Origin of the sequence: Mucilaginibacter sp. (assembly GCF_028287845.1) — a bacterium.
Classification (GTDB): Bacteria; Bacteroidota; Bacteroidia; order Sphingobacteriales; family Sphingobacteriaceae; genus Mucilaginibacter.
This window is the reverse complement of the sequence record NZ_JAQBOW010000070.1, coordinates 1-56,801: the sequence shown is the minus strand read 5'-3', so window position 1 is coordinate 56,801 and position 56,801 is coordinate 1. Positions and strand designations below refer to the sequence as shown.

General features: G+C 39.5%; 62 protein-coding genes and 3 tRNA genes (1 of these 65 running past the window's edge). 22 read left to right on the top strand and 43 right to left on the bottom strand.

Annotated elements, in window-relative coordinates:
* Positions 1-352, top strand: partial view of a CHAD domain-containing protein gene (locus JWP71_RS06380; RefSeq protein WP_299498035.1) — the final stretch only. The gene continues 437 nt to the left of window position 1, outside the view; only the last 352 of its 789 coding nucleotides appear in the window; its start codon lies beyond the left edge, outside the window; the stop codon is at positions 350-352.
* 226 nt (positions 353-578) lie between these two features.
* On the opposite strand, the gene JWP71_RS06375 is transcribed toward JWP71_RS06380, so the two are convergent.
* The 3 genes from JWP71_RS06375 to JWP71_RS06365 form a co-directional block, all read right to left on the bottom strand.
* Positions 579-651: transfer RNA gene (locus JWP71_RS06375), tRNA-Lys, on the bottom strand.
* A gap of 110 nt (positions 652-761) precedes the next feature.
* Positions 762-1,766 (bottom strand): YCF48-related protein, encoded by a 1,005-nt coding sequence (locus tag JWP71_RS06370; RefSeq protein ID WP_299498034.1) that lies wholly within the window; start codon positions 1,764-1,766, stop codon positions 762-764.
* Positions 1,766-2,203 carry a DUF2147 domain-containing protein gene (locus JWP71_RS06365; protein ID WP_299498033.1) on the bottom strand — a complete coding sequence of 146 codons (438 nt, stop codon included), beginning with the start codon at positions 2,201-2,203 and terminating at the stop codon, positions 1,766-1,768. Before JWP71_RS06365 ends, JWP71_RS06370 begins: the two co-directional genes overlap by 1 nt.
* Positions 2,204-2,316: 113 nt before the next feature.
* Between JWP71_RS06365 and JWP71_RS06360 the strand changes: the two genes are divergently transcribed.
* Positions 2,317-2,400 (top strand) — tRNA-Leu (locus JWP71_RS06360).
* 85 nt (positions 2,401-2,485) lie between these two features.
* A tRNA-Leu gene (locus tag JWP71_RS06355) sits at positions 2,486-2,569 on the top strand.
* 13 nt (positions 2,570-2,582) lie between these two features.
* On the opposite strand, the gene JWP71_RS06350 is transcribed toward JWP71_RS06355, so the two are convergent.
* Together JWP71_RS06350 and JWP71_RS06345 are read right to left on the bottom strand one after the other, a co-directional pair.
* A complete protein-coding gene (locus JWP71_RS06350) occupies positions 2,583-3,206 on the bottom strand; it encodes a hypothetical protein (protein WP_299498032.1) in 624 nt (207 codons plus the stop codon).
* The gene (locus JWP71_RS06345) at positions 3,203-3,745 is read right to left on the bottom strand and encodes a CHAP domain-containing protein (protein ID WP_299498031.1); all 543 of its coding nucleotides are present in this window, start codon (positions 3,743-3,745) and stop codon (positions 3,203-3,205) included. Before JWP71_RS06345 ends, JWP71_RS06350 begins: the two co-directional genes overlap by 4 nt.
* A 21-nt stretch (positions 3,746-3,766) precedes the next feature.
* Between JWP71_RS06345 and JWP71_RS06340 the strand changes: the two genes are divergently transcribed.
* Positions 3,767-3,934: a hypothetical protein gene (locus tag JWP71_RS06340; protein ID WP_299498029.1), complete on the top strand. Its 168-nt coding sequence runs from the start codon at positions 3,767-3,769 to the stop codon at positions 3,932-3,934.
* 115 nt (positions 3,935-4,049) lie between these two features.
* On the opposite strand, the gene JWP71_RS06335 is transcribed toward JWP71_RS06340, so the two are convergent.
* The 11 genes from JWP71_RS06335 to JWP71_RS06285 all read right to left on the bottom strand — a co-directional run bounded on the left by JWP71_RS06335 (position 4,050) and on the right by JWP71_RS06285 (position 16,997).
* Entirely contained in the window at positions 4,050-4,412 is a 363-nt protein-coding gene (locus JWP71_RS06335; protein ID WP_299498028.1) for a hypothetical protein, read from the bottom strand.
* A gap of 1 nt (position 4,413) precedes the next feature.
* The gene (locus JWP71_RS06330; RefSeq protein ID WP_299498027.1) at positions 4,414-6,171 is read right to left on the bottom strand and encodes a hypothetical protein; all 1,758 of its coding nucleotides are present in this window, start codon (positions 6,169-6,171) and stop codon (positions 4,414-4,416) included.
* A gap of 50 nt (positions 6,172-6,221) precedes the next feature.
* The gene (locus tag JWP71_RS06325; RefSeq protein WP_299498026.1) at positions 6,222-6,653 is read right to left on the bottom strand and encodes a hypothetical protein; all 432 of its coding nucleotides are present in this window, start codon (positions 6,651-6,653) and stop codon (positions 6,222-6,224) included.
* A 52-nt stretch (positions 6,654-6,705) separates the two neighbouring features.
* Positions 6,706-8,592 carry a hypothetical protein gene (locus JWP71_RS06320; protein WP_299498024.1) on the bottom strand — a complete coding sequence of 629 codons (1,887 nt, stop codon included), beginning with the start codon at positions 8,590-8,592 and terminating at the stop codon, positions 6,706-6,708.
* A 6-nt stretch (positions 8,593-8,598) separates the two neighbouring features.
* Positions 8,599-9,216 carry a hypothetical protein gene (locus tag JWP71_RS06315; protein WP_299498022.1) on the bottom strand — a complete coding sequence of 206 codons (618 nt, stop codon included), beginning with the start codon at positions 9,214-9,216 and terminating at the stop codon, positions 8,599-8,601.
* A gap of 8 nt (positions 9,217-9,224) precedes the next feature.
* Positions 9,225-10,520 (bottom strand): hypothetical protein, encoded by a 1,296-nt coding sequence (locus tag JWP71_RS06310; protein WP_299498021.1) that lies wholly within the window; start codon positions 10,518-10,520, stop codon positions 9,225-9,227.
* 277 nt (positions 10,521-10,797) lie between these two features.
* Positions 10,798-11,382: a hypothetical protein gene (locus tag JWP71_RS06305; protein WP_299498020.1), complete on the bottom strand. Its 585-nt coding sequence runs from the start codon at positions 11,380-11,382 to the stop codon at positions 10,798-10,800.
* Between the two features lie 105 nt (positions 11,383-11,487).
* Positions 11,488-12,696: a hypothetical protein gene (locus JWP71_RS06300; RefSeq protein WP_299498019.1), complete on the bottom strand. Its 1,209-nt coding sequence runs from the start codon at positions 12,694-12,696 to the stop codon at positions 11,488-11,490.
* A gap of 118 nt (positions 12,697-12,814) precedes the next feature.
* Complete coding sequence (locus tag JWP71_RS06295) at positions 12,815-14,002, bottom strand: head maturation protease, ClpP-related (protein WP_299498018.1); 1,188 nt, start codon at positions 14,000-14,002, stop codon at positions 12,815-12,817.
* A gap of 304 nt (positions 14,003-14,306) precedes the next feature.
* Entirely contained in the window at positions 14,307-14,603 is a 297-nt protein-coding gene (locus tag JWP71_RS06290; protein ID WP_299498017.1) for a hypothetical protein, read from the bottom strand.
* Positions 14,604-14,696: 93 nt separating this feature from the next.
* Positions 14,697-16,997 carry a hypothetical protein gene (locus JWP71_RS06285; RefSeq protein WP_299498016.1) on the bottom strand — a complete coding sequence of 767 codons (2,301 nt, stop codon included), beginning with the start codon at positions 16,995-16,997 and terminating at the stop codon, positions 14,697-14,699.
* Positions 16,998-17,041: 44 nt separating this feature from the next.
* Between JWP71_RS06285 and JWP71_RS06280 the strand changes: the two genes are divergently transcribed.
* Positions 17,042-17,215 (top strand): hypothetical protein, encoded by a 174-nt coding sequence (locus JWP71_RS06280; RefSeq protein ID WP_299498014.1) that lies wholly within the window; start codon positions 17,042-17,044, stop codon positions 17,213-17,215.
* 76 nt (positions 17,216-17,291) lie between these two features.
* Here the strand turns inward: JWP71_RS06280 and JWP71_RS06275 are convergent, their stop codons facing one another.
* The 6 genes from JWP71_RS06275 to JWP71_RS06250 all read right to left on the bottom strand — a co-directional run bounded on the left by JWP71_RS06275 (position 17,292) and on the right by JWP71_RS06250 (position 24,503).
* Positions 17,292-19,352, bottom strand: coding sequence for a hypothetical protein (locus JWP71_RS06275; protein ID WP_299498013.1), 2,061 nt, complete (start codon positions 19,350-19,352; stop codon positions 17,292-17,294).
* Between the two features lie 6 nt (positions 19,353-19,358).
* Positions 19,359-21,431 (bottom strand): hypothetical protein, encoded by a 2,073-nt coding sequence (locus tag JWP71_RS06270; RefSeq protein ID WP_299498011.1) that lies wholly within the window; start codon positions 21,429-21,431, stop codon positions 19,359-19,361.
* 19 nt (positions 21,432-21,450) lie between these two features.
* Complete coding sequence (locus JWP71_RS06265; RefSeq protein WP_299498009.1) at positions 21,451-21,900, bottom strand: hypothetical protein; 450 nt, start codon at positions 21,898-21,900, stop codon at positions 21,451-21,453.
* Between the two features lie 193 nt (positions 21,901-22,093).
* On the bottom strand, positions 22,094-22,786 hold the full coding sequence (locus JWP71_RS06260; protein WP_299498008.1) for a hypothetical protein: 693 nt from the start codon (positions 22,784-22,786) through the stop codon (positions 22,094-22,096).
* Entirely contained in the window at positions 22,783-24,009 is a 1,227-nt protein-coding gene (locus JWP71_RS06255) for a terminase large subunit (protein WP_299498007.1), read from the bottom strand. The genes JWP71_RS06260 and JWP71_RS06255 overlap by 4 nt, the downstream gene beginning before the upstream one ends.
* A 26-nt stretch (positions 24,010-24,035) precedes the next feature.
* On the bottom strand, positions 24,036-24,503 hold the full coding sequence (locus JWP71_RS06250; protein WP_299498006.1) for a terminase small subunit: 468 nt from the start codon (positions 24,501-24,503) through the stop codon (positions 24,036-24,038).
* A gap of 238 nt (positions 24,504-24,741) precedes the next feature.
* Between JWP71_RS06250 and JWP71_RS06245 the strand changes: the two genes are divergently transcribed.
* On the top strand, positions 24,742-25,293 hold the full coding sequence (locus JWP71_RS06245; protein WP_299498005.1) for a hypothetical protein: 552 nt from the start codon (positions 24,742-24,744) through the stop codon (positions 25,291-25,293).
* 79 nt (positions 25,294-25,372) lie between these two features.
* On the opposite strand, the gene JWP71_RS06240 is transcribed toward JWP71_RS06245, so the two are convergent.
* Together JWP71_RS06240 and JWP71_RS06235 are read right to left on the bottom strand one after the other, a co-directional pair.
* A complete protein-coding gene (locus JWP71_RS06240) occupies positions 25,373-25,789 on the bottom strand; it encodes a hypothetical protein (protein WP_299498004.1) in 417 nt (138 codons plus the stop codon).
* Positions 25,790-25,862: 73 nt separating this feature from the next.
* Positions 25,863-26,048, bottom strand: coding sequence for a hypothetical protein (locus tag JWP71_RS06235; protein WP_299498003.1), 186 nt, complete (start codon positions 26,046-26,048; stop codon positions 25,863-25,865).
* 275 nt (positions 26,049-26,323) lie between these two features.
* On the opposite strand from JWP71_RS06235, the gene JWP71_RS06230 reads away from it, so the two are divergent.
* The 3 genes from JWP71_RS06230 (at position 26,324) to JWP71_RS06220 (ending at position 27,953) form a co-directional block, all read left to right on the top strand.
* Positions 26,324-27,016: a S24 family peptidase gene (locus JWP71_RS06230; protein WP_299498002.1), complete on the top strand. Its 693-nt coding sequence runs from the start codon at positions 26,324-26,326 to the stop codon at positions 27,014-27,016.
* Positions 27,016-27,507 carry a hypothetical protein gene (locus JWP71_RS06225; RefSeq protein ID WP_299498001.1) on the top strand — a complete coding sequence of 164 codons (492 nt, stop codon included), beginning with the start codon at positions 27,016-27,018 and terminating at the stop codon, positions 27,505-27,507. The genes JWP71_RS06230 and JWP71_RS06225 overlap by 1 nt, the downstream gene beginning before the upstream one ends.
* An 83-nt stretch (positions 27,508-27,590) precedes the next feature.
* On the top strand, positions 27,591-27,953 hold the full coding sequence (locus tag JWP71_RS06220) for a hypothetical protein (protein ID WP_299498000.1): 363 nt from the start codon (positions 27,591-27,593) through the stop codon (positions 27,951-27,953).
* Here the strand turns inward: JWP71_RS06220 and JWP71_RS06215 are convergent.
* On the bottom strand, positions 27,950-28,510 hold the full coding sequence (locus JWP71_RS06215; protein WP_299497999.1) for a DUF47 family protein: 561 nt from the start codon (positions 28,508-28,510) through the stop codon (positions 27,950-27,952). The genes JWP71_RS06220 and JWP71_RS06215 overlap by 4 nt on opposite strands.
* A gap of 424 nt (positions 28,511-28,934) precedes the next feature.
* Between JWP71_RS06215 and JWP71_RS06210 the strand changes: the two genes are divergently transcribed.
* The 7 genes from JWP71_RS06210 to JWP71_RS06180 all read left to right on the top strand — a co-directional run bounded on the left by JWP71_RS06210 (position 28,935) and on the right by JWP71_RS06180 (position 35,514).
* Complete coding sequence (locus JWP71_RS06210) at positions 28,935-30,272, top strand: hypothetical protein (protein ID WP_299497998.1); 1,338 nt, start codon at positions 28,935-28,937, stop codon at positions 30,270-30,272.
* A gap of 31 nt (positions 30,273-30,303) precedes the next feature.
* A complete protein-coding gene (gene pstS / locus JWP71_RS06205) occupies positions 30,304-31,344 on the top strand; it encodes a phosphate ABC transporter substrate-binding protein PstS (protein ID WP_299497997.1) in 1,041 nt (346 codons plus the stop codon).
* Between the two features lie 148 nt (positions 31,345-31,492).
* Positions 31,493-32,395 (top strand): phosphate ABC transporter permease subunit PstC, encoded by a 903-nt coding sequence (gene pstC / locus JWP71_RS06200; RefSeq protein ID WP_299497996.1) that lies wholly within the window; start codon positions 31,493-31,495, stop codon positions 32,393-32,395.
* Between the two features lie 4 nt (positions 32,396-32,399).
* The gene (gene pstA / locus JWP71_RS06195) at positions 32,400-33,245 is read left to right on the top strand and encodes a phosphate ABC transporter permease PstA (protein WP_299497995.1); all 846 of its coding nucleotides are present in this window, start codon (positions 32,400-32,402) and stop codon (positions 33,243-33,245) included.
* The gene (gene pstB / locus JWP71_RS06190) at positions 33,227-33,985 is read left to right on the top strand and encodes a phosphate ABC transporter ATP-binding protein PstB (RefSeq protein WP_299497994.1); all 759 of its coding nucleotides are present in this window, start codon (positions 33,227-33,229) and stop codon (positions 33,983-33,985) included. The genes pstA and pstB overlap by 19 nt, the downstream gene beginning before the upstream one ends.
* Positions 33,986-34,072: 87 nt before the next feature.
* Positions 34,073-34,762, top strand: coding sequence for a phosphate signaling complex protein PhoU (gene phoU, locus JWP71_RS06185; RefSeq protein ID WP_299497993.1), 690 nt, complete (start codon positions 34,073-34,075; stop codon positions 34,760-34,762).
* A 239-nt stretch (positions 34,763-35,001) separates the two neighbouring features.
* Positions 35,002-35,514 (top strand): DinB family protein, encoded by a 513-nt coding sequence (locus JWP71_RS06180; protein WP_299497992.1) that lies wholly within the window; start codon positions 35,002-35,004, stop codon positions 35,512-35,514.
* A 317-nt stretch (positions 35,515-35,831) separates the two neighbouring features.
* Here JWP71_RS06180 and JWP71_RS06175 read toward each other — a convergent pair whose 3' ends face one another.
* The 12 genes from JWP71_RS06175 to JWP71_RS06120 all read right to left on the bottom strand — a co-directional run bounded on the left by JWP71_RS06175 (position 35,832) and on the right by JWP71_RS06120 (position 45,242).
* On the bottom strand, positions 35,832-36,572 hold the full coding sequence (locus tag JWP71_RS06175) for a metallophosphoesterase family protein (protein WP_299497991.1): 741 nt from the start codon (positions 36,570-36,572) through the stop codon (positions 35,832-35,834).
* A 2-nt stretch (positions 36,573-36,574) separates the two neighbouring features.
* Entirely contained in the window at positions 36,575-37,648 is a 1,074-nt protein-coding gene (gene arsB, locus JWP71_RS06170; RefSeq protein ID WP_299497990.1) for an ACR3 family arsenite efflux transporter, read from the bottom strand.
* Positions 37,648-38,067, bottom strand: a complete 420-nt coding sequence (locus tag JWP71_RS06165; RefSeq protein ID WP_299497989.1) for an arsenate reductase ArsC — start codon at positions 38,065-38,067, stop codon at positions 37,648-37,650. The genes arsB and JWP71_RS06165 overlap by 1 nt, the downstream gene beginning before the upstream one ends.
* A complete protein-coding gene (arsN2, locus tag JWP71_RS06160; protein WP_299497988.1) occupies positions 38,064-38,498 on the bottom strand; it encodes an arsenic resistance N-acetyltransferase ArsN2 in 435 nt (144 codons plus the stop codon). Before arsN2 ends, JWP71_RS06165 begins: the two co-directional genes overlap by 4 nt.
* 12 nt (positions 38,499-38,510) lie before the next feature.
* Positions 38,511-39,044 carry a DUF6428 family protein gene (locus JWP71_RS06155; protein ID WP_299497987.1) on the bottom strand — a complete coding sequence of 178 codons (534 nt, stop codon included), beginning with the start codon at positions 39,042-39,044 and terminating at the stop codon, positions 38,511-38,513.
* A 48-nt stretch (positions 39,045-39,092) separates the two neighbouring features.
* A complete protein-coding gene (locus JWP71_RS06150) occupies positions 39,093-39,422 on the bottom strand; it encodes a metalloregulator ArsR/SmtB family transcription factor (protein WP_299497986.1) in 330 nt (109 codons plus the stop codon).
* 124 nt (positions 39,423-39,546) lie between these two features.
* A complete protein-coding gene (locus tag JWP71_RS06145; protein WP_299497985.1) occupies positions 39,547-40,287 on the bottom strand; it encodes a LytTR family transcriptional regulator DNA-binding domain-containing protein in 741 nt (246 codons plus the stop codon).
* Positions 40,284-41,318, bottom strand: a complete 1,035-nt coding sequence (locus tag JWP71_RS06140; protein ID WP_299497984.1) for a histidine kinase — start codon at positions 41,316-41,318, stop codon at positions 40,284-40,286. Before JWP71_RS06140 ends, JWP71_RS06145 begins: the two co-directional genes overlap by 4 nt.
* Before the next feature lie 33 nt (positions 41,319-41,351).
* Positions 41,352-42,218 (bottom strand): DUF5668 domain-containing protein, encoded by an 867-nt coding sequence (locus JWP71_RS06135; protein ID WP_299497983.1) that lies wholly within the window; start codon positions 42,216-42,218, stop codon positions 41,352-41,354.
* Between the two features lie 288 nt (positions 42,219-42,506).
* A complete protein-coding gene (locus JWP71_RS06130; RefSeq protein ID WP_299497981.1) occupies positions 42,507-43,073 on the bottom strand; it encodes a YbhB/YbcL family Raf kinase inhibitor-like protein in 567 nt (188 codons plus the stop codon).
* A 98-nt stretch (positions 43,074-43,171) separates the two neighbouring features.
* Complete coding sequence (locus JWP71_RS06125; RefSeq protein ID WP_299498042.1) at positions 43,172-44,230, bottom strand: agmatine/peptidylarginine deiminase; 1,059 nt, start codon at positions 44,228-44,230, stop codon at positions 43,172-43,174.
* Between the two features lie 145 nt (positions 44,231-44,375).
* Complete coding sequence (locus JWP71_RS06120) at positions 44,376-45,242, bottom strand: carbon-nitrogen hydrolase (protein ID WP_299497979.1); 867 nt, start codon at positions 45,240-45,242, stop codon at positions 44,376-44,378.
* A gap of 202 nt (positions 45,243-45,444) precedes the next feature.
* On the opposite strand from JWP71_RS06120, the gene JWP71_RS06115 reads away from it, so the two are divergent.
* A complete protein-coding gene (locus JWP71_RS06115; RefSeq protein WP_299497977.1) occupies positions 45,445-46,425 on the top strand; it encodes a lysylphosphatidylglycerol synthase transmembrane domain-containing protein in 981 nt (326 codons plus the stop codon).
* A 13-nt stretch (positions 46,426-46,438) separates the two neighbouring features.
* Positions 46,439-47,143: an SDR family oxidoreductase gene (locus JWP71_RS06110; RefSeq protein ID WP_299497975.1), complete on the top strand. Its 705-nt coding sequence runs from the start codon at positions 46,439-46,441 to the stop codon at positions 47,141-47,143.
* 81 nt (positions 47,144-47,224) lie between these two features.
* Here JWP71_RS06110 and JWP71_RS06105 read toward each other — a convergent pair whose 3' ends face one another.
* A complete protein-coding gene (locus JWP71_RS06105) occupies positions 47,225-47,500 on the bottom strand; it encodes a hypothetical protein (RefSeq protein WP_299497973.1) in 276 nt (91 codons plus the stop codon).
* A 45-nt stretch (positions 47,501-47,545) separates the two neighbouring features.
* A complete protein-coding gene (locus JWP71_RS06100; RefSeq protein WP_230546864.1) occupies positions 47,546-47,884 on the bottom strand; it encodes a single-stranded DNA-binding protein in 339 nt (112 codons plus the stop codon).
* A 149-nt stretch (positions 47,885-48,033) separates the two neighbouring features.
* Between JWP71_RS06100 and JWP71_RS06095 the strand changes: the two genes are divergently transcribed.
* The 3 genes from JWP71_RS06095 (at position 48,034) to JWP71_RS06085 (ending at position 50,059) form a co-directional block, all read left to right on the top strand.
* Positions 48,034-48,399, top strand: a complete 366-nt coding sequence (locus JWP71_RS06095) for a hypothetical protein (RefSeq protein WP_299497972.1) — start codon at positions 48,034-48,036, stop codon at positions 48,397-48,399.
* Positions 48,400-48,486: 87 nt separating this feature from the next.
* Positions 48,487-49,554 carry an NADH:flavin oxidoreductase/NADH oxidase gene (locus JWP71_RS06090; protein ID WP_299497971.1) on the top strand — a complete coding sequence of 356 codons (1,068 nt, stop codon included), beginning with the start codon at positions 48,487-48,489 and terminating at the stop codon, positions 49,552-49,554.
* Between the two features lie 85 nt (positions 49,555-49,639).
* The gene (locus JWP71_RS06085; RefSeq protein WP_299497970.1) at positions 49,640-50,059 is read left to right on the top strand and encodes an OsmC family protein; all 420 of its coding nucleotides are present in this window, start codon (positions 49,640-49,642) and stop codon (positions 50,057-50,059) included.
* Positions 50,060-50,211: 152 nt separating this feature from the next.
* Here the strand turns inward: JWP71_RS06085 and JWP71_RS06080 are convergent, their stop codons facing one another.
* Positions 50,212-51,771: a DHA2 family efflux MFS transporter permease subunit gene (locus tag JWP71_RS06080; RefSeq protein ID WP_299497969.1), complete on the bottom strand. Its 1,560-nt coding sequence runs from the start codon at positions 51,769-51,771 to the stop codon at positions 50,212-50,214.
* Between the two features lie 141 nt (positions 51,772-51,912).
* Here JWP71_RS06080 and JWP71_RS06075 point away from each other — a divergent pair, with 141 nt between their 5' ends.
* Complete coding sequence (locus tag JWP71_RS06075; RefSeq protein WP_299497968.1) at positions 51,913-52,827, top strand: helix-turn-helix domain-containing protein; 915 nt, start codon at positions 51,913-51,915, stop codon at positions 52,825-52,827.
* A gap of 91 nt (positions 52,828-52,918) precedes the next feature.
* On the opposite strand, the gene tssD is transcribed toward JWP71_RS06075, so the two are convergent.
* From tssD to JWP71_RS06060, 3 genes are all read right to left on the bottom strand, one after another.
* Positions 52,919-53,215: a type VI secretion system tube protein TssD gene (gene tssD / locus JWP71_RS06070; RefSeq protein ID WP_299497967.1), complete on the bottom strand. Its 297-nt coding sequence runs from the start codon at positions 53,213-53,215 to the stop codon at positions 52,919-52,921.
* Positions 53,190-55,307: a tetratricopeptide repeat-containing sensor histidine kinase gene (locus tag JWP71_RS06065; RefSeq protein WP_299497966.1), complete on the bottom strand. Its 2,118-nt coding sequence runs from the start codon at positions 55,305-55,307 to the stop codon at positions 53,190-53,192. The genes tssD and JWP71_RS06065 overlap by 26 nt, the downstream gene beginning before the upstream one ends.
* A gap of 309 nt (positions 55,308-55,616) precedes the next feature.
* A partial coding sequence (locus JWP71_RS06060; protein ID WP_299497965.1) for a glycine--tRNA ligase occupies positions 55,617-56,801 on the bottom strand: 1,185 nt, incomplete at its 5' end.

Genomic DNA, 56,801 nt, shown 5'->3' with positions numbered 1-56,801 from the left:
AACCCGACTGGAGCAAATTGGGGATTCTCTTGCAATACTTAAATTTGATGATTGCTTACATCAATGCCGTAAACAGGTAAAGATGCTGATCTATAATTATAAATTGGCCCATACTGTGCCTGCCATCGGTTTTAACAAGGATTACCTGGAGCGGGTACAAGCCCTTATCGGAGACTGGCACGATCATATGCTGGCCATCAAATTATTTTCTAACGAGATAATAGATCAAGTTGCGCTTAACAAGCTAAAAAAGCAGGATAGCCGGTTAAAAAAGCAGATCACTATACTGACTAAAAATTTTTATAACCAGGCGACCACGGTGACAGAACTACCTGTTGAACAAATAAGCTAAAGCGAGGCATAGAGATTTTCCGCACAGTATTAATGGGGGCCTTTAAGCTGCGTTTTGAAGATTTTTGATATGGAACATCCATTTCCCAGCAAGAGAAATTTATTGTTACGCATTATCCAATTTTCTGCTTGATTTTTTTTATATTGAAAAAACGCTTTTAAACAAAGAAAGCCTCTTTTTCAAGAGACTTTCTTCTTTAACAGTAACGTCGTTGGGGACGTTTTTGTGATCCCGCTGGGATTCGAACCCAGGACCCCAACATTAAAAGTGTTATGCTCTACCAGCTGAGCTACGAAATCATCTAAGCGTTTCCGTTTAAAGTGGTGCAAATATAGAAGTATTTGACTATGAACGCAAGCCTTATTTGAATTTATTTTTCAGCATTATTAATTAGTTCATTGCCAGTATTCTACAATTTTAAAATGCCGATTTTTCCGCCATTGCCGGCTAACAAAACCAATTTTCCATGTTTTGCCTTGCGGCATGCGTTATAGCTGGTTGCGTCTATTTTGGTCCATGTTATACCGCCATTGGTGGTCATATTGGTTCCTGATGTTCCTGTGGATATGAAAGTATCTTCTTTAATATACTCTACAGCTGATTGAAAACCTGCCGGAAAGATGTTTGCTAAATGCCAGGTTAATCCGTTGTCGGTTGAGTAACATGCTGTAGAATCTTGTAGCATATCTTTCTGATAGTCGCCACCAACCACAACATATTGGCGGGGCCCTGCTGAAATAGAAAATGCTCCTTGGGCACTTTGCCCATGTATAATAGGAACGCGTGAATGCTTCCAGGTGCCTTTTGTTTTAAGGGTAATGACCTCTGCAACACTACCGCCGGTTATTATAGCAAATAGGCCATTAGTTCTTAAACAAGTGCCACTTGCTGCAAACGCAGCCTGTGAAGGTAAAGCATCGGGGCCATTAAAGGTATTCCAGTTATTGCCGCCATCTTTGGTTTCCAGTAGCAGGAATTTTCCTTTAATGGGATCGCCCATAACGAAGCCATGCTGCCGACTATCAAAATCCATCGCATCTAAAAAGTAAGCTGTATCGGTATTTCGATAATTAATTTTCCAGTTTGCTCCACCATCAATAGTTTTTAGTATTAATGCCGGTGTACCAGAGCTCATTATCACTGCTTCTTTATCAGAAAAAGCTTCAATGTCTCTGAACTCAGCTTTTTCAAAACCTTTTACCTGCTGCCAATTCCAGTTTTTACCGCCATCGGCTGTCATGGCTACATAGCCTTTGCTACCACTTACCCAGGCTACATTATCGTCAACAACTGATAAGCCGCGTATGCTGGTTGGTTTATTCTGCTGCAATACATCAACATGCTGGGCCATTACGCCCGATGTAATAAGCAATAATAAAATTGTATGCGAAATAAACAATAGTGGTTTGTCCATTATTTTACACGGGTCCATATTTCTGACCTGCCTAATAAGGAGATGCCAACATAACCACGTATTTTTAACTTATTGCCATCTATGGTCATTTTACAGCTATAAGTTTTTCCGCTTTTAGGATCATATATAGTGCCGTCAACATATACATTATCTCCATCAAAAATAAAATCCTTTAGCAGTTCCAAGCCAAGCTCCGGCCGTGATTTTAATGCAGCATCCGGGTTTTTCTTATCAGTTTTAGGTTTACCAGTCTCATCGTTAGGGTATTTTATCCAATCAAGCTTACCGAAGTATTTATTACCTGTTTTATAGATAAGTATATGATCCTCTCCGCTCGGGTTAACCCAGGTGCCTAATATGGCATCGGCCTTTTGGGCAGATGCTGAAAAATTAAAAATTGCTAAAAACAGTAAAATCAATCTGGTTTTCTTGTACATGATTTTATAATTTGGTTATCCGAAGTTAATCTTTTTATAAGTGATCTAATCAAGAGTATATATTTTATATTTATATTAAGCAATATGACCGAAAGACTTATATTTGTCGTCCTGCCCGGATGGCGAAATTGGTAAACGTTGCGGTCTCAGAAGCCGTTGAGAATTGTCTCTTGAGAGTTCGAGTCTCTCTTCGGGCACATCCTTTTAGATTTTAGAATTGAGATATGAAATACAAGTTAATATTTGTGCCATATCTCAATTCTAACATCTAATCTTACTAATGCCCGGGTGGCGAAATTGGTAGACGCACCATCTTGAGGGGGTGGCATTCGCAAGGATGTACGAGTTCGAATCTCGTTCCGGGCACTTTAAACTCTGCTTAATACGCTTTTATCCACCCGATAATTAAGCCAATAACGCTAAACTTTTTAATCCGGCAAAAGGCTATTCCCGCTATTATAATAATCACCAGGAGCCAAATAGCTATTTTTTTAAAACTGTTATTAATTGCTGATGGGTAAGTGTGATCAATTACATGCTTGTCGTTAGAATCTACTTTGGTTTCAGTCCTGGTTTTTAAGTCTGATTTTACAGCTTCTATAATGTGAATATCATTACTGATGGTTGTCTTTTCATGAATTTTTATACTTGTTTTTTGGGATTTTGGCGTAGCAATAGCTGTTGTAATACCAGTTTTTTTATCAACTTTAAGATATAGGCCAACATCATTGTTTTCAAAAAGAGCAACCATTGTATCTTTATTGTTAAAAGCTGTGGTAGTAATATATCCGGTTAAAGGCTTACCGGTTGTATTTACGCTGGTGTCTATATCTTTGTAAATTGTTGTCACACTCCGATCGACTGTTTCTATTTTCTTTTGCCCTATACTATCATTTGAACTCTTAGTTTGTTTTAACACTTTAGCGGTGTTAATAACATGTGTTTTTTCAGCACATCCTAAAAACATTACGGCGGTAATTATTATTAATAAATATCTTTTCATTTTTTGTGGATATAATTAGCTACTACATAAATTGATTTAATTGTGCGGCGTTTACGGTAAACACCATCGCCTTCTCGGTTGCCGGCTTCGTTAGTATTGCCCTCAACAGTTATGACATACTTATTTTGCCATTGGTCAACAAAACCGACATGAGCAACTCTTCCTTTTTCGGGAAAATATAAGCCCCATACGTCGCCGGTTTGGGGATGTGCCTGCGGTGATCTAATGGTACGTTTGTAAATAGTATGGTTTGAATTAAACAGATCCGGGCAGTATCCGCTCCGTGGATTTTTAATTTTGGCTTGCCCATAGGCCCAGCAAACAAAAGAAGCACACCATGGATTACCTTTAGTAAGGCTGCAATACCGCAAATAGGCTTCAACCCGCACACCATCGTTATGATTTGTTTGTTCATGTACACCTACTTCCGCATCATATATGTGTTTTACCTTGGTTCTTAAACTATCGCTACTAAAGCTATTAAGAGAAAAGTAACAAATGATAAGAAGAACCCTAGGTAAATAAGTACTCGTTGACATGGTTGAAGAGATTGAAAATCTATGATAAATGTATTATTTGAATATTCAGAGAATACTGGCCAGATGGATCTTATGAGCCACCAGGTTATTGAGTTGAATACCAGTACCGCTACTACTGCCAATATTATACCGCTCAATATTCCAGGATCAATGGGAGCTGCTGATGGATCAATATCTCTTATAAGGTAGGGGGATACCCATACAATTAATAAGGCAACCATGATGCCAATATATTCACGGTGTTTGCGGGCTAAGCTTTCTAATGTAGCCCATTTATTAATGAGCCATAATTTAAATTTATTTATCATGCTATCTGCTTTTGAAGTGTTAATATTTTGGCTTCCAATTGTTTAATTGTTGTTTCCAGTTCCTTGATGCGTTTAAGATGGTCACTTTCGCGCTTTTGTTGATTTTTAATGATCTTTACATTCTCAATTTCTTTTTTTTGCAGATTCAATATTTGCTGCGCCTGGTTTTTAAGCTGATCGCCCTGCAAATTAATTTGCGCGCGGAGGTCGCCCAACATGGTGCTGTACATTTCCGTATTAAAAAGCATAGTTTCCGCTTTCGTTTTTTTACGTAACGCAATAGTTGAAACCGTCATGCCGAATCCAGCAGAGCAAAGCATGGAAAGGATGGTAATTAAATTGGTTGTTTCGAAAATCATTTTATGGATTTGTTAAAGCAAAGCTGTTACTGTCTAAAGTGGCTGGAGAAGTTAAAGTATAAGTATTCGTAACACTCACATTACCCAACAACTTCTTAGCACCACTACCGTTTAATGTTAAGTTATAATAAGTACCAGGTGTAATATCTTGCCCACTCAATAACCCATATACAAATATGGATGCAATTGAACTATCCATAATACCTGTTTGCATAGGTTGTTGGGCATTATTATAGGTTAGTCCTCTCGATGCGTTAGTCTGGTTTATTAGAAGTTTAGAAGATGCATTATCACCATTAATTACACCATTACATATCCAACCCAAGGAACTAGTATAACTTACTGTTATGGCACCAGATATTAAAACATCAGCATTCATTACCTGTACACCACCACCAAAGAAGATAGTTTGATTATTTGTTGTAAATTTTATAGTTACACCTGCCCTTGTATTTAGAACAAAGGAGCGCATATCATAGCCAAAACCATTTTGAAATTCTATAACTGTTCCAGAAACATTAAAATTAGCTGTACCAAAGACACCGGCTGAACCCAACATTCCTTTAAACACTGTTGAACCGGAGCTACTGTTTTTACTAAAGGTTCCAGAAGAAGAATTTGTTACCCCATTTACTGTAAAGTTAAAACTTGATAGTTCAAATGTCCCGGTTGCTAATTGAAGTTGGCCAGTTAACGTAGTGTTTTGCCCCAAGGTTTTTGTTCCTGTTCCTGCAATGACTAATCCATTATAAGAACCATAAGGTAAAGTATAGTTACCATTATATGTATAACCTATAATTGAAGTACCACCAAAATTATAATTATATACACCGTTGGTTGCCATAGGTGCTACATTAGTAGCTTGATATAAAGTCCCAGAAACATTCAATGTGCTGCTGGAGATTTCTCCATCAATAGAGCCGTTTATAATAATTGGAGTACTAACTGGGCCAAAAGTAACAACTGAAGAACCCTTTATTAATATGGTATTAAAGTTATTCCAACCAACACCGGCATAACCACTATTTCCTCCAATATTAATTGATTGTGTGCCATTGAAATATAAGTTACCTGATCCTAAGTTTACATTTGCAAAGCGATAGTCCCAACTTATACCCCCTCTAATTTCTATATCAGCATTTACACTGTTATCTATATTGCCAGCTAAACTAATCCAAGTAATAGCCCCAATAAAAGTTAACTTATTGGCCGACGACTTGTTTAATAATGTTACAGTGCCATTATCCAGTAAGGGACTAAATGTAGTAACACCATTAACCGTAAGAGGGGCAATTACATTTTTATTACCATATCCTCCTAAGGCTAAGTTTTGGTAGGTTATATCCATTATATCCTGATCCCATATTGCTGCATAGGATACGGTTGAATGACTACCGGGGATGAAATTATTAATATAATTAAATGAGTTATTTAGTCGTAAAATACAATTCGCTGTTGAAGACATATCAACAGTTCCGGTTGCATTCAAATTTCCATTAATTGCTAGCGCTGTGCCATAGCTTGATGTAAAATTCAAGTTTCCATATACGTAGAGATTATTAACTGTAGTAAAACCTAAATCTACCGTTACATCATGATTTATAATCACATCATCACCAGCTTGCGGATAATTGTGTTTTTTCTTCCCATTACTTATCCATATAGCAGGATTACTGAAATTGCCACTACTTACCGTATACCAGGTATTTCTTTTCCTGAGCATTGATAAATTAAATGGTGATGTAGATACGCCTATCATTTTTTCGTTCTATTATTTTTTTTAATTGTACTCAAGAGGGCTAATGCCGTTTAGAAATTTCTTTGTTTAACAGTTACATAAATATCAGCTGTTAATGCAGCCAGGTTACGTACATAAATAGATATTCCACTTTCAAGCGTTAATACCCTATTACCTGCTAAATCCAAATCGAATAATAATGGTGCTAAAGCAGCTAATGAGCAAAGTGCTGCGCTGCCGTTATTGCCTGAGTTAGCCGGGATAATAATTTGCGCCCGATTATTTTCGGCTGTAGCATTTGAGCCCGTTGCACAAATGATAATATCAAAATTGCGCGTAACGGTTTCTTTACTTCTGAAAAGCACATCCAAAACGATACTTGCATGGCTTGCACCGGTAGCTATTAAAGTATCTGTATTGATGGATAGACCTGAGGCTAATTTGGTTGCGGGATAGGTGCCAGTAAGCGTGGCAAATGATAATTGATTTGATGAACTGTCCATAGTTTCTCGTGTTGTTATTGGTTTTTAAGGGTACTCAAGAGGGCTGACGCCGTTATAATACTGATTGATAAAAGTTATAAGATATTTTACTTGAAGAACCGCCACCACCACCACCGCCACCTATATCGCTCGCAACCTGGGCGGCGGTTCTTGATATTAATGCCTTGGTTGTGGGGTCATAGGTTAGATATACTGTAGCCGGGGTTGCGGATGCGTCAATTATACCCGGTGAAATCCTGCCTGCAAAAATTGCAGCGTTGTCACTGCCGGCCAATCTGAACATTACGGTTTCTGCACCGGCGTTATCAACCAAAATAAATTGAAACCCACCGACCGCGCCGACAGCTGTTCCGCCATTATTAAGAAAGTCTGTTTCGCCTTGCCCTACTGTTCTGTTCCATCCTATAGCCATTTGCCCATAAGCATTGCCATAAAAGCTGCTTGGTAAACCTGATGCTCCTAAATTTTTACGTCCGCCTATAAACATACCGGTAGTAGTTACATCAACAAATTGCGGTGAATTTGATGTGCTTAAGTGCTGATCTTCTTTAGCTTGAAAAAGGGATGGCAATCCATTTAGTTGAGCCTGCAACTTTCCCATTGCTGCCAAAACGGTATCGGTTGATACAACCGGGGTGCCTGTTAAAAAGCTTATGCCTGAAAGTACCGTGGCTAATATCCTCGCAGTTGTAAAATATAAATTAATACTTCCCTCGGGCACTGCATCTGTACTGCCCGGCGATGCCACTAACTGGATATAGGTAGAGCCGCTCCATCTATATTCTTTGTTGGTATCAAGTGTTATGTAAATTTTACCAGTTTCTCCTGTGCCTTGCAAAGTAGCAAAATTGGCTACCTCTAATACATCGTCAACATACGACGGCAGTAAAGACGATGGTATTTTGGTAGAACTGTCTAATCCGGCATAGCCATTTGCTATGTTTTTGCTGGCAATATTTTCAGGCGTAAAACCCCAAATATTTTGCTTGCCATTAATATTGGTTTGCAAGGTAACATCAGCTGCAGCCCGGGTTGCTGCTTCACTATTAATATTATTTTGTAATGTGGTATCTGCGCTTCCGCGATTGGTAGCCTCTGCATTGATGTTGTTTTGCAGCGCTGTATCTGCTGATGATCTGATAGAAGCTTCTCCGGTAATTAAATCGGCCGTTTTATTACTGCTATACACCTTAGTAGTTGAGGCGGAGGCGTCATTAATAACAAGTGGATTAACCCAAGCGGTATCAAAATCATTATTGCTGCTTTTTGCTAGCACCTGGCCAGTTGTACCACCTGTTTCCAGGCCAATACCTACTAATGATGTTCCTGCCCCCCAATCGCCGGCTATTTTGGGGCCGAAGAAAGTAAAGTTTGTGGTATTAATATAAAAATCGCCATTTACACCTGTACTTATATTGGAAGGGTTGGAGTTGCCATGCAATATGCTGAAACCATTAGTTCCATTATTGCCATTTGTTCCGGCTGTGCCTTGTGGCCCTTGCGGACCTGTTTGCATAGAAAATACCTGGCTCCACGAACCTGCTGATTTTTTGTAAAAAACACCTGTGCCGGTATTAATGTAGGTGTCATTATTACTACCTGTTCCTGAACCCGGTACGCCTATCCCATATAAAACGGTGCCATCAGTTAAATTACCCGTTGATGGCAGGCTGTAAACTACTGCCCATGTTCCGGATGTTTTTTGTGCAAATGATCCCGTGTTTGTATTTATAAATACATCGCCATTTTTACCTGTAGTGTTTTGAGGTAGCGTAATGCCAAATGAAATATTTGCTCCAACAGTTAAACTTGAACCAATAAGCTGTAATAAGGTGGTAAATGCAAATTGGTAATCAGTTCCATTACTTACCAATACAGAAATGTCGGTTGGGTTAATGGCTGATGCTAAAGGTAATTCGCTTATTTTTTTGTCAGACATTGCTTGTTATATTTCAGTAATTGGTAAATAATTGGTTTGTGCATAACTGCCGCCGGAATAATTAAAATCGGTTTTATCAATGCTACGTATACGCGGTCCGGCTTGCCGGGCGCTTCTGTTTTTATTACTAAAGCGCCATAACGGAAAGTCAGCCCTATGATCCCATAAAAATTTCTCAACTTCGTTGGCATGCGCGTTTGCTACGCTTCGCTGCTGTTGTACCAGCTTTATAAGGTATTGCGGGGCAACAGCATCACCATTATCATGATGCTTAATTATTGGCCCGGTTGCCGTATAGTGAATAGCATCAGCTTCAATAAATCGGGCAAACGAAAAATATAACAAGGTGGGGAGTAAGCCTTCATACAAAACAATATGCCCTTCGCGGTCAAGGTATTCGCTGCCATTTAACAGGTCTTTATAAAGTTGTGGCGCGTCATCTTTTATGGTGCCGTCTTCATTAAAGTGTTTAATGAAATCGTAATAAAGGGCATAGCCTAAAAATGGTTTCAGATCAAGGTCCTGCGCTTTATTAACAAATACTTTAAGGCGTTCGGGCTTCACATTTACCGAGATATCCTCGTATCGCTGAAATGTATTTTGGTCAATTAAAATTGGATTCATATAAAGAGTTAGTTTAATGTTTCAGCCGAAGCCATTTCTTCCGCCTCTTGCTGTTTAAATCCGTAGGCATAAACAAGTATGGCTATTTTGTTTGCCGTAGGCAGGTTTGATAATAACAACTGGTTAATGCTTGATCCGGCTGCTATCCCGGCTTTGTCGTCGGCAACTGTAGCTGGTACCGGTATGATGTTCCAGTTGACTGACGAGTTGATATCCTGGTAAAAATGACTGAAAATCTCAGCAAAAGCTTCAGCTATTTCTAATCTATCGGGTGCTGTATTATCATTAAATTCGCGTATCGCTTCTTTCTTTTCGCTGCCATTACTTAAGCCGGATGATTTTTCAGCATTAATTAATTCCTTTGGCACTGAAAAACCTTTGATGATACGTGCTTCTACAGATCGTTCGGTGGTTTCAAACAGCTTGTCGTTATTCTGGATAGAGTAGGGCTGAAACTCGGGTTTTTGATTTTCATCTTCATATTCTATCACAATAATTTTTTGAGCGCTTTTAGCACCCTGGAATGCGCCAAGATCTTTCTCTAATTGCGACGGCTGATTATTGTATTTTTCGTCACCTTCTGGCTTACTATTATCTGCTTCTTCACGCCTTGATTGCATAAAAAGCATTGTTGATGGTAAAAAGCCGGTAGTAACTTCGCGGTTATTAAAAATTTTAATACCGGCTTCCGTTTCAAAATCTTCCCAAACGCTATCAGCTTCTATAAGGGGATAATCATCAACTTCGGGATTGAAGTAATAGAGCTGTCCTTTGTAGTTTTCCCATCCACCGGCAGCAGCTGCCTGGTGCTTTATCACTTCAGGATCAGGATTATATTTATCAAGGAAAGTAATCTTGCTGCGCATGATGTTTTTCCATGTCTTACGGCCCCAATCAGAATATAATGCAAACTTATCTGCAGTATCCGGGCAATCCGTATCACCCATACGTATATCCTCGAACTTAACATAGTTTACCGAGGCTATTTTATAATTGGCATTATAATTTACATGCATGCCAAAACCTGTAAATAAGGCCTTGTCGGTAGCTATAGCTTTTAAAAGCTTTGCCAATGTAAGCCCTCTTGAATTTATAACCTGTTTGCCTAGATCTTGTTCTTCGAAACCATTACCGGCAATAAATTTTGCCCGTTTGTTCCAGCAATCTTTTGCTGTCGGCGATGCTGCAACTAACTCCAGCATGCGTTGGGGATAAGCATTATCAAGGTCAAAATTTAATATGCCAAATGTTTGATTCGGTCTTACTAATATTCTGCGTTCAATTTGTGGTAAATAGGTTTTCATATAGTTACCTCATTTCTTTTTGATCTTCGCTTTGACCTTATTGGGAGTTGTGTAAATAATGATTTAATATGGGGGTATCTATCCAGATACCATTTCGCCTCTTTATCGCTAAGATTATTATTGTCATGAATAGCTGCAGATCCGGGTGTGAATTGATGCTTGCCTGGTTTTAAAATGTATTTTTTAGTCATTTGGTCATTAGTCATTTAAGTAGTCAATTTTGTTTGTTGATTGGCCATTAGTCATAGTTCGACTAATGACCAAATGACATAATGTCCTATACTAATAAAGCTTCTATGGCTGCAATTGTACTGGCATAAGTAGCACTTCCTGATTCAGGTGCAATTGATATTGCTCTTGGAGGATATGGCTCTTTCAACTTGTCAGGATTAGTTAATTTTAATTTGTAACCACCTTCAACAGTTTCATCAGCAGCATTACGCTCTGCATCGGTTAATATCAAACCGTTAACCGCGCCAAATAATTCAATTGATGAATCACTTGCTTTATAATTGTTTATAGCGATGGCACGTACACGGCCATATCCCATAGCCATTAATTGCGTTTTAACATCAGTTGATAAACCGGCAATATTGAAATCGATCTCTTCTGTATAACGCGGGCCCACCTGGGTCTTAGCCAGTTTTGATATAGTGTTGAAGCTATTGTTAGTGCCTTCAAACTTATAAACCTTTGCTGTGCTAACCGCTGTGAGACCGGTAATAATAAGCGGGTTTGTGGCATCATAGGTAAGTGTGATATCATCAGCATTAAATAGATAGATAACATCTTCTATACCCGATGTAACAGGCTGGCTTGTACCCAGGCTAAAGCCTGCATTTATTTTATTGTAAATTGACATGTGTGATTAATAATTAGTGATTATTGAATTAGTGAGTGAATGGTTAGTAAAGAGCGATTAGTGGAGCTGGCGAAATGGAGTTATTCACTAATTCACTCCTTAATTTTAGGCTGATAGGTAAAATAGTTCATTAGCAAACTTGAAGTTCACAGCAGCTTTCATACGGGCCTTCATGCGTACTATATTATCGTTAGTATAAGGCTTCATATAAACAGTTGAAAGCTCTGAAGCATCACCTAACAAATCAACTCCTAAAAATAAGTTTGATGAGCGTGCGCCTAATATGGTATTTGCCTGCCAGTGATTCATTAGTTGTAGCGGTACACCCAGGTAGTCCATTTTTTTGGTGTCTGTAAACGCGTTAAGTACATTAACTGCTTTGTTGGCTTGTGCCTGCGCATATGCATAGCCTACATGGAAAGGGATTTGCAGGTTAAAATCTTCCTGGCTTCTGTCTGCAGGGTCAAGCTGCGCGTAAACTCCTGTTAATACATCAAGCACGTTGCTGGCGTTAATATAGCTTACAGTTGCCGCAGCTGATGTGCTTGAAAAAGTTGCCGGTTTACGTGTATTAACCTCATTGTAATTACGTACCAGTTTAAATGTTGTAGCGCTTAATACCTGAATAAAGTAAGACTGCCCTTGTACATCAATTCCCGGGGTGCCATTGGTGGTATCTTTGCTGGTACCGGTTACGCCGGTAATTGTAACTACGTCGCCATCAGATAAAGTTGCAGTGCTTGATACGGTTACAACTCCTAATGCACTAATAGCTGTTGCAGCCATAGATGTTGCAGCTTTACCCAAGCCTACTTTATAAACTCCTGATGCTGTTGCAATGGTTGGCAATAAACCGGGGAAGGCTGCGGTAAAAGTTGCCTCTTTGGTTGATGCCTTACCCAACCAATACAGGCGCTCATTAGCAATTTGTATTTTAGTTAGATAACGCTGCACCATAAAGTCTGATAGATCAACCACGCCTTCGTAGTCCATAAAGGCACCCGGTTTAAGGCTTTGTGCTTCCCATGACTGGGCCAGCTTATCCCACTGTTCCTGCTTCATGAACTCGTAAATTACCGGGTCCAGGTAACTTTCGGTTTGCGATGCGGTTGTGCCCTGATCATTGAACAGGCCGGATGGGTCTTGCAATATAACGTCGTCGTCTACATCAAGGATAACCTTGCGCGATTTTACGTCATTAATAACGGTCAATAATCCACGCTTTACCGAATCGGCTTCCAAAAGTGTGCTGGCCATAAATCCTGCCAGCGCTTCGCCGGCATAAGTGTTGTTTGTAAATGTAAATTGAGCCATAAAAATATTTGCCCCCCAGCCCCCTAAAGGGGGAGCTTTTGATTAATTTGGTTTACTTGTATAGGGATGAGGTGTGTATAATAAGATTGATTTCGGATAATTGTTCCCTCTTTAAGGGTTACGGGGCTACTGCGCGTTTAACCGCGTTTTGGGCTAAAGTTGTTTGCGGTGCAAAAAAGGGTTGTGTTTCGGTTTTGGCTTTGTTGCTTCGTTTGGAGCCCTCTGGGGTAAAGTCTGATTTAATTTCATTTTTTACCTCCTCTCTTGTTTTTTGCAGGCGATCATTTGCAGTTTCAAGGGCAGCTTTGGCTTCATTAAGTAATTGGTTTTGTGCATGTAGTTTGGCTTTGATTTCTAAGACTTTGTTTTGCACATCGCCGGCTTTTGCGTCTTTAAATTTGTTTGTCGGTAATTCATCATCTACGTCGGTTTCATCGTCGTCGGTAGCAGGTATTACCTTTTCAACCTGGCCGCCTTTAACATCAATTTTTTTACCGGCAGATGTAGTGTAGGTATCGGCAGGAGCGGGGGTAGTCATATCCTCATCCTGGTAAACCTCTGTGCCTTCTTCCATTTCGCCGGCGTGGTGCAGGGTGCCCTTGTCTGTAACGGTTTGTTTGTTAATCACCTTCTTAAAGAAGTTCATAATCTTATCCAGAACCGACGTGGTTTTTTCGATAAGTTCCTTGTTTTCGATGTTCATATTGCTGTTTTTGTTTAAGATTTTATTTATGTAGCGTTGATAAAATACAGGGGCGGTACTGGTGTAGTTTTTAATGATGGCGCTGTTAGTGATGTCTGTTTGGTAATCATCCACCTCGTCAACAAAACCAAGGTCGAGCGCCTGGTCTGCAGATAACCAGGTGACGGCGTTAATTAAACTATTAACCGTAACGCCGTCCAACCCGGTCTTGTCCATGTAGATCTGCGCCAGGCGCGATTGTACTACATTCAACATCTGCACATCCTTTAGCAGTTCATCAGCGTTACCGCCGCTGCCTACTATTGGTTTGTGTATCATGAGCAGGGCGTATTTGCTCATTACTACTTTTTTACCGCCCATTGCCACTATAGAGGCAGCCGAGGCGGCCAGCGCATCGATGTAGGTAGTTACATTACCGGTGTATTTCTTCAGCAGGTCATATATGGCTATGGCGTCGAACGCGCTGCCACCTACCGAGCTAATGTGAACTTCTACATCCTGGCCGGCCGCTGCTTCCAGCTGATATTGTAAGTAGGATGATGATAAACTGCCCGAGCCTATACAGTCGGTATCTGTGTCGTATAAATAGATTTTGTAACTCATGCTTTTTGAGATGTGAGATTTTAGATATGAGAATTGAGATCGATTTTTGCCAGAGCTAATTCCGGCGATTGGATATACAAATATCCGGGTTATTCTTTAATTGGGTGGTGACAGTAGTTTGTCAGTAGTCTGAACCGTTGATTTTAATGATTGCTGGATTTCGCTGATTATCTTTTAATCCTATAAATCTTAGTCAAATATCGGGGTTATTCATTTAACTGGTGGTGACGCAAGTTTGTCAGTACTTTTGATTTGTTGATTAATCCTATAATTCTTTAAATCCTATGAATCTTAGTCATGTTTGTTATGCTGATTGGCATATATCAAAGGTCGGAAAATTATTTTGATGGAATGGTGACACTACTTTGTCAGTATCACAAAAGCTATTCATGGCCCGCCAAATAGTGCGTTCATCTTTTTCAAATTTTACTTCAGCTTCAAGCACAGCCTGGTTTTTAGTAATGTCGCGTGTTTTAATTTGGGCCTGCACCCATAAATAGATCTCGCGATAAATAAAAACTTTGGTAGTGATAAACCCAGCCTTATACATGGCCGAAAATGTGCCCTCGTCAAAGAGCGTGTTTGCAATCTTTATATTCATAGTTTGTTTAGTATCAAGTAGTGAGTATCAGGTATCAAGTATTCAATAGTATCATAGCGCAATGTCTTGCTACTTGATACTAATTACTTGCTATTATAAATTAACCCTATTAACCGTTTGCGCCAATATATTCTGCTGGCTGTTAATATCCTTCACATCAACATAAACAGGGGGGAAGTTATTGATCATCTGGTAAGCTATGGTATTGGCCAGATCTTTTTGGTCGTTCATGGGTTGGTTGTAGTAGCGGTTAGAGTTGCCGCCATCAGTAAATATACCGCCGATGGCATAACCACGACCGGGATTAGTTATCGAAAAATCCCGACCGCCATGCGCCACATTAATGGCACTAACCAAATTACGCGCCCAGGGGTTACGCATAGCTTCTGAAACCACCACAGCCTCGCCCGAGCGCAGATAAGCATTGGTATTATCCGTACGGCTATAACCGGACAGGAGCGCGCCTTTACCATCCGACTGGTAATGTAAACCTCCTTTAGCATATTGCGGCGGTTTTTGGGCGGCAATGGTGGCTACCTGTATAGCGGTTTCGGCAATAATGCCCGGAATTACAAAAGCAGCAAACGCACCGGTTTGTGCTGTAGTTTTAGTTATGGCTAATGCGCCGTTAATAACGGCTTGCAGTATAGATGCTTTTTGCTCATCTTTAAATGCTTTTACTTTTACTTCAGCTTCTTTTTTCTTGTATTTATCTTCAATGGCTTGCTTTTGTGAGGCTGTTAAACTGCTGTTACTCAATTCGGCCTGTTTTTGCGTTTCCAGTTGTTTTACCTGCGAGCCGCTTTTTGATTTAATACTGTTTTGCAGGATAGAAAAAGCAGCGTTTGATACTTGCTGGGTTGTTTGCAGTTCAAAATCTTTGCGTTGCTGCTCATGCTTTTTTGTCGCAGTAGTTATTTCCTGTTGATAACGTTCTCGTATTTCGGCCGTATCTTTACCGGATTCTGCGGCTTTTTGTATCTCAAAATTGTATTTATCTGTTATCAATTGCTGTTCGGCTGCAAGTTTATTGGCAGGTAAAATGGCTTTGTCAATATTTTGCTGATCTTTGCTTAATTGTTCTGCTTCAACCAGGTCTTTTTGATGTTGTAATGTCTGGGCCAAGTCCTGGTCATTAAATGTTTTTATCGCAGCCTTTATATCCTCATGATATTTATCTTGCTGTTGTTTATTTACTTCGTCATATTCGGCCTGTGTAATTTGTTTTTTGGCTAATTGATCTTTAAAGTCTATAAGTTCTGCTTCGTGATATTTTTTGGCAATGGCAGCTTGTTTGGTAAGTTTGTCGGCCGTTGATTGCAGCTCTTTTGCCGAATTATGGTTTAACGTTTTATTAGCATTTTCGGTATTAGTAAATGAGTGGTTTTCTGATTCGTTATTGTTGGTGATAGATTTTGCAATTGCATTTGCCCCGCCGGCAAATTTCATTAAGAAATCAATGTTAGCTTGCAAAGCAGTTTTTAACTGTTCTTGCTCCTGAAGTGCTTTTTGTGCACGGTCATTACTTTTATTTATGTCTATTTTTAAATTACTGTCTGAGCGGCCACCCCTGTAAGGTGTTGGTTGTTTAGCAAAATCACTCTTAGCGCGTTTTATCTCATTTTGGTTTGCAGTTTTAATTTTTTCGATCTGATAATCGGCATCTAATAATTTATTTTCTTCATCGGTTATTTTGCTAAGTGCTGCCTTTGCTTTTGCAGTATCTATAATTGACTGGGTAAGTTCCTTGTAAGTTTTTTTTGCATTACCGTTTAAGATGTCTTCGTCCCGTAGCCCTTTTAAATGATCCGGAAATTCTTTTTTTAATTCTCTTACACTTTTAATACGGTCGGCATAAGTATTATTAACATCGGTTGCCGATTTATATAATACCTGAAATCTAGTAATTTGCGATGCGGCTTCTGTATTTGAGGTTTTCATTACGTCATTTAAATTCTTAAAGTTTGACGCCATTGCGTTTATGGCGTCTTTGCCTTTAAATAAAGCGCTAGCGAAATTTATAATTTCGGGAAGAAATGCAGTTACAATGGCTAAACCGCCAGTTAATGCCACTGTCCATCCTTTTATGGTTATATTTAAAAATTTAAGAATACTATCCCACGCCGTAAAAGTGGTTGATAATTCTGAAACTTTAGTAACAGCATTTCCGCTTGTGGAAACAAATTCTTGATTTTGAGTACTTAATTTCGTTAAAGAATCTGTGTATTTAGATAGGTTTTTATCTAAATCATTCAAATTGTTTGAAAATGAATTAAAGGGCTGCGAAAGACTATTTATTGAATTACGTAAATTATCAAAAGCCTTTATAGATTGATTGATCTGATTTTGACTATCGATACTTATATCGATTGATATCTTATTTTCATCTGCCATGTTAAAGTATTATTATTGGATGTTTATTAATATTTATGTTGATTATGAAAAAGTTAAAGGTTGAATTATTTGAGAATGAATTATTTGGTAAGATATCATTTGAAGAAAAATTAGTAATTTTTGTAAATGAAAATAATATTCAGAAAGATGATATCTTGAAAATTGTTTATAAAAGTAATAATCCGCGATATGCGCTTTTTTATTATGCTGAAGAATGAAATAAGGAACATGCTTATTAATTTGTTGTTGCCATCACTGTTAATATTTCCACTAAATGAGTTAACTAAATATATATTATTCTAATTTCACTAATTCTACCTTTACAGGCTGTCCTTTGCGCCAGGCGTCAATTTTATTGATGTAATAATAAGCGCTGTCTTGCTCCAGATAAATGGGTATTAACAGGTCAAGCTCCAATATATCACGTGGGGTTAGTAAAAAATAACGTATCACCTTTTTGGTTTGCTTCAATATTTTTTCCAGTTCGGGGTAATACTTTATGCGCAGGTAATCAAATTTTAAGCTAGCCGGGCCATAGCCCGGTAGTTGCTGCGCATCCGGTTTGTAAAAATAGGGTGTGCTTATGTAATCGTTCACCACAATGTTGTTGCCGTTGCCATCAGTAAATGTTACGGTTTTGCCCAGAGCGTTAATATTCAGTTTCTGGTCAATTAAAATACGCGGCGATACACCGATGCTAAAATCTGTGCCGCCGCTATTGCCATCAATCATCTTTATTTGCGCAACGGTACCGCCAATATATGGCCGGTTAAGGGTAGGGGCAAACTGGCTCTCAAATAGGTTGGCAGGTGTGGCAGATAAGGTAGTATCGGCCACATTAATTACAGCATCGGCAAAGCCGGCAGGTAAAACAGCGTCATCGGCTTTATATTTCAGGTTATTAATCTGGGCATAGCCGCCTAATTGAAAGTTAATGGTTTTACCCTGGTCCAAACATTTTTTGGTCCAGTTTTTAGCTACAGGGATATTGTTTACAATATCATGGAACGAGTTAAATGATATGGTTTTACTGGCGTTATCTGTTTGGCAGGTTATCCCGAATCTTTGCAGGGTATCTTTAAGCAGGTCCTTTTGCGAAATATCAGGAAAAATGCGTTCGCATTGTATCTGCTGGCCATACAGTATTTTTTGCCTTTTGGTAGTAATGGTAAGGGTCGAACCAGCCTTTAAGGTAACCAACCCGCCGCTTTTGTTATTGTTGATATTATACTCTACATAAATATGTTCATCCTCAACAAGGTCTATATCTACAGACAATTTAACATTGTTAGCCACGTTTTGGCTCAAGCCACCGCCAATTGGCTGCGGGTTATTGCTCAGATCTATAATAGTACTGGTAAGTAACTCATTGCCAGTGGAATTGTATTTTTTAAGGCGAATTTCAATACCAATGGTTTGCCCTGCTTTATTATGTTTTTTAGCATCGCCGGTTACCGCAACAGAAAACAACAGCTCTATTGTTGCCGAAACACTTGCCGGAGCGCGGTAGCTTTGGTCGGGAACATTCCAGAGTGTGGGTTGTCCGCTTGATATTGTATGAAATGGAATGGTGCCTGCAAATTGATCCACGTTACCGTAATTCATATCCGAACTTGTTTTTACCTGTATAGCCAGCGGATCTGCATCAGTTGAATTTTGATAATCGGTACCGTGTTCCCATGTGCCGTTACTAAATTGAGCAATCAACAGGGGATATAATGGATCAGCAAGCAATGACCCGGTAGCTTTGTAACCGGCGCTTTTCACCAAAAGCTCAATAGCTGTTTTGATAAAGAAACCCGGACGCAGGAAATTAATGTTTATCGGGTCGGTAAAATTTTCACTAAAGTTTCCATAGTCTATCACCGGGTATATCCAGCCATCGGTTTTGGTTTGCGAGTGGGCAACATTATCAAGTGTCCAGGCATGATCATAGGGCTTCCAAACCAGGCTTTTGACATAATTGCTCCATTGGCTGGTGCTATCGCCCATATCATAAAGTTTACCATCAATTGCATCAAAAAAATCAACATTGCCTGATAGAATGGTTATGCTGGCCGAATCCTGGTCGATGCTGTTTAGCTCACCAATCCCGTATGGAATTATCTCTAAGCCATCCTGCATCAACTTTGCATCATATTGGGTGTAAGGCAAACCTGTGCAAAAAGCTACGTCATCCGGGAAACCAAGTATCCGCCTGTTGCGCTGTGTTAGCGGCAGTTTAAACTGGTTGGATGTATTACCCTGCTGATTTTGCACCTCGGCCAGGTTGTTGATCTGGAAGGTTAAAGCAATAGGGCTGTCATCACTCAGATCAACTAACTGGTCGTTAATAAATAATTGAATATTGTTCATGATCCTTTATTGCGTTTGAATATTTATGCTGGGTAAATTGAATGTTACGCTAAAAGGGGCCTGGCCGTTAAGGGTTTCGTACTCGCTAAATGTTGCCGTATTTAACACTACAGTTTGCCATTTAACCGAATTTTTATTAACCAACATTTGCACTTTTGGCGAGTATTTTATGGATTGTAATCCTTTAATATCAGCTACAGACAGGTCCTCGGCCAGTACTTTCATTTTTTGACCCGCGGTTTTGCTGATCACTTCTTCAATGCTATCCTGGTTTTCCCAGTCGGATACATAATTTTTTATGATGGTAGCATTTTGTACATCTAAAGAAACTTCCTGGTTATAAACAAAACGGTAATAGTTCCAGGAGCCGCTTAAACCTATCCAACGCAAGTACACCGATCGTTCATCCACCGCATCATCAATACGGATGGTTTGTGTCTGTGTAACAGCATGGGTGCCTTCTGCATCATCATATTTTAAAGTGATTGTAAAATAATAAGCATCAGCCGGAAAATCATTGTTGATTAATAACCGGTTTAACCCAAGTTGGTCTGATAATGGTCCGCTGGATATAGTTTGATTAGCGATAATTAATTTGCTGCCATCTTCATTAAACAGCCACGTGCCATTGTCATTCAACAGCGCGTTGGTAAGAAGTTGGCCCGATAACGGGTTTCGGTTAATATCTAATAATGTAAGCTCATAGTACAAATTTAAACCCAATAAACTTTCGCTATAAATAAATCCAATATCAAAAGGATAACCGTTTGAATAAACGGGCTCTGCAAAATCTGATACCCATCGGGCCAGCGGGATACCGGCGGTTACTGATGCAAAGGGCACATAAGCAGCCAGGTTACCACCGTAACGTTCGCCTAATTGTTTGGCGGCATAAACCACATAATACGGATCGGCTATTGTCACCCAATTATCCGGCAGAGGATTGTTATCCCAATCTTCTGCATAAGCTATTTGATAGCTGGCACTCAGATTATTATCACGAAAGTTGATTTTTGTAAAATCGCTTTTATCTTTTACCCCAACAATGCTTTGCAAAAAGTTTGACAGATCTGCTTTTATTAAACCGGTGTTATCTGGCCTGTTGGTAGAGCGGATGATTTTTTCCTGGTTAGTTTCCGGGTCCTGGTAGGTAATATCGGTTAGTAATTTATAATATGGGCGCAGGCGATTTATATTGATATAACCTGTTGCAGTGGTAGTATAAGGCGTGTTTAAAACAAGTGAATTAACGGCGTCTGTTTTAACCTTATATATTCCCTTATAGCTCCCTGTATTTACATATACCAGGTCATCATTTAAAACACCTGTTAAATTTGCATTGATTATGAATTTGGCATTGCCGGTCAAGCTATCTGATGTAACAGAAATTACCTCAAAATCTTTACGCTGATAAGTAAATACTATCGGGTTAAACGCGGCATTCCAACGGCTTATATTATTGCCAATTGTTGTAGACGGATCACTTATTAAAAGCCTGCTAAGCACAGGTATGTTAACCTGTAGGTTTGCCGCACAGCCGGCACTATTGGCATCGGTAACGTAAATAGTTTTTAATCCGCCTGTTATACCGGTAAAAGTATTTGATGATTGAAAAGTTATATCGTCTAAACTGTACTGTAAAGGCAAATATCTTGATGTTGCATATACCATTATTTGTGCATCGCCCGCTCCCGGTGCCGATTCTGATCTATCTATATCAATATTAGTAATTAGAAGGTCGCAGGAGTTTACCGGGGGATCCGAATCCGGCACATTGCTAATATTGATAATTGTATAAGTTTTTGAATAGGTTGTTGTAAAACCTCCAACTCCGTCTGGTGTTCGCTGAGTTATTATCCCGGCATCTATTGTTGCTGATCGTTGCCCGGCAATGGTTATATCACGTGTTGTGTTTATCCCGTTTTCGTTGATCAAATAAGTTATAACTACGTTGTTTCCATCGGTAGGTAGCCCGGTAGCTGCATCAATTATATTTATGTAAACATCATCTGCATAGTCGGTAGCTCCATCTGAGCTGGTATGCGTATTTGCAAAGGCTATATTAGCTATTAATCCCATTTTTTAGTGTTTATATAGGTTAGTAATTATCAAAATACATTGTTGCCAAAGTGATTGTTAGATTAACCCCCGTTGTATTAGCATCGAACTTATTGTATACTGGAGTACATTTGGCTTTGTCGCCGGCTTTTATTTTAAAATAGCGCCCGTCGCCTTCGCGGTATTTAGAGGCCTTGACAATAAATTCGTTAGCCATTCGTAATGCCTGGCTAACATAGGTTTCATTGGCCGAGGTATACCTATCAAAATCGGTCTTAAAAAGAAAGTCAATCGAGATTGAAAATGTATTATCAACCGAGCCGTTAATTTGCGGCGACAGGTTAACGGGCTGTAATGGATAAAGAAACACACAAGGGAACGAGGAAACATCATCTGCAAGTGTATTTAGTTCGTTAGCGGTGCCGTATACAAAGGTTGGGTTTGTTGTTAAGGTTTGTGCTACGGCTTCAATTTGGTTACGTATGGGCATGGTTGGTCATTGGTTAATTGATCATCAGTTAATTGGTTATTTTAGCGTTGTGCTTGTAATAGCTCAGCGTATTTTCGCTGATATTCTGCTTCGGTTTTATTTAGCAGGAGTTTGGTTAGTACGCGATCATAGGGAGTGTTTAGGATTTCATCCCATTTGGTAATGTCGCCCCCCGAAAGGGCATTGACCGTGTTTATATACTTGAACTTTTCAAACGATTGAACGCCCGCTTTCTTTTCCAAAACAGATGAAGCTGCCGAAAGTAATTTGTTTTCCGCTTCAATAAGTTTGGATAACTCATAAAAAAATATTTGGCTATGGGCAGCGCCTCCGTTACCCTAAGTTTTTTTATGGTTTCGCAAAACTCCTCTATTTTATACTCATTATATTTCTCGCCGGTTACTCTGCAATAAAAATATTGGGCAAGTACCTTGCAACTGGCTTTTAATGACGGATTAAAACGTTCCTGCCAATCTTCTTCTCCATATAGGCTAATATGTTCATTTATTTCCTCAGCAATAATGTCTCTGGCGGCCATAAACGCACCTGCGGGTTCAACAGATAAATTGCGAATAACATTTACATTTAATATTTTACCATCAATATCAAAGGCGACTTTTGACGGAATGTTATCGCTATTATACAAGTGTTTTATCTGATTTGACAAGAACACAACCGCCTCGCCGAATATATTAAAATCTCTAAAATCCAATACATTTTGCAGCTCTTCTACCGGTATATCAGAAAGTATGCTTATAGCATCGAGGTCATTCAATAGGGGCTCGGCCTGCATAGCCATCATTTGCCCTAAGGTAACCTCCTTAATGTTTGTTGGTATTTTAACCAGTAGCTTGCCTTTAGTAGTTTTAAGTGTGGTTGCTATCATATAGTAATCAGATCTTTAAATGTATTGTTCCAGCTATTATCCCTGTAAGGCAAGCGCGATTTAGGCATAGCCAGTGTGTTGATTTTTAATTTGTTTAGAACTACATAGCGTAACGGATCAATTAAATGGTTCCAGGTATCAACTGGCTCATTTATGGTTTTGCCAGATCGGTCCGTTTTCCATTTATAACGTCCCAGTTCTTTGTGCAGGTTAATGCTGCGCCGGCTGATGTTTATCTTGTAACGCTTTAATATATCAATAGAGTGGTTAACACTGTCTGCGCCTTTTTTTGCGCCTTTTACATGCCAACCCAATCGCTTTAATTCTTCTATAGATTTTGGTTCGGCACTGTCGGCTATAATTTCTATGCTTTTGCCTATACCGGAATTTGTTAATCTGGCAGCTATATCTTTATTGGTTAGGCCGGTCTCATAAAACAGTTCATCAATCCAAAGTTCTCCATTTTGCAGATACACATCCACACACCCGGTTTGGTCATTTGTAAATCCAAAATCAAGGCCTACCGCTATTCGTTTGGCATCCTGCGGAATATCATCACAAACATACCAATTGTTAAATATAAGGCCGTTTATTTTGCCGGTAAGGCCACGTGCGTATACCCTCCATTGTTCTGGGTCTATATCCTTAGTATTCTCTATTTTATCACGCATATTTTGCTCCAGGAATGGGTTGTGCCGGTGGTCGGATATGATTAGCTGTACCCCTAATTTTCCTATTAAATTAATATGTACCCAAAACTCCGTATTGGGGTTATAATCAATAAATATCCGGGTTTTTGTACGCAGTGCCAATTCGGTATAAATATTCCATTCAATACCATTAGCCTCATTAATAAAAAGATAATCGCGCTTACCCGATTTTGCATCCTGTCCATCTTTATAGCTTTTAAATTCGATGATTGAATCATTATAAAATTCAAATATTCTGTCTGTTTTATTAAAATTTTTTACCAGTTTTTTTAGTTGGATCGAACCATTGTATATGCCTAAAGCATCGCGTAAGGCGCCTGCTTTTAGGTTAGGAATATCTTGCCCAACAACAGTAATTACCTGTTTTTCTTTTTCGCAGGCCAGGCAAAATAGTACCTGTATTATTGCGTAAGTTTTCCCAGAACTGGTGCCTCCCTGGTTAATAACTATGTGCGCGGTTGATGCATAGTTTTGCTTAAACAAAATAGAAGCTTCGTATTCATTAGCAGTCATTATTAAGTGTATTAAAATGTTTAACGTTATATAACTACTTCTTTTTCGCTGAATGCAGGCTGCGGACCAGATTCGATAATCTTAACTTTTATTGATCTTATGCTATCAGCGGCTGTTGTTTTTTCAACCTTTTCATTCCATCCCATGCTTTTAAGAACAAATATTGCTCCGGTAGGCGAGGGGCGATGTAACAGCTTTTCATAAGCCGCTTCTACACGCAGTCGGGCGCGCTTAACTATAGGGGCATACTTACCTGAGTTTTCGTACTCGTCAAATTCATCGCGACTATTAAACCCCAGAAAAAGCGCCAGCCCCGTAATTGTTGCAACTTCAGAATCCCGATTATATACTTTTTCCTCAATGGAATCAGTTTGCGAGGGTTTTTTTGATGGTACTTTTTCGAGATGATATTCGCCTTCGATATGTTTAAAGTATGCATCAACAAGATCGCGTAAAGCGTGCTTGTCAGAAAAAAATGGTTTAAGATTTCTCATTATGATTTAAATGCTGATTGGCATAAATCTATTCAAATGTAAGAAAAATAACTGACATTTAAAAAGTAATTAGCCCGAATTTTTTATTTAATTTTGTACTTATACCTCTTTCAATTAATAGTTGTTGTAGTAATAGCATTAATATGCGGTAATTTAAAAGTTAAATAATTAAATAACGCAACTGTTTGCTATTAATATTCGTATTATAAGTATTATAATAAGTATAACTAAACGGCCTATGAATTTTTTAAGGTTTACCTTATTTATCTTGCTTCTTTCGGGGGTAATTATCTCCTGCCAGAAAGAACAGGCTGTTGATCTAAATCTTAAATCAAAAAGTAAAACTGATTCTGTTAATGCTTCAGGTAACATATTAGCCACCCGCGGTACGCTGCAGGTTTCTGTAAATGATTCTATATATACTTTTGATGCCACTAAAGATTCCATCGCTTTTATTAATTTAAATATCGACAGCAATAAATATTTTGGCATTACTGCTATTAATAAGGCACATACCATGAGTTTTGGCATTAGTTCACCAGGCTCTGCAGCTTCTGATTTGACAAAACCTATTGCCGGCGGTCAATTATTATTTAGTGCCGATAGTAAAAGCGGGATGCAATACACGCTGACCAAAAATTCTGAAACACAAAATAAAATAGACTTATTGCAATACATGCAAGACAGTGTGCTAACTAAAGGTTCTTTCTTTATACTTATGGCTAAAGATGGAAAGCCAAATTCATCTACCTATAAAGTTCGCGGTAGTTTTGATCTTCGTATAAAATAATTTTGCAATCAATTAAAGTATAACAGCTATATAGCTGAACTTTCAACATTTATGTTTTATATGCTAATTGGCATAATTATTACCAAACCTCAATAGCTGCAACCTCATTTTCTACCAATTCGGTAAGTAGTAATTTTACTACTGCTTCGCGCGCCCATTGCTGCTCAATAAGCGACGCATCTTCTTTATACCATTTTATTGGCTCATTTATTTCTATGCGGTCCTTATAAATAAAATTCTTCTTCGGGTGTAGTTTAGTTCCTTCATAACTGTTCATGTTTTCGGCTCTTATTATTCTGGCAAATTGTTTGGTTGTTATATCAACCTGCAAACATTCTTCGAGCGAGTTTTTAAAGTCATGTTTGTCTTCAAGCCATAAGGTAAGAACGTCTTCATTAAGTTCATGGTCTGCAACTGTTATACGGCTATAATCATAATCTACAGATATGATCATCCACCACAGTTTGTCTTTTAATTTTTTTGTGATCTTTATCATTTTGAAAGAGTTAAAAGCTATCGGTCTTTATGATAGCCGGGGACATGAAATTTTTATTCAGAATAAGATTTACTTATCCATGATTAGGGCAGGCGGGTAACCACCCAGGTATATATTTTTGTATTGCTGCAATTTCTTTAATGTATTTATTGCAGGTTGCGTGGTAGGCTTTAAAGCGGATGCTTAATTGTTCTTCGGTTATTTTGTCTGCGGCTATTGGCCGGGTTGTATTTTGTAATGCGGAGTAAGCGATATGCATTTTGTTTAGATTTAGTAGTGGCTTGATGTTAATTAAAATGGGTCGGCATGTATTTCGCTTTTGGCCTTTACGTGTATTCGCGTAATTGCCATTTTAATGTTATAAAATGAGGTCCAAATCTTGATTTAATTATTTCTGTATTCATTATTCTGTATATTCTTTATTTGTAATTTGGTTTATATATAATTATGTATTAGATTCGTTCCGGATTGGATTACAAATATAAAGAAAAATCTTTATTTAAATCAAGAAGTTTTAAAAAAAATTTGAAGATTATGGAATTTCCCGAAAAAACTAATAAAATAAAAACGGTTCGCCCTGAAACACTTGAGTTTATTATTTTATATAACCAGTTAAAAGGAAAAGCTTTTAGCGGCAACGCGCAATTGGCCGAGGTACTTGGCTTTAATTCTACCAGTTCTATAACCGAGATCATTAAAAGCCGACAAAATATTGATCCGGAAAAATTCAAAATTTTTAAAGAAAAATATAAAGATTTCCTGGATGGTAAAAAATATACAGAATTTAGCCAGGTATCTAAAGTTGCAGAGGGGATACCGATGTATGAAATAACGGCTACAGCATCCGGGGTAGAGGTGTACAATGATATAAATGATACTCATCCGGTGGGTCGCATGAATTTTCCGGGTATTGAGGATTGCGACTTTGCTTTGCCGGTTTGGGGGCATTCTATGTATCCTTATTTAGAAAATGGCTGCTGGGTGGCGTTAAAAGTTATACACGATAAGAAAATTTTACCGGGCGAAGTTTATTATATTGAGTGGGGCGAATACCGTATGTATAAAAGGCTTTTGGCAGGCGATAATAATGAGGAGGTTATAGCTCATTCTGATAACACTACAGAAATGATTGGCAATCATCTTAAATATGCTCCATTTGTTATTAAAATAGCCGATATTAAAAAGCTTTGCCTTGTTAAGGATATTCATAAAAAGCATAATCATTAATGGATACTACAACTATTTATCCTTACAGTAAACGAAATAGTTTTGTCACAATTGGGGTGTTAACTATTTTAGGTTTGCTTTTTATATCGAATATTTATAAAGCTTATCATAATAATGATAGGATAGATATGATTGTATTTGGTGTGTTAACAGCATTACTTGTCTTCATATTGGTGATGGTTATTGCTACCAGATTACGGCCAGCGCTTAATGGTGATTTAGCGCTTGAATTTAATGAAAAGGGTATTGTTGATTATTTGAGAAACATTACAATTGATTGGCAGGATATTAAAGCCATAGATTTTAAGCGTACCAGGAGCTCGTCAATGATAGATGTTCAATTAAAATGGGAATCAGACCATGGATCGCAAATCTACATCTCTTTAAGGTGGGTTGAAGGCAATGATAGAAATATTTATAACACAGCGTTATCTTATTTTAACCGATTTTCTGACACCGGGGTGCCAACCGAAGAGCAAGGCAATGCTTAATGCCGGGTATTTTGGATAATTATTAAGGTGGGATAAACCTGTAGTTACTTTTATATGGCTACTTTGTTTATAATTGTAACTAAATGGCAGACGAAGGTATTGTAAAGCGGTTAAAGGTAATTGTTAAGGAGCACGGCGGACAGTTGGCCCTTGCAGGTGCTATTGGTGTAGATCAGGGCTTTATAAGCAAGGTGATTAATAAAAAACAAGAGGTAAGCTATTACCTTATCCGTAAACTTTGTTTCCAGTTAAAATACTCGCCCGAATGGCTCATCCTGGGCACCGGCGAGAAACATATAAACAAAGCCGAATCGCCTAAATTGATCACCGAAATACAAATGATGCGCACTGAGCTTGATATTTTACATGCACGTATGCGTGCTTTTGAAATGGAATTAAAAGAATTAAAAGACGGTCATCCAGCCGATCAGCAAAAAGCAGGTTAATGTAACCTGTTAATTAAAATAGCCTCTAAAGCATCACTGGCATTCTTGCAACGATTTACCGTGTTTTCTAAGGATGATAGTATTTCGCGGTATTTGATCAAATTTATAGCATCCGTCTCGTTCGCAAATAATTCGGCAACTGCATTATAGTAAATTTGATCAGACTGATGTTCATAAGTCTTTATCTGTTTACACGCGGCGTTGCAGGTATCGGCATTACCAACTTCTCTTAACAAATTAACTACCTTTTCAATCGCTATACTGGCTTTTTGTATTAACAATGCTATCTCTTTAATAGGTGTAACAAAATCTAATATATTATATAGATACATTCTTCCGCCTGCTTCTTGTATGGTATCGGCTACATCATCAATGCACGATGCTAAAACATGAATACTACTGCGATTTATCGGTGTAAATATTACCTGATCAAGAGCCAGATAAATTTTATGAGTTATTTCGTCGCCGGTATTCTCTAATTTATCAATTTGCTTAAAAATTACTTCCCTTTCAACGGCTTCGCTTGTATTTACTGCTGTTACTAATAAACCGGCCATGAGAACCACGTTTTTTGCGGCCTCATCGAATAAATTGTAAAACAGTGACCTATTTGAGAAATAATTGCGGAATAAGCTGCGCATTTATATATAATATTTAGAACGTCTAAAATTAACCGCGGTATGTTAATCTAATATTAAATAAAAGTTATGCTATGTTAATTATTTGTTAGGTATTAAATGGCCGATTTTCGTTGGTTTAATCAATTGAAAATGAATAGTCTAAGCAAATAACTTGCTCAAAATCAGGCACTATTTTATTATTTTAAAAAATTAACATGTATTAAAATAACATTATCAAATGTTAATCATTTCTTAACATTTAGATAATGCTGCATGCGCACTTTTGAGTCAAAATTTATTTCACTCATTTCAATCAATCATGAAAAAAACGTTTACAAAACTTTTTAGTACAGTCTTAGTAATGGCTTCAGTGCTAACAGGCTTTACTGCTAAAGCCCAAGAAACAACATTAGCATCAGTTAATATATTAAAAAATAAAAAAACTGATGTAAAAGCCGATTCTATTACAACTACTAAAGCAGACGCACCTGCAACTGTAAAGGTTGCGCCAAAAGCGGATGCTGCCGTATGGGTGCCTGTTAGAAGATTATGGGGATATGCTTTCGGCGATCTTTATTATAACCAACATGCTGATGCGACAAACAGAGGTGCTGAATCTATGTATAATGGTGTACCCACCAACAGAAATGCTTTCCAGTTCCGTCGGGTTTATCTGGGTTATGATTATGATATTGACCAGAAATTTACTGCAGAAGTATTATTGGCATCTGAGCCAAATGCAAATACAGGTGTTAATGGAACCACTTCTATACAAAATGGCGATAACCTTGTTGATAATAAAATGGCTTTCTTTATCAAAAACTTTAACTTAAGATATAGAAATATCTGGAATGGAACCGACATAGTTGTTGGTGAAATGTCTACTCCAGGATTCGCGTTAAATGAGCCGGGCACCAACGCTCCAACATCATTATCAGAAGCTACATGGGGTAATCGTTTTATAGAAAAAACAATAACCGACTTCCATAAAAACAATTCTTACGATTTAGGTGCCGCTTTGCAGGGAACCTTTGATCCGGCAACCAAAAACTTTGGATATGTGTTTATGGTTGGCAATAATAGCACAGCAAGCTTACTGCCGGCTGCCAACGCTAATACCGGTTTCTACAAAATATTTTATGGTGATTTATGGGGTAAATTCTTTAACAAACAATTGTATTTAGATCTTTATAGTGATTATGCACCAACTGCACCTGCTACTGCTGCTATCGGCGGCCAATCACACAGCATGAAAAAAGTATTCGCAGCTTACGTTAATCCAAAGTTCTCTGTTGGTGTTGAAGCATATACCCAAAAGATAACCAACGGCGTAACAAACAGTGGTACCAAAAACGTTGAAGATGCAACTGTAAACGGCTTTTCTATATGGGTAAAAGGTGCAGTTGTTAAAGACAAGATCAATTTCTTTGCCCGTCGTGATGGTTACAACCCTGATACCAAATTTGATGGTGCTAATTCTTATACAGTTAACACAAACTACGGATCATACAATCCAACTGTTAAAGAAACATTTTACACTGCCGGTTTAGATTTTACACCTGCTCCTAAAATTCACTTTTCGCCAAATGTTTGGTTAATTGAATATAAAGATCAACGTTCATCTACTACCACTGGTTATGTAGGTAATGACCATAACTTAGTTTATAGAGCTACATTCTATTACACTTTTGGTAAATAATCAAACAAACAAAACATAAAAAAGAAAAATTATGAAATTAAGTAAAAGTTTAAAGTTAGCGGTTGTTGCATTAGCAGCATCATGTGTAACAATGGCTGCTTCGGCGCAAGACAATGTCTTGTTAGGTGCCGGCAGTACATTTGTGAACCCGTTATTCTCAAAAATGTTTTCACAGTATACAGCTTCTAAGGTTAATTACCAATCAATTGGTTCTGGTGGCGGTATATTGCAGCTAACCAATAAAACGGTTGATTTTGGTGATTCTGATGCGCCTTTAAATGACGATCAAACCAAAAAAATGAGTGCTCAGGTTCTGCATATCCCAATGACTTCTGGTGCTGTAGTAGTAACTTATAATGTACCGGGTGTTGCCGGAGGTTTGAAATTATCAGGTAAAGATTTGGCTGATATCTATTTAGGTAAAGTAACTAAATGGAACAGTCCTGAGGTTAAAGATTCTAACCCGGGTGTTAGTTTGCCTGATCTTCCTATCGTGGTTATTCACCGTTCAGACGGTAGCGGTACCTCTTTCATTTTTACTGATTTTTTAACAAAAGTAAATCCTGAATGGGCTTCAAAAGTAGGTAAAGCAAGTGCGGTTAACTGGCCTGCAGGCTTAGGTGGAAAAGGTAACGAAGGTGTTGCCGGTTTAGTTAAACAAACTCCGGGTGCTATTGGTTATGTTGAGTTAGCTTATGCCGTTCAAAATAAAATGCCTTTTGCTGCCATCCAAAACAAAAGCGGTAAATTTATTACCCCAACTCTTGAGGCCACAACTTTAGCAAGTAATGTTGTAATACCTGCTGATTCAAAAGTATCAATAACTAATACCGATAATCCTAAAGGTTACCCTATTGCCAGCTTTACCTGGGCATTGATATACAAAGAGCAAAATTATGGTGGCCGTTCAAAAGTAAGAGCTACCGAATTAGTTAAATTATTATGGTGGAACATTCACCAGGGACAAGCTAATTGCGCTCCTTTAAATTATGCACCGCTTTCAAAATCAGCTGTAAAAGTTGCTGAAACAATTTTAAAATCAGCTACTTACGGTGGTAAAGCGATATTATAATTAAAATATGAGTCGATAGATAATCTTACCATGAAACAAAACTTGTTTCAAATAGTATTATCTTGCCCCCTTATTCTCAACACTAACTATTACCAGTTCCTATAAAATAAGGGACTGGTAATTGTTTTGTATACGAAACCCAAAATTTGTGGAAAATAAAAGATTAAAATTATCCAACAGCCAGTTAAAATGGGAGATACTGTTTAAACGGATATTAATTGCCATGAGCATTTTATTGGTGCTCATTATATTAGGTGTATTAGCAACGCTGATTATAGAATCCATGCCCTCAATTAAAGCACTGGGTTTTGGGTATTTATGGGGGAAAGTATGGGACCCGGTACAAAATATATATGGGGCCTATCCATTTTTAATAGGCACTTTACTTACCTCGTTTATAGCACTTATTATTTCGGTGCCTTTTTCATACGCCATTGCTATTTACCTGGGCGAGTATAATCCTAAAGGATGGCTATCTGATTTGCTTAAAAACACCGTTGAACTGATTGCAGCTGTCCCATCTATTATTTATGGTTTTTGGGGTTTGTTTGTATTAGTACCAATGGTACGTGAGCTCGAAATGAAATTTCATGTATTGCCATATGGTATAGGCATTTTAACTGCATCATTAATATTAGCCATAATGATAATCCCTTATGGTGCATCATTAGGAATATCTTTAATAAGAATGGTGCCTTCTCCTTTAAAAGAAGGTGCTTATGCATTAGGCGCAACCCGGTTTGAAGTTATCCGTAGTGTAATTATGCCTTATACCCGCTCTGGCTTATTTGCAGGTGTGCTGTTGTCATTAGGCAGGGCTTTAGGCGAAACTATGGCAGTAACTATGCTGATAGGTAATACCAGCACTATACCTAGCAGTATTTTTGCACCGGGTAATACAATGGCCAGCGTAATTGCTAATGAATTTACAGAAGCCGACCACACCGAATATTTATCGGCACTTATTGAATTGGGTTTAGTACTATTCTTTGTTACGGTTGTAATTAACCTTATAGGTAAAAGAATAATAACACGCTTCACAAATAACTAATAACATGGAAGCAAGAATAGGAATGAGGAATATCAAAAGCAATATCTTTAAAGGGATCATTGTGTTTTTTGCATTTTTAATAACCGTGCCCTTAGTAATTATACTATTGTATATAATTAAACAAGGTGCGGGCCAGGTTAACTGGAAATTTTTAACCGGTACGCCTGCGCCGGTAGGCGAAGCTGGTGGTGGTATTGCCAATGCCTTAGTAGGCAGTTTTGTAATGGTAATGACGGCATCAGTAGTTGCTATACCTGTGGGTATGGCGGCAGGCGTTTACCTTAGCGAAAATCCGCGCACAAAACTGGCTTATTATAGCAGTTTGTGTGTTGATATATTACAGGGTGTGCCATCCATCGTAGTTGGTATTGTAGTTTACTTTTGGCTGGTTAAGCCTTTAGGTACCTTTTCGGCATTATCAGGTAGTATAGCTTTGGCTATTATGATGTTGCCGATAGTGATCAGATCAACAGAGCAAACGCTTAAGTTATTACCCGACTCATTAAAAGAAGCAGCATTATCATTGGGCGTGCCTTATCACCGGGTAATTTTAAAAGTAACAATACCTTGCGGCTTCGCGGGTATTTTATCAGGCATTACGCTATCAATAGCCCGTGTTATAGGCGAAACTGCACCATTGTTGTTTACCGCTTTTGGCAGCCCGTTTGTATCGGCCGCTTTGGGTAAACCAATGGAGAGCTTACCACACCTGATATTCACTTATGCTACAAGCCCTTATGACGACTGGCATAACCTGGCATGGGGTGCATCGTTTATACTATTAATGTTCGTTTTAACCCTAAACATAATCACGAAAGTGATAACAAGAAAATGGAAAATACAATTGTAAAGGCTGAGAATTACAACTCTTATTTTGGGGATAACCATGTTGTAAAGGATGTAAACATCAGCATAAACAAGCATGAAGTTATAGCGGTAATGGGCCCTTCGGGCTGTGGCAAAACCACGTTTTTGCGCGGCATTAACCGTATGCATGAGCTAATTCCCGGAGCTACCTCAACAGGTAAAATACTGCTTGATGGCGAAAATGTGTACGATATGAATGCCATATACGTAAGAGCAAAAATTGGCATGGTGTTTCAGCGTCCTAATCCATTTCCAAACCTAAGTATTTATGAAAATGTAGTTGCCGGTTACCTGTTAAATGGTATTAAGGTATCAAAAGCTGATAAGGATGTTATTGTAGAAAAATCATTAACCAGCGCTGCTTTATGGAAAGAAGTTAAAGATTCATTACATAAAAAAGGTACATTCCTATCTGGCGGCCAACAGCAGCGGCTGTGTATTGCGCGTGCCATTGCCATGCAACCCGAGCTGATATTGTTTGATGAGCCAACATCTGCGCTCGACCCCATATCAACCTCGAGTGTTGAAGCATTGTTTCATGAGTTGAAGGCTAATTATACATTGATTATTGTTACCCACAACATGCAGCAGGCTGCACGTGTGAGCGACAGAACCGCGTTTTTTTATATGGGCGAACTGGTTGAGTTTGATGATACCAAGCAAATGTTTACCAATCCAACAGATCAACGTACACAGAATTATATAACAGGCAGATTTAGCTAAGCCCTTCGGGAGTGATTAGAGGTTTGGTGATTAGAGGTTAGTTAATCCACGTCACTTTTGAATTTTGACTTTTTAATTTTTAATTATATGACACCATTAGAAAATGAAATAACCGCGCTTAAAGCAGAGCTGGTTGATATGTGGATATTAGTTCAGTCGCAATTAAATAAGGCTAAAGATGCCATGGTACAGTTTGATAAAGACCTTGCCCGCGAAGTTCTGGTTAAAGAAAAACGAGTTAACTCTTTCGAGCTGAAGATAGACCGCGACTGCGAGAATATATTTGCCCTGCATTGCCCGGTAGCTATTGATCTGAGGTTTTTATTAGCCGCGTTAAAGATAAATACCAACCTGGAACGTATTGGCGATATTGCTGCCGGTATTGCACTTTATGTGGTAGAATCATCCGTAAATTTTGATGCAGCCGCTTTAGAAAAAACCTCGTTGATACGAATGTATGATGAGGCCGTAAATATCCTGATGGATACCCGCACCGCTTTTGAGAAAGAAGATACCGTGCTGGCCCGCAGCATATTTAAAAGAGATGATGTGTTGGATGCTATCAATGATAATTCGCCAAGTACAGTAGGTGAAATAATAAAAGCTGATATAAATTCTTTACCCGAAGCGCTATATATCTTATCTATAATTCGTAAGCTGGAGAGGATAGGCGATCAGGCTAAAAATATTGCAGAGGAGATAATTTTTTACGTAGAAGCCAAAATATTAAAGCACTACGAAAGCAGTAAGAAAATTAATCCCGAAGACGAAGAATAAACCATTTATAATTGTGGATTTGATAATATGAGGTGGATGTAATTTCCACCTTTTTGCGTTTCCGGTGTGAGGTACGGTGAGTGAGGTTGATTTGTCCGTCCGCTTTGGGGGACGGGTGGCGTGCGAACACTAAGCAGACGGATGGAAATAAAAAGATTTTTTTAGATTTCAATTCCTGCTGACATAGGGCTGTCACTACCCCGGCGTTTCTTTGTGGTACAAACTAAAATCATAAAGCTATGTCAATCATTCAATTATTATTAAAGGAAATTGAGCAGGAAGCTCAAATTACACGCAAAATGTTAAGCATTGTACCAAACGATAAGTACAACTGGAAACCGCATCCAAAAAGCATGAGCATTATGCAACTCACTACCCACATTGCCGAATTGCCCGCCTGGATAAGCATGGCCATTACTACCGATGGGCTTGACTTTGCCGCTAACCCTTATGAGGCAACCGTAGTAAATAATACAGCCGATGTGTTAGAGATCTTCGAGAATTCTTATACTGATGGCCGCGCGCACCTGCAAGCCACCAATGAGGCCGAATTAGAAAAACCGTGGACCCTAAGCAACGGCAAGCACATAATAGCCAACCTGACCAAATACGAAACCGTGCGCATATCCATCGCCCAAACCATACATCACAGGGCGCAGTTGGGCGTATTCTTGCGCTTGCTGAATATACCTATCCCCGGAAGCTATGGCCCAAGTGCCGACGAGTTGGAAAAGATGGCCCAATTTGCATAATACACTAAACCGAGGCTGTATCAAACAGGGAGGATGCATTAAAATAACTCAAAGGGTATCACCTATATAAGGAGGCTCCAATAGGAGCCAAAACAGGGTTTTGTTTTGTCCTTCTATAAACAGGGAGCTCCTACGGAGCCAATAATTTGCTAAAACAAAGCGGATATTTGACTCCGTAGGAGTCGCCTGTTTATAGAAATAAGCTAAAAGTTAGAAAAGGCTCCATGGGAGCCTCCTAATGAGTTGTATTATTATTTTAATGCGTCTGCCCTGTTTGATACAGCCTCGTTGCTTTGTTTTTGGGTAAGTTTGTTCTGTTAATAAGCTCCGAGCAACATATCAGCCAACTCATTTGGAAGAGGGCTTTGTTCGATATCATTTACAGCTTGCTCTATATTATATTCAAACCGAATAAATGTTACCTCAATGCTGTCTTTATTGATTAGGTCCGAGTCAATATTAATGTCTAATATAACATAACAACCCTTTGGATTGCCATCTTTAGGTTTGCCTACCGAGCCGATATTGATAACGTGTGCAACCGTTCCGTTATCCCGCTTTATAACCCGATGATAGGGCTTGTGCGAATGACCAACACATAGTATATCGGCATTTGTCTCTTGCAGCAGTTCTAAAATATAGGTCTCATCGGTATCAGCCAGAATATATTCATAAACGCTTCGCGGGCTGCCGTGAACCAATAAAATATTTAATGGATTTGAGTTTACCTGAAACTCTAAACGGATATGAGCCGGAAGTGTAGATAGATAATTTCTGTTGTCGGCGCTGATGATATGGTAGGCGAAATTTTTGCCCGATGCCTGTAATTGATCATCTGTTACCGGTGCTAAACCAATAACTTTCAGATCATGATTGCCGGCAATAGTAGGTATGCGGCGTTTGCGTATTTCTGCAATTATTTCGTTGGGATGTACATTATAGCCCACCAGGTCGCCGAGGCAATAAAGGGCATCAGGCTTTTGAAATTCAATATCGGCAAAAAACGCCTCTAACGCCGGTAGGTTAGCATGTATATCCGAAAAAAGTACAATTTTCATTATTATACGTTTATTTTAGAAGTATAGTATTTCTTACGGAACCAAAAAGCAAGATTTACTAAAGCAATTAATGCAGGTACCTCAACTAACGGGCCAATTACCCCGGCAAAGGCTTCGCCTGAATTTATGCCAAATACCCCTATAGCAACCGCAATGGCTAATTCAAAGTTGTTTCCGGTAGCTGTAAAGGCTATGGAGGTGCTTTTGGAATAATCGGCCCCAAATGATTTGCCTATAAAAAAACTTAACAGAAACATGACGGTAAAATATACTACCAGCGGTATAGCGATACGTACTACATCCATCGGTATCTGCACAATCAGGTTTCCTTTTAAGCTAAACATGGTCACAATAGTAAATAGCAATGCTATAAGCGTTATGGGTGAAATAACAGGTACGTATTTTTGCTGGAACCAAGCCTCGCCCTTAATTTTAATCAGCGTATACCTGCTGATAATTCCGGCGGCAAATGGGATACCCAGGTAAATACCTACGCTTTTGGCTATCTCGCCAATAGTAATGTTAACGGCTAATCCTTTAAGGCCAAATAAAGGCGGCAAAACGGTGATGAATACATAAGCGTATACGCTGTAAAGTAACACCTGGAAGATACTGTTTAAGGCTATCAACCCTGCTGCGTATTCGCGGTTGCCCTCTGCCAGCTCGTTCCATACCACTACCATCGCTATGCAGCGTGCCAGGCCTATCAGTATCAGGCCAACCATGTAAGCCGGATGATCTCGTAAAAGCGTAATAGCTAATATAAACATGAGGATAGGGCCAACAATCCAATTTAATATAAGCGATGCGCTTAATACTTTGGTGTCTTTAAATACCTCGCCCATGTTTTCATACTTCACTTTGGCAAGGGGCGGGTACATCATTAATATCAGCCCTATGGCTAACGGTATGTTGGTGGTTCCGCTTGACCATGAATTAATAAATCCGGAGGATGAAGGGATAAAATAACCCACGGCTACACCTATCCCCATCGCCAGGAATATCCATAGGGTAAGGTAACGATCTAAAAAGCTTAACTTTTTACGTTCGGCGGGGGCACAGTGATCTATAGCCATTAGTTGGGTAAGTTTTGATTGATAAAATTGCGCGAATAATCTTTTATCATATCCCGCACCCGCCTAAACTCGTTCATTACCTCATCAGGCGTGCCGGTAGCTTTTGCCGGATCGGGGAAATTGAAATGGAGGCGTTGCGCTTTGGTAGGGAAGTAGGGGCAATTCTCTTTGGCGTTATCGCACACAGTAATTACATAGTCGAAAGGAATATTTACATACTCATCCACATGGTTAGAGGTATGATGACTGATGTCGATATCATCCTCGGCCATTACCTGTATAGCTTTGGGGTTAACGCCATGCGTCTCTATACCGGCGCTGTAAATGGTTGCTTTACTGCCTGCAAAATGCCTTAGGTAGCCTTCGGCTATCTGGCTGCGGCAACTGTTGCCGGTGCATAGTACTAATATGTTTTTCATGATGGGTTTAAAATTTTCTTCATTACAATTGCCGACTGCGGGCAGGCATAACTAAACTCTGATGATTGCTGCACCTCTGCAGGCACATCCGCGCGGGTTATAGTTTGGTAGCCTTTGCCGGTAAAATAACCGGGCGCGGTTTCTGTAAGCAGGTATATTTCTTTAATTGATTTGGTATTGGCAATGGTTTCTAATTGCTGTAGCAGATCGCCAGCCACACCCTTGTTGCGATTGGGTGGTGAAACCACCATAGAGCGCAGCAAAGCATAATCGCCATAAACCTCTAAACCGATAGCGCCTGTTACCTCATCGGCATTAAGGGCCACTATAAAGTTCTCCAAAGTTTCGGGCAGATCATCTACAGGCAGTTTTTCTGCGGATAGTAGCGCGATGATCTGCTCCCTGTAGTTTTCGGCTTGTTGCAGGTTCATGATTTTTAAGATTTAGCAGCAACCTCCGCCCGGCTCACAGCTGGCGGCAGCAGTAACTAAGTTCTTTAATTGGGTTACCGGTTTGGCCGCAGGTGTACCGCAATTGCCGCCCCTATCAATGGCTTTGCATTGTACCGAATCTGGGCGCAGATCTACTATCAGGCTGTCGCCATCAATAATAAGGTTGTTAGGCAGCATCTGGCGGGTATCAAACTCTGTATTGCCAAACTCAATTTTAACTATACCCAACGGATTTAGCGGCAGAGATTTCTCAACCAAATTAATAATTGATAAAGCTTTGTTAACTTTCATCGCCCTTAACTCATCTTTACCTGCCGGTTCATAAAGTTGTACGATGATCTCGGTCCAGCTATTCATCACACCGCCACAATCAACAGATGTAATAGGGGCCTGCTTAATTTCTGTGATATGATAAGAGGCATCAACCCACTTGTTTTCGGCATATTGAAATTGGAGTTCCAACTCGGGGTTTGCCACCAATGTATCTTTAAATGATTTCCAGTTTATAACATCTGTTGTATTCATAACTTTTTTATTTAATTGTAATATTACGATATATTGACTCAAATTTTTTTAACAGCAGTTTCTCGCGGCAGTATACGAGCCGAAGAAGGTGCCTAACTCTTTACTTAATAAACTCCACGCGGCGGGTTCAATGCAATAACAAACGCTTACGCCCTCTATGGTGCCTTGTATTAGCCCGGCGTTTTTAAGCTCTTTTAAGTGTTGCGATATGGTAGCTTGCGCCAAACCTAATTCATCAACTAAGTCGCCGCAGATGCAGGCATTAGCATTTATAATGTACTGCAAAATAGCAATACGTGCCGGATGCGCCATTGCTTTAAGCATGGTTGCCAGCTTATTTTGCTCCTCGGTAAATATTTCTGTTTTGGTTAGCCCCATTGTATCGCAATATTACGATTGATAGTTGAGATATGCAAATATATTTATTTGTCCGTCCGGTTAAGTGCCGTAGACGATAGACCATAGACCATAGTCGATAGACAATGAACTATCGACCATCAACCTATATCCCCAAAACCTGCTTTAACTTAACGTACCCGGTTTTGCTTACCGGTATTTTAGCGCCCGATTTGAGGATGGCGAGGTGACTATCTTTTTCGTAAGGATCTATACGGGTTATTTCCTGCACGCTTACAATGTATGAGCGGTGTACGCGTACAAACTGGCGCGGATCCAGCGTTTGCTCGAAGAAACTCATGGTTTTATTTTTAAGGTATGAGCCTTCCTGCGTAAATACGCTTACATAATCATCATCGGCTTGCAGGTATTGCACATCGGCAACGGGTATTATCTTTACTTTGGTGCCGGTTTTTACCACAATACGCTCATGTTGGGCGGGCGATGCGGCGGCGGTTTCCAGTAAGCTTTCTTGCTTTGGCGCGGCGGTGTGTGGTGCTTGCGCCAGGTATTTCTCTATAGCTTTATTAAAACGATCCTTGCTGAATGGTTTTAGCAGATAATCGGTAGCGTGTGCCTCAAAGGCTTTTATGGCATACTCATCAAAAGCGGTGGTAAATATAACGGCGGGCTGGTCATCAACCAGCTCCAGCATCTCGAAACCGTTTATTTTGGGCATTTGCACATCCAAAAATATCAGGTCGGGCTGGTGTTGCTGTATGGCTTTAAGCCCTTCAAAGCCATCGCCGCACTCCTGTATAACTTCTATCTGCGGATAGCCTTGCAGGTATTCTTGTACAACCATACGGGCCAAAGGCTCGTCGTCAATTAATAAAGCACGTATCATTGCTGCGGAATTTTAATAATAGTTGTAAATATATTATCATTTGTATGAGTTTCCATCAAGTCATTACGTGCAAAAAGCAAATATAATCTGCGCTGCACCCCGCTTAAGCCAAAACCGGTACCCTGGCGCGGCCTTGAAGTTTTAGGGTCGTAAGGGTTTTGAACAATCAGTTCCAGATAACTTCCCTCCAATTCTGCACGGATGCTTACCACTACATCTTCGGTAGTATCATACAATCCAAACTTAATAGCATTCTCTACCAGTGGTTGCAATAACATGGCGGGCATAATACAGTCGCCACATTTCGCATCGCAGCTTATTTCGGTTTTAAGGCGATGCCCAAAGCGTACTTTTTCAATTTCGAGATATAGGTTTAGGTGCTGTAATTCCTCATTTAAGCTAACCTGTAACTGATCATCTTTTTTAAGGGTGCCCCGTAAAAAGTCGGATAGCTGGTGTATCATTTTACGCGCCTCATCGGGCTTAAAGCCAATAAGCGCGTTAATAGAGTTTAAGCTGTTGAATAAAAAGTGGGGCTGTAGCTGCTGCCTCAGGTTGTAAAGCTCGGCATCGCGGGCCAGTTGCTCGGCTTCCAACTTACGTTTTTCATTTTCTTTTTGGTCTATTTGCGAGTACCATATCATACTGATCATGGCCATCCAGCCAATCGCCAAAAAATCAGTAAAAAACCTTATTACTAACGATTGTGCCATAAAGTTGGCATATACGGTATCGGCATTTAAAAACGGAAGGATATACTTGCAACCCGCCGTACAACTGGCAGCCAGCACAACGCACCATATTAATATATTAATATAACTACCCTTACCGGGTTGATAATAGCGCAGGTTATTGTTGATGAGCCAGCAAGCCGCCGTAAGCAGTATAGAGCTTACCAGGCTATCGGTTATAGCGGTATACCATACAAATCCAAAACCGTGTATAATGTAGGTTTGCAGGCCTGCCCATGCAAGCCCGCAGGCTACAAATGCCACACGTATTTTTTGAAATGTTAATGATGATAGCGCCAAAACTTATATTTTATAGTAAGATTGGTTGATTTATTAATAGCTGCGTATATCTACCCCTGCAAATATGGAGATGCCTTTTAGTACCAGTATTTTGTTATTATCTAACGGAGTGCTGGTTCTTATTCTTTTATCATCAAAGCCGGCAAATACCGCCGACAGATCTGACAGTACCATCCAATGTGAAGGTACAATTATTTTAGTACCGCCAAATACCTGGGTAACATCAATATAAACGCGACCATTGATATCGGCTTGTGTAAAATCAAGCTCAGAGCCGCCAAATATGTTTACAATCTCGCCACCCTGAAAGTTTTTGGAGAAGATGATCTTTTTTACACCACCGAAAATAGATACGGCATCTAAATGGTCGTCGCCGGTATAAGCAGTACCCGGCGTTGGCGGGGTCGATGGGTCGTTAGTTGTAGCACCAACAGTATAATCAACTATGGGGTCGTTGGGGTTGGTAGGGTTGGGGTTGCCAAAGTTGTATTTTCCAGAGTCCCATTTTCTTTTCCAGTCTTTTTTATCCCAGTAATCGGCACCGTGGTTATTACGTTTTAATATTAAAAAGGCGCCAAATCCTATAATAGCAATCGGCCAAAAAACCGCGCCGGCATTAAAGCCGGGGATGATACGGTCGAGCAAAAAAGCGAAACCAATAATTACCATTATTAACCATGTTGAATTGCGGAAGTTATGCCGGGCACCCATGTAAAGCCCCCATGCAATTAACCACATTGGCCAGCTTAACAACCAGCTTGGGAAAAAGAAAAAATCCATTTGCCTTAACAGCAAGGATGCACCTACTACAAGCAAAACTATGCCTGCTAACACTTTCCCTTTGCGGGGGCCATTTTGATATTCTATATTATTGATGTCGTTATTGATGTCGTTATTCATGATCGTAATTTTAAATCTTACTCAAAAGTAAGGCACTAATATAGTGAGCCAAAACTAAAATTGGCCATTTACTTAGAAGAACTCGGTAAAGGCGGGTATTTTTTCGGTGAAAAATAGCAGGCAGGCAAATCAATTGTGATTTGGTAAAAAGTTTGTCCATTCTGTCCAAAAGCTTGTCGGCATCTAAAGCGGACGGACAAAACGGAAATGAATTTGGTTTTTGATATAAAGATCACTCAAAAAACCACATTACCATATTGCATGGCAATGTGGTAAAATATTGCACGCTTATTGTGGGCGATGAAATAACCCCGTATACGCAGCCTTGCCTATAACATGGCCCTGCATCAATTTAAAAATATTAGCTTGGGTTTCAATACCGTTACTACCGGCCTTTTCATCAAGCTTTATATCTAATGCAAATAATTCAAATATATAATGATGCAACGGGCCCGCTGCCGGTGCACCCGGGCCGCGGTACCATGGCCCGGCATAACTTATCTGGTAGGTGCCATCAGGAAGCTGTGCACCAACGGGTATTTTTTCGGATAGTGAGGTGGTTTGGCCGGGAATATTCCATACCAGCCAGTGTAAATTATCATGTGTAGTTTTATTTAGTGCCACATCAAGGTCATGCATCCAGAGTACATAGCTTTGTGTTGCGGCAGGCGCGTCGGTCCAGGTAAAATCTGGTGATACCGGGTCAACAGCTGATGCCTGAGTATATTTTATTGGAATAACAGTACCATCAGGAAATGCTGATGAGGTTAGCCGCATTGGCAGCGGCTTTTGCTGCGCAAAAGAAATTGACACAAAACTTAGCAATAAAGCAAAAACAATAACTGGTTTTTTCATAATTTTAATTTGAATAAAATTAAAATTATTACGCTAAAATCACAATTAGTTATGCCAAAGGATTTACTATATCAACAGTATTATTAATCACCAAATAATTACACCTCCGGCTCCTGCTGGCTTAAGCAATGAAAGCTGCCTAATCCCCATATAATATCAGTAGAATCAATGCCGATAACTTTTCTTTCGGGGAAGCAGCCTTGTAAAATTTCGAGGGCCCTATCATCATTATTGCAACGGTAAGTGGGCACCACTACCGCGGTATTACCAATGTAAAAATTAGCGTATGAGGCTGGTAAACGCTGACCGTCGTAAACAACCACATTGGGCATTGGCAACTCAATTATATCCAATTGCTTGCCGTTTAACAGGCGCATAGTTTTTAATGTCTGTAAGTTTTCCTGTAGGATATGGTAGTTTTCGTCATTCTTATTTTCTTCAACAACGGTAACAACGGTATCTTCGTTTACAAAACGGGTAATATCATCAATATGCCCATCGGTATCATCGCCAATTATACCATCGCCCAGCCATAAAATTTGCTCCGCGCCGTAATAATTGTACAGATATTCTTCTATTTGCTGCTGATTTAAATGCGGGTTACGGTTTTTGTTTAACAGGCACGCAGTAGTAGTTAAAATTGTGCCTTTCCCATTAAAATCAACCGATCCGCCTTCCATCACAATACCCGGGTTATAAACAGGCAAACCAAAGTAATTGCCAATTTTTGTAGGTATAACATCATCCAGATCAAACGGTGGATATTTGCCTCCCCAGGCGTTGTAGCCCCAATCAACTATGCACTTTTCTTTAGTATCAGCATTGATCAAAAACGCTGGCCCATGATCTCGGCACCAGGCATCATTGGTGGCGAATTCAAAGAATTCTATTTTGCTTAAATCAGCACCAACTAATTGCAATTGCTGCCTGGCAAACGCCGCCATTTGCTCATCCTTAACGTTAATTCGTACCAGCTCACCCTCGGTTAATACCTTAATAAATTCGCAATATTTGGGGTAGATGGTCATGAGCTTACCCGGCCATGATTCTTCCTTATGCGGCCAGCTTAACCAGGTAGCGGTGTGTGGATGCCATTCGGCAGGAAAGCGGAATCCGGCTTTGGCCGGATTGACCATAGTCGATAGTCGATGGTCCATAATTACAGTGTATTTCTTAAAGCGGTGATCATTTTTGTTAATTGACATCGACGGTTAGGTCTAATGCCCTTTGCCATACCTGAAGGCTCTCGAATTTAAATGCCATATAAAATGTGAATTATTTAACTATGGACCATCGACTACCTTATTCGTCGAGCAAACGTTTAGTTATCGGTTGATAAGAATCAATTCTCCTATCACGTAAAAACGGCCAGTGCGTACGGTAATAATCGGTTTTATTTAAATCCAACTCCTGTACAATTACTTCCTCATCATTATGCGAGGTTTGATGTATTAACGTACCAAACGGATTAGCAAAAAACGATCCGCCCCAAAACTTAACACCCGCTTCTTCGCCAACCCGGTTTACGCTGACTACGTGTACCCCGTTAGCAATCGCGTGCGAGCGTTGTATGGTTTGCCATGCGTTGTATTGCTCCGTATTGGTAGCTTCATCCTGGGTAGTTGCCCAGCCAATAGCGGTTGGATAAAACAGTATCTCGGCGCCCATTAAAGCGGTTATGCGTGCAGCTTCGGGGTACCATTGGTCCCAGCAAATCAACACGCCTATAGTGGCAAATTTGGTTTTAAAAACCTTATAGCCCAGATCGCCGGGAGTGAAGTAAAATTTCTCATAAAAACCCGGATCATCGGGTATATGCATTTTGCGATACTTACCTAAATAAGCACCGTCAGCATCAATTACAGCAGTAGTGTTATGGTAAAGGCCCTGCGCGCGCTTTTCAAATAGCGAGGCAATGATGACTACGCCTAATTCGGCAGCAACTTTGGCAAGTTCGTCGGTAGAGGGGCCGGGGACAGTTTCGGCCAACAAAAAATTATCATGATCCTCCACATCACAAAAATAAAGCGATGTAAACAGCTCTTGCAGGCAAACTATTTGCGAACCTTTTTTAGCTGCTTCTTTTACCTTGGTAATAGCTTTTTGTAAATTATCATGCTTGTTAGCTGTGCAGCTCATCTGCACTATACCTACCTGTACTTTATTCATTCACCTAAAATTTGTGCAAAAATAAGGTTTTCTGGAGATTAGAGGTTAGTTAATTAAAGATTAGTTGCAATAGATTTGGTCACCGGTTTCTAATAGTTATTGTAACATTATGTTAGTAATACAGAGGGTTTAACATTTCTTAACCAAACACTAACCGCTAATCACCAATCAACTAATCTCTAAATTATTACCTTTGCAGCCAATGACAGAAATAGACGAAAGTATCATTAATGAGGTTGAGGACGAAATGAAGCCCAAAACCTGGAAAGACACTCTTTGGAACGTTACCAAAACACTTTTAAAATTTGCAGTAACATCCGTTTTACTATACTTTGTGTTTAGGCATGTGCCTTTTAAAGATGTAAAATACAGGTTGTTGCACGCCAATTACTGGTGGATGCTTGCAGCACTGATAAGTTTTTTCCTTTCAATAATAGTGTCGTCATGGCGATTAATGAGTTTTTTCAATTCTATTAATTTAAAGCTCGACCCACGTTTTAATTTCAGATTATATATGCTCGGCTTATTCTATAACTTCCTGCTTCCGGGTGGCATAGGCGGCGATGGTTATAAAATATGGATGTTGAATAAAAACTATAAGCTACCGGGTAAAAAAGTTTTTTGGGCGATAATGTTCGACAGATTAAGTGGCCTTTGGGCAATTGGTTTGATAACTGTTTGTCTGATATTTTTAATACCTCAAATTGATATTCATATCGGCATTCCATTGGGCATTTTCGCGGCTGCATCGGGTGTATATTATTTTGTTGCCTATAAGTTCTTTAGAGAATACACTAAATATTTTTTTGCCGGCCATGCAAAGGCTGTTGTAGTACAGGGTTTGCAAGTTTTGGCAATAGTATTTATATTGATGGGGCAAGATTTTCATGGTAAATTCTCACCGTATTTATTGTCATTTTTAATATCGGCATTGGCTACTATTATACCAATAAGTGTGGGTGGGGCAGGTATACGTGAAACCGTTTTTACACAGCTTACCAAAGTTTTCCCGATGGATAATACCCTGGCTGTTTTCTTGCCGGGATCTTTTTATATTATATCTCTTTTGGTTGCTTTGCTTGGTGCATATTACGTTTTAAGGCCAAGCCGTTTAGAAGAAGGTTTGCCTAAAGGCGATATAGCAACTGAAGAAGAAAATAAAGATCGGCCAAAATCAGTTTAATATTTATTAGCTAATGAATATCATTATAACAGGTGCCAGCAGCGGGGTAGGTTTTGAAGCCGTTATTGAACTGATATTATCAGGTCAGCATAAAATTATTGCCCTGGCGCGGTCGCAGGATAAACTGGAGCGCCTGGCCGAAATATGCGCGGGCTTAAATCCCGATTGTATATTATACCCCATCGCTTTTGATATTGTACATGATGATTATGTGGATCTGGAACAGTTTATTGCCAGTAATTTAGACGGAAATATAGACGTACTAATAAACAATGCAGGTGTTTTAATAAACAAGCCATTTATAGATTTAAAAGAAACGGACTTTGTTGAAATGCTGCAAAGTAATTTTATAGGGCATGTGCGCATAATTCAAAGCTTGCATAAATTTATGCCCGCAGGTTCGCACATAGTAAATATTGGCAGTATGGGCGGCTACCAGGGGAGCGCAAAGTTTGTGGGGCTATCAGCCTACTCTGCAAGTAAAGCCGCGTTACATACGCTTACAGAATGCCTGGCGCAGGAGTTTGCCGAACTTGGCATAAAGGTTAACTGCCTGGCATTAGGCTCGGCACAAACCGAAATGCTGGAGAAGGCTTTCCCGGGTTATCAATCGCCGGTAATGGCGTTCGAAATGGGTAAGTATATTGCCGATTTTGCCTTAACCGGCCATAAGTTTTTTAATGGGAAGATATTGCCTGTGGCGGTAAGTACACCATAAAAAAAACGCATCAATGGTGTTGATGCGTTAGGTTGAAAATATCTAAGTATAGGCTATTCAGAAATACAGCAATGGATTAAGTTATTTCTTCAGGTATAGCAAAATTATAGCTAATGTAGCACCAACCTGGCCGATCCAAAAAATAAACATCCATTTAATGATGTCAACTTTTGATTCGCCAATTTCCTTACGGACATTTGCGATATCATCTTTAGTAGCTAATGTCTGGATAGCATTTTCCACAGATCGTTCTGTTTTGTTATCAATGTATTTAAACATGGCCTCGGTGGTATCGTTACCTAACTTGTCAGATAACAAGGTGTATAGCCGGGCGGTTTCTTTTGCTTCTAAGTACATAACAAATATAATGATAAAGGTTTAGGATTTATATCAAATAGGTTGTTAATTCCTGCTGCTTACTTTTAAAAATTCATTCACCACAATTTCTGATGTGTACTTTTTGTTGCCATCTTTATCTATATAGCTCCGGTTATTTATCCGGCCCTCAATAACAATTTCATCACCTTTTTTAAGTATGTCTTCGGCTATTTTGGCCTGCGCGCCCCATATCACTAAGTTGTGCCATTGGGTGTCGGTTATTTTTTCGCCTTTATCGTTTTTGTAGCTTTCGCTTGTAGCTAATGATAGCTTTGCAAGTTTCTTGTTCGTGTCAAATGTTTTTACTTCCGGATCCATGCCTAAGTTACCTACCAGGCGTACGCTGTTTTTTAATGAGTTCATGTTTTTAAGTTTTATTGTTTCTACGTGTTTAATTGACAGTACAAATGTGCAGATGGCTCCAAATATTAGTCGGTTATTAAGCGTTTATAGTCGACAATATACATTTGCAAACGTTTGCAAGCGGGTATAATATTGACTACCTTAGCCTTATGGATACCGAAAAAACATGCCTTGATTGCGGCACCGTGATACATGGCCGTGCCGATAAAAAGTTTTGCAACGACCTTTGCCGCAATAATTACAACAACCAGCTGAATAGCGAAAGTTATAATATGGTGCGCAATATCAATAATATCCTAAAGCGCAACCGCCGGATATTAGAGGAGCTCAATCCAACCGGGAAAACAAAAACCACCACTGCAAAAATGGTTGTTAAAGGTTTTAACTTTAAATACCTCACCAATAAATACGACACACAAAACGGAAAAACCTATCATTTTTGCTACGAATATGGCTACCTGCCATTAGAGGGCGATGAGGTTTTACTGGTAAAGCGCGAAGAAAAAGCAGAGTAGATTTTCATTAGCTAACCTGCCTGTGGTATTTTACAAAACAGTGAGACTACTAAAGTTGTTACTATCCATATTTGCATAAAAAACAACATGCCACATCTATTCTCCCCATTAAAAATAAAAGATATTGAATTTAAAAACCGCATAACCGTTTCGCCAATGTGCGAATACTCGAGCGTGGATGGTTTTGCAAACAACTGGCACCTGGTGCATTTAGGTAGCAGGGCCATTGGTGGTGCCGCGTTAGTTATTACAGAGGCAAATGCTGTATCGGCAGAGGGGCGTATAACTTATGCCGATTTGGGTATTTATAAAGACGAGCATATACCTAAACTAAAAGAAATAACCGATTTTATACATGAACATGGCGCAATAGCCGGCACACAACTGGCCCATGCGGGTCGCAAAGCAAGTCATCAAAGGCCATGGGACGGTGGGGCGCAAATCCCATCAGATCAACCTAATGGCTGGAGGGCAGTAGCACCAAGCGCTGTGCCTTTCAACGAAATAGATGAGGCGCCCATTGAACTTGATAAAGCCGGCATAGAAAAGGTTAAAGCCGACTTTAAAGCCGCTACCTTAAGAGCCATACAGGCCGGTTTTAAAGTGATTGAAATACATGCCGCGCATGGTTATTTACTGCATGAATTTTACTCGCCGTTAAGTAATAAACGTACGGATGAGTATGGCGGATCATTCGAGAACCGTATTAGGCTGTTGCTGGAAGTTGTTGAAACTGTACAAGAAGTTTGGCCGGCAACCAACCCGCTGTTTGTGCGCATATCATCAACCGATTGGACAGAGGGCGGCTGGACCGGCGAAGATTCTGTCGCGCTTGCTAAAATATTGAAGGATAAGGGGATTGATCTGGTAGATTGTTCATCGGGCGGAAACGTGTTGGTGCCAATTCCGTTAAAGCCCGGTTACCAGGTAGAGTTTGCCGAAGCGATACGCAAAACCGGTATACTTACCGGCGCGGTAGGCTTAATAACAGAATCTAAACAAGCCGAGGATATTATACAAACAGGTCAGGCTGATATGATAATTATAGCCCGCGAGTTATTACGCGATCCATATTTCCCGTTACGCGCGGCGCATGAACTGGGTTTTGAAGATATTAAATGGCCGGTACAATATGAACGTGCCAAATGGCATTAAGAGTTTAGAGATTGGTGATTAAAGATTAGAGATTAGGATTAGCAATTTTATATATTTACACACAACAATTAAAACAATAAACTATATGAAACGCACCGCACATGCCCATTGGGCCGGCACTTTAACCGAAGGTAAGGGAGAAATATCTACCCAAAGCACTACGCTTAATAATACCCAATATTCATTTAAGACCCGCTTTGCGGATGGTGTGGGAACCAACCCCGAAGAGTTAATAGCTGCCGCGCACGCGGGTTGCTTTACTATGGCTGTTGGTGCTGCTTTATCTAAGGCTGGTTTTACGCCTGGCGATTTAAGCACCGACGCTATCCTTGACCTTGATATGCAGGCGCTGATAATTACCGGCATCCATTTAGAGTTAAAAGGATCGGCTATTGATGGCGTGACCGAAGAACAATTTAAGGACATTGCAGAAGGTGCCAAAGCCAATTGCATTATTTCAAAAGCATTGAGCGTGCCTATTACTTTGGGCGTAAGCTACCAATAGTTAGTATAACAATGCCATGGGGCAACTCATGGCATTGTTGTTGAGTGAGCGGTGTAGCAGCGCCACCTGATCTACCTGATCCCACCTGACCTACCCTGCATCGGCTTTTAGATTAATTGCCACCGCACCCCCGGATCGCAGATCCTGGATGATTAATGGTCTGGTATAGTCATTTTAACGTTTGGTTTTTGAGCAGATTTCTTTTTTATAGTGCTAATAACCAAAGGTATGCAAGCAGCATTCATGATAGCCAGTAATAGAAAGGCATCCATATAACTCAACAAAAATGTTTGTTTAGCCACGGCCGCCTCCAAAGCCCCAATTGCTTGCTGTACGGCCCGCATATAGTTGGCGCCATGTGCCATGAAATTCTTTATTCCCATTTGCATCCTTTCGTGAGTAGCCGGGTCGGTCGAAGTAACATGGGAGATTAAAGCCGTCCTGTTGGCTGCGGCCCTATGCGCGATATAGGTGTTTATCATGGCTATTCCAAACGAACCGCCCATTTGTCGCATCATGTTATTTAGGGCCGCTCCCTGCGGAATATCTGCCGGCTTAAGCTCTGATACTGCTAATGCAGTAAGCGGAACAATAAGTAGCGCGGCGCCAATACCCCTGAATAACAATGGAATGAAAAAGCTGGCAGCACCCGACTCAAGGTTTGAGCCAGACATCAGGAATCCGAAAATGGCTGACATGCCAAATCCTGTAATGATAAGGTATTGCGGACGGAGGCCATTTTGTAACAACTTTCCAAGGAACGGAGAGATCATTGCAGCCATTAATGTGCCCGGTAAAAGCATTGTACCGGTTTGAAATGCAGAATAACCAATAATACGCTGGGCATACAGTGGAAAAACAAAGACTGCGCTGAAAAGCCCGAATCCAAGCACAAAAGTCATAATGGCCGAAATTGACAAGGTAGTACTTTTTAAAACTCTTAGATTGATAACCGGAAATTTAATTCGAAGTTCCCACCATACTAATATGGCCAGGGCAACAGCGGCGATGATGCTTAAAACAAGTATATAGGTTGCAGAGAACCAATCATCGGTTTCGCCCCTTTCCAAAACAATCTGCAATGAACCAATGCCAATTGTTAGCAGGAAAATGCCTAACCAGTCTATACTTCGCCCGTCAGTGGATCTTTTAGTGGGCCTGATATAGATATAAGATAATATTGCTGCTATTAATCCTATAGGGATATTTACATAAAAAATCCATTGCCATGATAAATTATCCACAATATATCCTCCCAACACGGGTCCTATAGATGGACCAATAATAATACCCAGGCTAAATATCCCGCTTGCTGTTCCGCGTTCTTTAACCGGGAAAGTTTCAAACAGAATGGATTGTGATGTAGATAATAAAGCACCGCCACCAATACCCTGTAAGAAACGAAACGCTATAAGTTCGCCTAAACTATGAGAAAACCCGCACATGGCGGAGGCCAGCGTAAATAAAATAATAGAACCTATATAATATTGCTTCCGGCCAATCTTTTCTGCTAAAAAGCTGGTCATGGGGATAATTATTACATTGGCTATTGCATAAGAAGTAATGACCCAGGCGGTATCTTCTAATGAAGCGCCTAAATTACCGCTCATGGTATTAATAGATACATTTACTATGGTAGTATCAATCAGCTCAATAATTGTAGAGGTAATGATAGTTACCACAATTATCCATTTTCTAAACCCGGTTTCCATGATGCAAAAGTAGTGGCGACTATTTGTTTTTTATTTATAGTTTTCAAGCAGATATTTATAATTTTCAAACATTATATATTTTTTAATCATTAAATAGTCATATTTGGTTATAATAATCAAACAATTACTTATATTTGTTCCATGTTAACCACGGAAACACTCGAAGAATTTTACCTGCGCCATCCTGTTGAGAATCAAAAGGTATTTGCCGAAAACAATGCAGGTCAGGGTCACTTCAACGTATTTTTGCGCCGGGCCTGTGATAACATATCGCCTTTCAGCCGGCGCGATTTTTATAAAATAGCGCTGGTTATCGGCAATGGAAAAATACATTACGCGGATAAATGGGTTACTATAGACCGGCCTGCATTGGTGTTTTCCAGTCCTTCGGTACCTTCGGCCTGGGAACCAGGGCCCGGTGCGCAAGAAGGCTGGCTCTGTTTATTTACGCAAGCCTTTATTGAATCATACGAGCATAAAAGCGCCCTGCAAAATTTTCCGCTGTTTCAGGTGGGCGGCAGCCACATCGTGTTTTTAAATGAAGTACAGTTAGCATCTCTGTCTGCAACACTTTGCAAAATGATGCAAGAAATGGATTCAGATTACGTCTATAAATACGACCTGTTGCGTAACTATCTGCGCATCCTGATGCACGAGGCGTTAAAGATAGCGCCGGTAACCACCTATGAAACCAATGCGAGTGCCGCGGCAAGAATAACCACCTTATTTTTAGAGCTGTTGGAAAGGCAGTTCCCCATTGATTCGCCGGGGCAATTTCTTAAACTGAAAACAGCCATTAATTATGCCGAAAGCCTTGCGGTGCATACCAACCACTTAAACCGATCGGTGAGAGAGGTCACTGGAAAAACCACTACCCAGCATATCTCCGAACGTGTTTTAAAAGAGGCCTATGCTTTATTAAAGCATACCGATTGGAGTATTGCACAGATAGCCAACGGCCTTGGTTTTGAAGAACCGGCTTACTTTGCCAACTTCTTTAAAAAATATACCGGGTCTTCTCCCATGATGTCCAGGCTGGCAAGTGTTCAAAAATAGTTTGTTAGCCAACGTATGTTGAAAATTAGCAACATGGTGCTTGCTGTAGTGAGGGGTTCAGAAAGCTCGATCAATATCTAAAACAGTAATATTAAAACTTAATATTCACTGTTTTAAAATGCATACTAAAACTTGTAGTAGGTTGAATGTTGATATTAAATGCCCCATTATTATACATGTTTTCTGTATAGGATGATGCTTTTAAATCGGTAAACGTAATTGTTTTTGATGTTTTACCAGACTCACCATCTGTTATAATTATTTGGCCGGATTTAGCCTCTTTATCAGTCGAAAGTATCCAATCCATTAGCTCCTGGTCAATTTTGGACGATTTGATAGTTACGCTAATATTATTAGCCTGGTTAGTATCGTAACTCTGAGTTATCACCAACCGGTAAACTAAAACATAACTCTGTACCAACCCCTAAAGTGCTTTTTGCCCAAATCTTACCATTATGTTTTTCGATAAGGTCCTTACAGAACATGAGGCCCATACCTGTACCACTTTCGTTTTCGGTACCTTTCGAGCTGTTAACCTGGCTTTTAAACAGGGTATTTAAAAACTCGTCACTCATTCCAACCCCGTTGTCTTTTAAGCAGAACATTATTTCGGCATCCTGTACGTATGATGTTGCTTCAATAATACCGTTACGGTTTGAAAACTTAATGGCATTTGTTAAAAAATTATGAATTACTATCCTTATGGCATTCGGATCAGCTAATGCAATAGCGTCAGTTGCCATTTTAACGTGTACACTAATGTTTTTTTGCTTTAATTTATCCTCCATGTGTACAAGTTCACGGGTAATTAAATCATCAATATAAAAACTCTTAATGGTGTTTTCTGAACGGTCAACCTGGCTGTTTATCCAAAATAATAAGGTATCTAAAAAGTCAGAGGTATGCTCAAGGGTGCTAAATACCTTTGGGGTCATTTCAATAAATTCCTCGGAAGTAATGGCATCATCGGTCATTAAATTAAATAATCCTCGTAGGGTACTAATAGGCGCCCTTAAATCATGGGCCAGCACACCAATTAGCCTATCTTTTAATAAATTAAGTTCGTTTAATTTGGCTGTTTGTATACTCAGATTTTCCTGGTGCAATATTGTTTCTCTATTCTTTTCAGCTAAAAGGCTGTTAATTTTTTGTTGTTTACGCTTTTCATTATAGTACACCACCACCAGTGTAGCCATAACAACAATAATAATAGCATATATAATGTCCTGATTTTTTTGGCGGGCTATTTTTTTTTGGTAAATACTTTCGGTTTGATATTGTTTATTAATGATATCTTTTTGCTTATTTGCAAAATCCATCTCCAGATTGTATAGCATTACTTTATGAATACTTTCATTGTGTTTCAAATCGCTTTTTAATACTGAATATAATTTATGCTGACGATATGCCTGTTTAAAACGTTTTAACCCAGCCAATGCTTCACTAGCCTGTAAAGCAGCATCGGTCATAACGCTTAAACTTTTTAGCCTGGTGGCTATAATTTGCCCTTTAACAGCATAGTTATATGCCTGCTGATAATCTTTTTCTGCATTATATACCTGGGCCAATCCTACGTAGGTATTGGCCCTGTTATACTTAATTTTGTTTTGTTTAGCGGTTTTTAAAGAAAACTTTAGGTAATGAATAGCCGAATTGGTGTGGTGGGTGTAATAATTATATAGGCCCAGGTTATAATAAATCAGGCTTGTGCCTTCATAGTCATTCAGTTTATTAAAAATTTTCGATGCCCTGTTAAGATAACCAATAGCAGATTTATAATCTTTTTGGGCAATTAATGTTTCGCCAATATTTCGGCAGGCAGTGCTAATTCCTTGCTGGTTATCTAATTGTTCGCAAAGGCGAAGCGCGTGGTTATAATAGCCTAAAGCTTTTGGATAAAGCTCTAATTGTTGCATAATAGTGCCGATATTGCTGTACTTGTTTGCTGCCGAAAGATTGTTTTTAAGCCTGATATCAATAGTAAGTGATTTGAAATAATAATCCAGCGCTTTAGAAAAATCTCCTTTATTATCATAAGTAATACCAAGCAGGTTGTAGCACTCAGACAGATCGGCTGCGTTACCTTTTTTGCTTAAAACTAATGCTTTATTATACAGGTTAATGGCATTATCATAATTTCCTAAATAATTCTGTATCCTGCCTAAACCAATATAACATTTACTTATACCGCGTATGTTATTTATTTTTTGATATATGTTTAAGGCAAGTTTGTAATTTTTAGCAGCGGTTGCATAATTGCCATGGAAAGTATTAACTACAGCCAACTGATTAGTTCCATCAGCAATACCCATTTGGTAATTGATCTTTTCTGATAGCTTAATTTCCAGGTTACCATAATAATAAGTGCTATCAGGGTTAGATTTAAAAAACTCGTCGGCAAGTTTGTTTATACGGCTTATGGTAAGTGTATCGGGTGCTTTTGAAGTGTTTTTTAAAACAGGCAAGGTCAATTTTTTCAAACTATCGGTTGCAGCGCTCTGCTGTCCGGCAAATGGCGGAACACTGAACAGATTGAAAAAAAATAATAAGACGCAAAAAGGGTTCAATCTCGTACCAATTAGTAGTTAATTAATTATTAAAAGCATAATTTAAAAAAAATATATGTTAAATACAAAGCCCGTTTAAAGGTTGTTTAAACGGGCTTTATATTTATTTTGTTTAGTAAGAGAGAGTTAATGTGTTCCAAACGCGTGGACTATACTTAAATTACAGGTATTTTTTAACTTATTTACAACATTTTAAAACTTCGATAATTCTTATAGTTGTTCTTACCTCAACAAATTCTTCCAGCTCACCAAAGCGCCAATTATCTTATCCAGGTCGTCAGCAGCTACACGTTCCTGCTGCATGCTATCGCGGTGGCGTATGGTTACGGTGTTGTCTTCTAACGTTTGATGATCAACCGTTATGCAAAAAGGTGTGCCAATGGCATCCTGTCTGCGGTAGCGTTTGCCTATGGCATCTTTCTCTTCGTATTGCAGGTTAAAGTCGAGCTTTAATTTATCCATTATCTCGCGCGCTTTCTCGGGCAGCCCGTCTTTTTTAGTTAACGGGAATATAGCAGCCTTAACAGGGGCAAGGCATGGATGCAGGTGTAATACAGTACGGCTATCCTGCTTTTCATCGGTGCTCAGGTCTTCTTCTTCGTAAGCGTTCATCATGGTAAGCAAAAACATCCTGTCTAAACCTATAGAGGTTTCAATTACGTAAGGGATGTAGTTGCCATAAGGTTTATCGGTAGCCGGGTCTATCTCCGGGTCAAAATACTGCATTTTTTTGCCCGAGAATTGCTGATGCTGGCTCAAATCAAAATCAGTACGGCTATGTATACCTTCCACCTCTTTAAAGCCGAAAGGGAAATCAAACTCAATATCAACCGCGGCATTGGCATAATGTGCCAGCTTAACATGGTCATGATAACGATATTTGGCAGCATCGGTACCCAAAGCCAGGTGCCATTGCAGGCGGGTTTCTTTCCATTTTTTGTACCATTCCATTTCGGTGCCGGGGCGTACAAAAAATTGCATCTCCATCTGCTCAAACTCGCGCATGCGTATGATGAACTGGCGCGCAATAACCTCATTACGGAAAGCCTTGCCAATTTGCGCGATACCAAACGGAATTTTCATCCTGCCAGATTTTTGCACGTTTAAATAGTTTACAAATATACCCTGCGCGGTTTCGGGGCGCAGGTAAACTACGTCGGCATCATCAGCTACGGCGCCCATTTGGGTGCTAAACATCAGGTTAAACTGGCGCACATCTGTCCAGTTGCGGGTGCCGCTAACCGGGCAGGCTATTTCATGCTCAATTATTAATTCTTTAAGGCGGGGAAGGTCCTCATTTTTCAAGGCTTCGTCCATTGCAATTTGCAATGCTTCGGCTTTATCTGTTTTGCCGTCTTTATCGTAACGGTCTATTTTATCTTCCAGTAACTGATCTGCACGGTAACG

Coding starts and splice junctions, on each gene's coding strand:
- JWP71_RS06370 (WP_299498034.1), bottom strand. CDS start 1,766: ATGGACAAACCACTATTGTTTATTTCGCATACAATTTTATTATTGCTT.
- JWP71_RS06365 (WP_299498033.1), bottom strand. CDS start 2,203: ATGTACAAGAAAACCAGATTGATTTTACTGTTTTTAGCAATTTTTAAT.
- JWP71_RS06350 (WP_299498032.1), bottom strand. CDS start 3,206: ATGAAAAGATATTTATTAATAATAATTACCGCCGTAATGTTTTTAGGA.
- JWP71_RS06345 (WP_299498031.1), bottom strand. CDS start 3,745: ATGTCAACGAGTACTTATTTACCTAGGGTTCTTCTTATCATTTGTTAC.
- JWP71_RS06340 (WP_299498029.1), top strand. CDS start 3,767: ATGATAAATGTATTATTTGAATATTCAGAGAATACTGGCCAGATGGAT.
- JWP71_RS06335 (WP_299498028.1), bottom strand. CDS start 4,412: ATGATTTTCGAAACAACCAATTTAATTACCATCCTTTCCATGCTTTGC.
- JWP71_RS06330 (WP_299498027.1), bottom strand. CDS start 6,171: ATGATAGGCGTATCTACATCACCATTTAATTTATCAATGCTCAGGAAA.
- JWP71_RS06325 (WP_299498026.1), bottom strand. CDS start 6,653: ATGGACAGTTCATCAAATCAATTATCATTTGCCACGCTTACTGGCACC.
- JWP71_RS06320 (WP_299498024.1), bottom strand. CDS start 8,592: ATGTCTGACAAAAAAATAAGCGAATTACCTTTAGCATCAGCCATTAAC.
- JWP71_RS06315 (WP_299498022.1), bottom strand. CDS start 9,216: ATGAATCCAATTTTAATTGACCAAAATACATTTCAGCGATACGAGGAT.
- JWP71_RS06310 (WP_299498021.1), bottom strand. CDS start 10,520: ATGAAAACCTATTTACCACAAATTGAACGCAGAATATTAGTAAGACCG.
- JWP71_RS06305 (WP_299498020.1), bottom strand. CDS start 11,382: ATGTCAATTTACAATAAAATAAATGCAGGCTTTAGCCTGGGTACAAGC.
- JWP71_RS06300 (WP_299498019.1), bottom strand. CDS start 12,696: ATGGCTCAATTTACATTTACAAACAACACTTATGCCGGCGAAGCGCTG.
- JWP71_RS06295 (WP_299498018.1), bottom strand. CDS start 14,002: ATGAGTTACAAAATCTATTTATACGACACAGATACCGACTGTATAGGC.
- JWP71_RS06290 (WP_299498017.1), bottom strand. CDS start 14,603: ATGAATATAAAGATTGCAAACACGCTCTTTGACGAGGGCACATTTTCG.
- JWP71_RS06285 (WP_299498016.1), bottom strand. CDS start 16,997: ATGGCAGATGAAAATAAGATATCAATCGATATAAGTATCGATAGTCAA.
- JWP71_RS06280 (WP_299498014.1), top strand. CDS start 17,042: ATGAAAAAGTTAAAGGTTGAATTATTTGAGAATGAATTATTTGGTAAG.
- JWP71_RS06275 (WP_299498013.1), bottom strand. CDS start 19,352: ATGAACAATATTCAATTATTTATTAACGACCAGTTAGTTGATCTGAGT.
- JWP71_RS06270 (WP_299498011.1), bottom strand. CDS start 21,431: ATGGGATTAATAGCTAATATAGCCTTTGCAAATACGCATACCAGCTCA.
- JWP71_RS06265 (WP_299498009.1), bottom strand. CDS start 21,900: ATGCCCATACGTAACCAAATTGAAGCCGTAGCACAAACCTTAACAACA.
- JWP71_RS06260 (WP_299498008.1), bottom strand. CDS start 22,786: ATGATAGCAACCACACTTAAAACTACTAAAGGCAAGCTACTGGTTAAA.
- JWP71_RS06255 (WP_299498007.1), bottom strand. CDS start 24,009: ATGACTGCTAATGAATACGAAGCTTCTATTTTGTTTAAGCAAAACTAT.
- JWP71_RS06250 (WP_299498006.1), bottom strand. CDS start 24,503: ATGAGAAATCTTAAACCATTTTTTTCTGACAAGCACGCTTTACGCGAT.
- JWP71_RS06245 (WP_299498005.1), top strand. CDS start 24,742: ATGAATTTTTTAAGGTTTACCTTATTTATCTTGCTTCTTTCGGGGGTA.
- JWP71_RS06240 (WP_299498004.1), bottom strand. CDS start 25,789: ATGATAAAGATCACAAAAAAATTAAAAGACAAACTGTGGTGGATGATC.
- JWP71_RS06235 (WP_299498003.1), bottom strand. CDS start 26,048: ATGCATATCGCTTACTCCGCATTACAAAATACAACCCGGCCAATAGCC.
- JWP71_RS06230 (WP_299498002.1), top strand. CDS start 26,324: ATGGAATTTCCCGAAAAAACTAATAAAATAAAAACGGTTCGCCCTGAA.
- JWP71_RS06225 (WP_299498001.1), top strand. CDS start 27,016: ATGGATACTACAACTATTTATCCTTACAGTAAACGAAATAGTTTTGTC.
- JWP71_RS06220 (WP_299498000.1), top strand. CDS start 27,591: ATGGCAGACGAAGGTATTGTAAAGCGGTTAAAGGTAATTGTTAAGGAG.
- JWP71_RS06215 (WP_299497999.1), bottom strand. CDS start 28,510: ATGGCCGGTTTATTAGTAACAGCAGTAAATACAAGCGAAGCCGTTGAA.
- JWP71_RS06210 (WP_299497998.1), top strand. CDS start 28,935: ATGGCTTCAGTGCTAACAGGCTTTACTGCTAAAGCCCAAGAAACAACA.
- pstS (WP_299497997.1), top strand. CDS start 30,304: ATGAAATTAAGTAAAAGTTTAAAGTTAGCGGTTGTTGCATTAGCAGCA.
- pstA (WP_299497995.1), top strand. CDS start 32,400: ATGGAAGCAAGAATAGGAATGAGGAATATCAAAAGCAATATCTTTAAA.
- pstB (WP_299497994.1), top strand. CDS start 33,227: ATGGAAAATACAATTGTAAAGGCTGAGAATTACAACTCTTATTTTGGG.
- phoU (WP_299497993.1), top strand. CDS start 34,073: ATGACACCATTAGAAAATGAAATAACCGCGCTTAAAGCAGAGCTGGTT.
- JWP71_RS06180 (WP_299497992.1), top strand. CDS start 35,002: ATGTCAATCATTCAATTATTATTAAAGGAAATTGAGCAGGAAGCTCAA.
- JWP71_RS06175 (WP_299497991.1), bottom strand. CDS start 36,572: ATGAAAATTGTACTTTTTTCGGATATACATGCTAACCTACCGGCGTTA.
- arsB (WP_299497990.1), bottom strand. CDS start 37,648: ATGGCTATAGATCACTGTGCCCCCGCCGAACGTAAAAAGTTAAGCTTT.
- JWP71_RS06165 (WP_299497989.1), bottom strand. CDS start 38,067: ATGAAAAACATATTAGTACTATGCACCGGCAACAGTTGCCGCAGCCAG.
- arsN2 (WP_299497988.1), bottom strand. CDS start 38,498: ATGAACCTGCAACAAGCCGAAAACTACAGGGAGCAGATCATCGCGCTA.
- JWP71_RS06155 (WP_299497987.1), bottom strand. CDS start 39,044: ATGAATACAACAGATGTTATAAACTGGAAATCATTTAAAGATACATTG.
- JWP71_RS06150 (WP_299497986.1), bottom strand. CDS start 39,422: ATGGGGCTAACCAAAACAGAAATATTTACCGAGGAGCAAAATAAGCTG.
- JWP71_RS06145 (WP_299497985.1), bottom strand. CDS start 40,287: ATGATACGTGCTTTATTAATTGACGACGAGCCTTTGGCCCGTATGGTT.
- JWP71_RS06135 (WP_299497983.1), bottom strand. CDS start 42,218: ATGAATAACGACATCAATAACGACATCAATAATATAGAATATCAAAAT.
- JWP71_RS06130 (WP_299497981.1), bottom strand. CDS start 43,073: ATGAAAAAACCAGTTATTGTTTTTGCTTTATTGCTAAGTTTTGTGTCA.
- JWP71_RS06125 (WP_299498042.1), bottom strand. CDS start 44,230: ATGGACCATCGACTATCGACTATGGTCAATCCGGCCAAAGCCGGATTC.
- JWP71_RS06120 (WP_299497979.1), bottom strand. CDS start 45,242: ATGAATAAAGTACAGGTAGGTATAGTGCAGATGAGCTGCACAGCTAAC.
- JWP71_RS06115 (WP_299497977.1), top strand. CDS start 45,445: ATGACAGAAATAGACGAAAGTATCATTAATGAGGTTGAGGACGAAATG.
- JWP71_RS06110 (WP_299497975.1), top strand. CDS start 46,439: ATGAATATCATTATAACAGGTGCCAGCAGCGGGGTAGGTTTTGAAGCC.
- JWP71_RS06105 (WP_299497973.1), bottom strand. CDS start 47,500: ATGTACTTAGAAGCAAAAGAAACCGCCCGGCTATACACCTTGTTATCT.
- JWP71_RS06100 (WP_230546864.1), bottom strand. CDS start 47,884: ATGAACTCATTAAAAAACAGCGTACGCCTGGTAGGTAACTTAGGCATG.
- JWP71_RS06095 (WP_299497972.1), top strand. CDS start 48,034: ATGGATACCGAAAAAACATGCCTTGATTGCGGCACCGTGATACATGGC.
- JWP71_RS06090 (WP_299497971.1), top strand. CDS start 48,487: ATGCCACATCTATTCTCCCCATTAAAAATAAAAGATATTGAATTTAAA.
- JWP71_RS06085 (WP_299497970.1), top strand. CDS start 49,640: ATGAAACGCACCGCACATGCCCATTGGGCCGGCACTTTAACCGAAGGT.
- JWP71_RS06080 (WP_299497969.1), bottom strand. CDS start 51,771: ATGGAAACCGGGTTTAGAAAATGGATAATTGTGGTAACTATCATTACC.
- JWP71_RS06075 (WP_299497968.1), top strand. CDS start 51,913: ATGTTAACCACGGAAACACTCGAAGAATTTTACCTGCGCCATCCTGTT.